59 protein-coding genes and 3 pseudogenes (1 of these 62 running past the window's edge) are annotated in these 57428 nt (G+C 44.1%); 30 read left to right on the top strand and 32 right to left on the bottom strand.

The genetic code is table 11. The features are described 5' to 3' along the window. Window positions 1-124: 124 nt before the first annotated feature. Window positions 125-328, bottom strand: a pseudogene (locus tag F6K46_RS09415) (DUF433 domain-containing protein); the annotation flags it as partial. Window positions 329-486: 158 nt separating this feature from the next. Here F6K46_RS09415 and F6K46_RS09420 point away from each other — a divergent pair. Both F6K46_RS09420 and F6K46_RS09425 read left to right on the top strand, forming a co-directional pair. Further along, window positions 487-1254: a peroxiredoxin-like family protein gene (locus F6K46_RS09420; protein ID WP_293052064.1), complete on the top strand. Its 768-nt coding sequence runs from the start codon at window positions 487-489 to the stop codon at window positions 1252-1254. A gap of 558 nt (window positions 1255-1812) precedes the next feature. Continuing rightward, a pseudogene (locus F6K46_RS09425) lies at window positions 1813-2080 on the top strand (DUF2442 domain-containing protein). 270 nt (window positions 2081-2350) lie between these two features. Here the strand turns inward: F6K46_RS09425 and F6K46_RS09430 are convergent. Next, on the bottom strand, window positions 2351-2635 hold the full coding sequence (locus F6K46_RS09430) for a type II toxin-antitoxin system mRNA interferase toxin, RelE/StbE family (RefSeq protein WP_293052061.1): 285 nt from the start codon (window positions 2633-2635) through the stop codon (window positions 2351-2353). Next, entirely contained in the window at window positions 2628-2846 is a 219-nt protein-coding gene (locus F6K46_RS09435; RefSeq protein WP_293052058.1) for a hypothetical protein, read from the bottom strand. The genes F6K46_RS09430 and F6K46_RS09435 overlap by 8 nt, the downstream gene beginning before the upstream one ends. A 448-nt stretch (window positions 2847-3294) precedes the next feature. Here F6K46_RS09435 and F6K46_RS09440 point away from each other — a divergent pair, with 448 nt between their 5' ends. Both F6K46_RS09440 and F6K46_RS09445 read left to right on the top strand, forming a co-directional pair. Next, on the top strand, window positions 3295-3567 hold the full coding sequence (locus F6K46_RS09440) for a hypothetical protein (RefSeq protein WP_293052055.1): 273 nt from the start codon (window positions 3295-3297) through the stop codon (window positions 3565-3567). Further along, complete coding sequence (locus F6K46_RS09445; protein ID WP_293052052.1) at window positions 3564-3809, top strand: HNH endonuclease signature motif containing protein; 246 nt, start codon at window positions 3564-3566, stop codon at window positions 3807-3809. Before F6K46_RS09440 ends, F6K46_RS09445 begins: the two co-directional genes overlap by 4 nt. Window positions 3810-4193: 384 nt before the next feature. On the opposite strand, the gene F6K46_RS09450 is transcribed toward F6K46_RS09445, so the two are convergent. Together F6K46_RS09450 and F6K46_RS09455 are read right to left on the bottom strand one after the other, a co-directional pair. Then, window positions 4194-4526, bottom strand: coding sequence for a DUF5615 family PIN-like protein (locus F6K46_RS09450; protein WP_071986962.1), 333 nt, complete (start codon window positions 4524-4526; stop codon window positions 4194-4196). A gap of 32 nt (window positions 4527-4558) precedes the next feature. Next, window positions 4559-4957 (bottom strand): DUF433 domain-containing protein, encoded by a 399-nt coding sequence (locus F6K46_RS09455; RefSeq protein ID WP_075896551.1) that lies wholly within the window; start codon window positions 4955-4957, stop codon window positions 4559-4561. 292 nt (window positions 4958-5249) lie between these two features. On the opposite strand from F6K46_RS09455, the gene F6K46_RS09460 reads away from it, so the two are divergent. The 3 genes and pseudogenes from F6K46_RS09460 to F6K46_RS09470 all read left to right on the top strand — a co-directional run bounded on the left by F6K46_RS09460 (window position 5250) and on the right by F6K46_RS09470 (window position 6212). Next, on the top strand, window positions 5250-5453 hold the full coding sequence (locus F6K46_RS09460; protein ID WP_143727456.1) for a hypothetical protein: 204 nt from the start codon (window positions 5250-5252) through the stop codon (window positions 5451-5453). A 274-nt stretch (window positions 5454-5727) separates the two neighbouring features. Beyond that, window positions 5728-5973 (top strand): DUF4160 domain-containing protein, encoded by a 246-nt coding sequence (locus F6K46_RS09465; protein WP_293052049.1) that lies wholly within the window; start codon window positions 5728-5730, stop codon window positions 5971-5973. After that, window positions 5945-6212, top strand: a pseudogene (locus F6K46_RS09470) (DUF2442 domain-containing protein). Before F6K46_RS09465 ends, F6K46_RS09470 begins: the two are co-directional and overlap by 29 nt. A gap of 208 nt (window positions 6213-6420) precedes the next feature. Here F6K46_RS09470 and F6K46_RS09475 read toward each other — a convergent pair. From F6K46_RS09475 to F6K46_RS09485, 3 genes are all read right to left on the bottom strand, one after another. Continuing rightward, window positions 6421-6744, bottom strand: a complete 324-nt coding sequence (locus F6K46_RS09475; protein WP_143727455.1) for a type II toxin-antitoxin system Phd/YefM family antitoxin — start codon at window positions 6742-6744, stop codon at window positions 6421-6423. Window positions 6745-7141: 397 nt separating this feature from the next. Next, the gene (locus F6K46_RS09480) at window positions 7142-7333 is read right to left on the bottom strand and encodes a hypothetical protein (protein ID WP_229415183.1); all 192 of its coding nucleotides are present in this window, start codon (window positions 7331-7333) and stop codon (window positions 7142-7144) included. After that, window positions 7330-7503 carry a hypothetical protein gene (locus F6K46_RS09485; RefSeq protein ID WP_229415182.1) on the bottom strand — a complete coding sequence of 58 codons (174 nt, stop codon included), beginning with the start codon at window positions 7501-7503 and terminating at the stop codon, window positions 7330-7332. The genes F6K46_RS09480 and F6K46_RS09485 overlap by 4 nt, the downstream gene beginning before the upstream one ends. A 528-nt stretch (window positions 7504-8031) precedes the next feature. On the opposite strand from F6K46_RS09485, the gene F6K46_RS09490 reads away from it, so the two are divergent. Further along, window positions 8032-8226, top strand: a complete 195-nt coding sequence (locus tag F6K46_RS09490; protein WP_075896545.1) for a type II toxin-antitoxin system HicA family toxin — start codon at window positions 8032-8034, stop codon at window positions 8224-8226. Beyond that, window positions 8223-8438, top strand: coding sequence for a type II toxin-antitoxin system HicB family antitoxin (locus F6K46_RS09495; RefSeq protein ID WP_075896543.1), 216 nt, complete (start codon window positions 8223-8225; stop codon window positions 8436-8438). Before F6K46_RS09490 ends, F6K46_RS09495 begins: the two co-directional genes overlap by 4 nt. A 469-nt stretch (window positions 8439-8907) precedes the next feature. On the opposite strand, the gene F6K46_RS09500 is transcribed toward F6K46_RS09495, so the two are convergent. The 5 genes from F6K46_RS09500 to F6K46_RS09520 all read right to left on the bottom strand — a co-directional run bounded on the left by F6K46_RS09500 (window position 8908) and on the right by F6K46_RS09520 (window position 12751). Next, window positions 8908-9663 (bottom strand): thioesterase II family protein, encoded by a 756-nt coding sequence (locus F6K46_RS09500; protein ID WP_293052044.1) that lies wholly within the window; start codon window positions 9661-9663, stop codon window positions 8908-8910. Next, window positions 9617-9856 carry a hypothetical protein gene (locus F6K46_RS09505; RefSeq protein WP_293052042.1) on the bottom strand — a complete coding sequence of 80 codons (240 nt, stop codon included), beginning with the start codon at window positions 9854-9856 and terminating at the stop codon, window positions 9617-9619. Before F6K46_RS09505 ends, F6K46_RS09500 begins: the two co-directional genes overlap by 47 nt. A 602-nt stretch (window positions 9857-10458) precedes the next feature. Further along, window positions 10459-11805 (bottom strand): alkaline phosphatase PhoX, encoded by a 1347-nt coding sequence (locus F6K46_RS09510; RefSeq protein WP_293052039.1) that lies wholly within the window; start codon window positions 11803-11805, stop codon window positions 10459-10461. Between the two features lie 25 nt (window positions 11806-11830). Continuing rightward, the gene (locus tag F6K46_RS09515; RefSeq protein WP_293052036.1) at window positions 11831-12370 is read right to left on the bottom strand and encodes a pentapeptide repeat-containing protein; all 540 of its coding nucleotides are present in this window, start codon (window positions 12368-12370) and stop codon (window positions 11831-11833) included. Between the two features lie 189 nt (window positions 12371-12559). Continuing rightward, the gene (locus F6K46_RS09520; protein ID WP_293052033.1) at window positions 12560-12751 is read right to left on the bottom strand and encodes a hypothetical protein; all 192 of its coding nucleotides are present in this window, start codon (window positions 12749-12751) and stop codon (window positions 12560-12562) included. A gap of 432 nt (window positions 12752-13183) precedes the next feature. On the opposite strand from F6K46_RS09520, the gene F6K46_RS09525 reads away from it, so the two are divergent. Continuing rightward, window positions 13184-14233, top strand: coding sequence for a sorbosone dehydrogenase family protein (locus tag F6K46_RS09525; RefSeq protein WP_366510748.1), 1050 nt, complete (start codon window positions 13184-13186; stop codon window positions 14231-14233). Between the two features lie 269 nt (window positions 14234-14502). Next, window positions 14503-16284 carry a pyruvate kinase gene (pyk, locus tag F6K46_RS09530; RefSeq protein ID WP_293061290.1) on the top strand — a complete coding sequence of 594 codons (1782 nt, stop codon included), beginning with the start codon at window positions 14503-14505 and terminating at the stop codon, window positions 16282-16284. Between the two features lie 365 nt (window positions 16285-16649). Here the strand turns inward: pyk and F6K46_RS09535 are convergent, their stop codons facing one another. Then, window positions 16650-17315, bottom strand: coding sequence for a hypothetical protein (locus F6K46_RS09535; protein ID WP_293061292.1), 666 nt, complete (start codon window positions 17313-17315; stop codon window positions 16650-16652). 726 nt (window positions 17316-18041) lie between these two features. Here F6K46_RS09535 and F6K46_RS09540 point away from each other — a divergent pair. The 6 genes from F6K46_RS09540 (at window position 18042) to sds (ending at window position 24953) form a co-directional block, all read left to right on the top strand. Then, window positions 18042-18224: a hypothetical protein gene (locus F6K46_RS09540; protein WP_143727718.1), complete on the top strand. Its 183-nt coding sequence runs from the start codon at window positions 18042-18044 to the stop codon at window positions 18222-18224. A 17-nt stretch (window positions 18225-18241) separates the two neighbouring features. Continuing rightward, window positions 18242-18397 carry a hypothetical protein gene (locus F6K46_RS09545; RefSeq protein ID WP_158069694.1) on the top strand — a complete coding sequence of 52 codons (156 nt, stop codon included), beginning with the start codon at window positions 18242-18244 and terminating at the stop codon, window positions 18395-18397. Between the two features lie 200 nt (window positions 18398-18597). After that, window positions 18598-18855 carry an acyl carrier protein gene (acpP, locus tag F6K46_RS09550; RefSeq protein ID WP_075901640.1) on the top strand — a complete coding sequence of 86 codons (258 nt, stop codon included), beginning with the start codon at window positions 18598-18600 and terminating at the stop codon, window positions 18853-18855. Window positions 18856-18918: 63 nt separating this feature from the next. Further along, complete coding sequence (fabF, locus tag F6K46_RS09555) at window positions 18919-20169, top strand: beta-ketoacyl-ACP synthase II (protein WP_075906326.1); 1251 nt, start codon at window positions 18919-18921, stop codon at window positions 20167-20169. A gap of 383 nt (window positions 20170-20552) precedes the next feature. Continuing rightward, on the top strand, window positions 20553-22559 hold the full coding sequence (tkt, locus tag F6K46_RS09560) for a transketolase (RefSeq protein WP_075901638.1): 2007 nt from the start codon (window positions 20553-20555) through the stop codon (window positions 22557-22559). Between the two features lie 1422 nt (window positions 22560-23981). Next, on the top strand, window positions 23982-24953 hold the full coding sequence (sds, locus tag F6K46_RS09565; protein ID WP_293061295.1) for a solanesyl diphosphate synthase: 972 nt from the start codon (window positions 23982-23984) through the stop codon (window positions 24951-24953). A 418-nt stretch (window positions 24954-25371) separates the two neighbouring features. Here sds and F6K46_RS09570 read toward each other — a convergent pair whose 3' ends face one another. The 5 genes from F6K46_RS09570 to F6K46_RS09590 form a co-directional block, all read right to left on the bottom strand. Continuing rightward, complete coding sequence (locus tag F6K46_RS09570) at window positions 25372-26877, bottom strand: mechanosensitive ion channel family protein (RefSeq protein ID WP_293061297.1); 1506 nt, start codon at window positions 26875-26877, stop codon at window positions 25372-25374. Between the two features lie 237 nt (window positions 26878-27114). Beyond that, window positions 27115-29184 (bottom strand): adenylate/guanylate cyclase domain-containing protein, encoded by a 2070-nt coding sequence (locus tag F6K46_RS09575; protein ID WP_293061298.1) that lies wholly within the window; start codon window positions 29182-29184, stop codon window positions 27115-27117. Between the two features lie 661 nt (window positions 29185-29845). Beyond that, window positions 29846-30913 (bottom strand): M23 family metallopeptidase, encoded by a 1068-nt coding sequence (locus F6K46_RS09580; protein WP_081431270.1) that lies wholly within the window; start codon window positions 30911-30913, stop codon window positions 29846-29848. 217 nt (window positions 30914-31130) lie between these two features. Beyond that, window positions 31131-32444 carry a homoserine dehydrogenase gene (locus F6K46_RS09585; protein WP_075901628.1) on the bottom strand — a complete coding sequence of 438 codons (1314 nt, stop codon included), beginning with the start codon at window positions 32442-32444 and terminating at the stop codon, window positions 31131-31133. A gap of 436 nt (window positions 32445-32880) precedes the next feature. Continuing rightward, a complete protein-coding gene (locus F6K46_RS09590; protein WP_293061301.1) occupies window positions 32881-33024 on the bottom strand; it encodes a hypothetical protein in 144 nt (47 codons plus the stop codon). Window positions 33025-33527: 503 nt separating this feature from the next. Here F6K46_RS09590 and F6K46_RS09595 point away from each other — a divergent pair. Both F6K46_RS09595 and metK read left to right on the top strand, forming a co-directional pair. Further along, window positions 33528-34682, top strand: a complete 1155-nt coding sequence (locus F6K46_RS09595; protein ID WP_293061303.1) for an alanine--glyoxylate aminotransferase family protein — start codon at window positions 33528-33530, stop codon at window positions 34680-34682. A gap of 447 nt (window positions 34683-35129) precedes the next feature. Continuing rightward, entirely contained in the window at window positions 35130-36392 is a 1263-nt protein-coding gene (metK, locus tag F6K46_RS09600; protein ID WP_293061305.1) for a methionine adenosyltransferase, read from the top strand. A gap of 327 nt (window positions 36393-36719) precedes the next feature. Here the strand turns inward: metK and F6K46_RS09605 are convergent, their stop codons facing one another. Continuing rightward, complete coding sequence (locus F6K46_RS09605) at window positions 36720-38435, bottom strand: DUF3352 domain-containing protein (RefSeq protein ID WP_293061307.1); 1716 nt, start codon at window positions 38433-38435, stop codon at window positions 36720-36722. Between the two features lie 175 nt (window positions 38436-38610). Next, entirely contained in the window at window positions 38611-39738 is a 1128-nt protein-coding gene (gene cofH / locus F6K46_RS09610) for a 7,8-didemethyl-8-hydroxy-5-deazariboflavin synthase subunit CofH (RefSeq protein ID WP_293061309.1), read from the bottom strand. Between the two features lie 189 nt (window positions 39739-39927). Between cofH and F6K46_RS09615 the strand changes: the two genes are divergently transcribed. The 5 genes from F6K46_RS09615 to ppk2 all read left to right on the top strand — a co-directional run bounded on the left by F6K46_RS09615 (window position 39928) and on the right by ppk2 (window position 44897). Beyond that, window positions 39928-41772 (top strand): phospholipid carrier-dependent glycosyltransferase, encoded by a 1845-nt coding sequence (locus F6K46_RS09615; protein WP_293061311.1) that lies wholly within the window; start codon window positions 39928-39930, stop codon window positions 41770-41772. Window positions 41773-41900: 128 nt separating this feature from the next. Continuing rightward, on the top strand, window positions 41901-43109 hold the full coding sequence (locus F6K46_RS09620) for a glutathione S-transferase family protein (RefSeq protein ID WP_293061313.1): 1209 nt from the start codon (window positions 41901-41903) through the stop codon (window positions 43107-43109). 2 nt (window positions 43110-43111) lie between these two features. After that, on the top strand, window positions 43112-43318 hold the full coding sequence (locus tag F6K46_RS09625) for a hypothetical protein (protein ID WP_293061315.1): 207 nt from the start codon (window positions 43112-43114) through the stop codon (window positions 43316-43318). A gap of 80 nt (window positions 43319-43398) precedes the next feature. Beyond that, window positions 43399-43761 carry a hypothetical protein gene (locus F6K46_RS09630; protein WP_293061317.1) on the top strand — a complete coding sequence of 121 codons (363 nt, stop codon included), beginning with the start codon at window positions 43399-43401 and terminating at the stop codon, window positions 43759-43761. A gap of 152 nt (window positions 43762-43913) precedes the next feature. Next, on the top strand, window positions 43914-44897 hold the full coding sequence (ppk2, locus tag F6K46_RS09635; protein WP_143727713.1) for a polyphosphate kinase 2: 984 nt from the start codon (window positions 43914-43916) through the stop codon (window positions 44895-44897). A 14-nt stretch (window positions 44898-44911) separates the two neighbouring features. Here the strand turns inward: ppk2 and F6K46_RS09640 are convergent, their stop codons facing one another. The 4 genes from F6K46_RS09640 to F6K46_RS09655 form a co-directional block, all read right to left on the bottom strand. After that, entirely contained in the window at window positions 44912-45370 is a 459-nt protein-coding gene (locus F6K46_RS09640) for a hypothetical protein (protein ID WP_075901604.1), read from the bottom strand. Window positions 45371-45404: 34 nt separating this feature from the next. Beyond that, the gene (locus F6K46_RS09645) at window positions 45405-45533 is read right to left on the bottom strand and encodes a hypothetical protein (RefSeq protein ID WP_269087037.1); all 129 of its coding nucleotides are present in this window, start codon (window positions 45531-45533) and stop codon (window positions 45405-45407) included. A 495-nt stretch (window positions 45534-46028) separates the two neighbouring features. Beyond that, complete coding sequence (locus F6K46_RS09650) at window positions 46029-46202, bottom strand: hypothetical protein (RefSeq protein WP_293061320.1); 174 nt, start codon at window positions 46200-46202, stop codon at window positions 46029-46031. Between the two features lie 291 nt (window positions 46203-46493). Then, a complete protein-coding gene (locus F6K46_RS09655) occupies window positions 46494-47972 on the bottom strand; it encodes an ammonium transporter (RefSeq protein ID WP_366664692.1) in 1479 nt (492 codons plus the stop codon). 686 nt (window positions 47973-48658) lie between these two features. On the opposite strand from F6K46_RS09655, the gene F6K46_RS09660 reads away from it, so the two are divergent. Next, entirely contained in the window at window positions 48659-48796 is a 138-nt protein-coding gene (locus F6K46_RS09660; RefSeq protein WP_293061324.1) for a hypothetical protein, read from the top strand. 19 nt (window positions 48797-48815) lie between these two features. Here F6K46_RS09660 and F6K46_RS09665 read toward each other — a convergent pair whose 3' ends face one another. Beyond that, window positions 48816-48968 (bottom strand): hypothetical protein, encoded by a 153-nt coding sequence (locus F6K46_RS09665; protein WP_293061326.1) that lies wholly within the window; start codon window positions 48966-48968, stop codon window positions 48816-48818. Window positions 48969-49454: 486 nt separating this feature from the next. Between F6K46_RS09665 and F6K46_RS09670 the strand changes: the two genes are divergently transcribed. Together F6K46_RS09670 and F6K46_RS09675 are read left to right on the top strand one after the other, a co-directional pair. Then, on the top strand, window positions 49455-49946 hold the full coding sequence (locus F6K46_RS09670) for a hypothetical protein (protein WP_293061328.1): 492 nt from the start codon (window positions 49455-49457) through the stop codon (window positions 49944-49946). Beyond that, window positions 49947-53651: an NB-ARC domain-containing protein gene (locus tag F6K46_RS09675; RefSeq protein WP_293061342.1), complete on the top strand. Its 3705-nt coding sequence runs from the start codon at window positions 49947-49949 to the stop codon at window positions 53649-53651. It begins immediately after the preceding gene. On the opposite strand, the gene F6K46_RS09680 is transcribed toward F6K46_RS09675, so the two are convergent. After that, window positions 53632-53778 (bottom strand): hypothetical protein, encoded by a 147-nt coding sequence (locus F6K46_RS09680; protein WP_293061330.1) that lies wholly within the window; start codon window positions 53776-53778, stop codon window positions 53632-53634. The genes F6K46_RS09675 and F6K46_RS09680 overlap by 20 nt on opposite strands. A 204-nt stretch (window positions 53779-53982) precedes the next feature. Between F6K46_RS09680 and F6K46_RS09685 the strand changes: the two genes are divergently transcribed. From F6K46_RS09685 to F6K46_RS09695, 3 genes are all read left to right on the top strand, one after another. After that, complete coding sequence (locus tag F6K46_RS09685) at window positions 53983-54264, top strand: hypothetical protein (protein ID WP_293061332.1); 282 nt, start codon at window positions 53983-53985, stop codon at window positions 54262-54264. A 2-nt stretch (window positions 54265-54266) separates the two neighbouring features. Further along, window positions 54267-54674 carry a PIN domain-containing protein gene (locus F6K46_RS09690; protein WP_293061334.1) on the top strand — a complete coding sequence of 136 codons (408 nt, stop codon included), beginning with the start codon at window positions 54267-54269 and terminating at the stop codon, window positions 54672-54674. 116 nt (window positions 54675-54790) lie between these two features. Beyond that, window positions 54791-55036, top strand: a complete 246-nt coding sequence (locus F6K46_RS09695) for a UPF0175 family protein (RefSeq protein WP_293061336.1) — start codon at window positions 54791-54793, stop codon at window positions 55034-55036. Window positions 55037-55095: 59 nt separating this feature from the next. Here F6K46_RS09695 and F6K46_RS09700 read toward each other — a convergent pair whose 3' ends face one another. The 5 genes from F6K46_RS09700 to F6K46_RS09720 form a co-directional block, all read right to left on the bottom strand. Beyond that, entirely contained in the window at window positions 55096-55482 is a 387-nt protein-coding gene (locus F6K46_RS09700) for a type II toxin-antitoxin system VapC family toxin (RefSeq protein ID WP_293061338.1), read from the bottom strand. Between the two features lies 1 nt (window position 55483). Beyond that, the gene (locus tag F6K46_RS09705) at window positions 55484-55720 is read right to left on the bottom strand and encodes a hypothetical protein (RefSeq protein ID WP_075906835.1); all 237 of its coding nucleotides are present in this window, start codon (window positions 55718-55720) and stop codon (window positions 55484-55486) included. Window positions 55721-56002: 282 nt separating this feature from the next. Beyond that, window positions 56003-56590 carry a serine O-acetyltransferase gene (locus F6K46_RS09710; RefSeq protein WP_293052030.1) on the bottom strand — a complete coding sequence of 196 codons (588 nt, stop codon included), beginning with the start codon at window positions 56588-56590 and terminating at the stop codon, window positions 56003-56005. Beyond that, window positions 56538-56744, bottom strand: coding sequence for a hypothetical protein (locus F6K46_RS09715; protein ID WP_293052027.1), 207 nt, complete (start codon window positions 56742-56744; stop codon window positions 56538-56540). The genes F6K46_RS09710 and F6K46_RS09715 overlap by 53 nt, the downstream gene beginning before the upstream one ends. Before the next feature lie 347 nt (window positions 56745-57091). Continuing rightward, a protein-coding gene (locus tag F6K46_RS09720) for a glycosyltransferase family 2 protein (RefSeq protein ID WP_293052024.1) crosses the window boundary here: on the bottom strand, window positions 57092-57428 show its 3' end. The gene runs 674 nt beyond the window's last position; the window shows 337 of its 1011 coding nt (coding positions 675-1011); its start codon lies off the right edge, out of view; its stop codon occupies window positions 57092-57094.

Consider the following 57428-nt stretch of genomic DNA (forward strand, 5'->3'; position numbering starts at 1 on the left):
AATGATCTCCATGTTGCACAAAGCTCAATTTTATCTAGCTTTGTGCGCTTTATAACTCGCCTTGTGCTGTCAAGTTTCCGGTCATTTTACAGTAATTTTATCACTCGATTCCAATGCGATTACCCTGACTGCTGCCAAGATTACGAGCTTGAACGAGAACCCAAACAGGAATACGAGTGTTGGCAATCCGGGCATCTCCCCCGCAAACACCTGGTGTTTTTTCAATGCCTGTCCAGATGTTGCTAGCTTCCTGAAGTAGCTGAATCGCTTGAGCTTTTTTAGTTAAACTAAGGGCTAAAAGTTGGGATTTAATCTCGCGCAGGGTCATGGTGAACGAAGTTGTACTGAATTGTTTTGTAAAAATTCGATTTGGGGAATCGATGAACAGATTAAGGAGGCTATCTGGCTCGTATTTGAGTTTTTATCAATATGTCCAAACGTGCTTTACTTATAAAACCACATTCCCCTTAAAACAACCGGTTTAAAATGAATCCTTACACAATCTTAAATCAGACCCAGTGCCAGCGGGTAAGTGATGGAGTCATCCTGCCACTTCTGAGCGGTTGTGAGTCAGCCACCCGCCAGCTGGTACTTGTCTGGCCCCAACTTGGAGATTTCGACAGTCTCGAATACGCTTGGTGGCTGCAACGGGAAGCAAAAAGATTACAGAGCGAGGGTATACTAATACGAGCTGTTGGTATTGGCAATCGCGATTCTGGTAAGCGATTCTGCAACTATACGGGGTTTCCTGGGGATTGGCTGTTTGTCTCTCCCAATGCACAGCTGCACCACCAGCTTAATCTATATCCAGGACTATCGCTTAAGCTACCAGGGCTCTCAATAACCCTAAATGCCTACTTGAATTTGCTGCTGATGTGTGCGGGTATTGGTAGTCCTGGCACTCTAGCTGAAGTATTTCGAGGCTATTGGGGCGATAGTCAGGCTCCCCAGTTGCTCGATGATGAGGAGGTTGTGCGAGGTATACCACTTCCCCCTATCAAAGGGTCATTCTTCAGGCTGGCTGGTGGCAAAGGTTTTCAAAGACCCTTTGAATTGGCAACCCTGCGGCTGCGGAATATGACAGAGGTTTTAAAGCACTGGAATACTTATGTACCCAATGGGGCTTATCTGACCCAGCGAGGGGGAACCTTCTTATTCGATTCACAGGGGAAATTACTCTACGAATACCAGGATTGCGGGCTCCTTGGCTTTGCTCAGAATATGAGTCGTCCACTGTCGTTTTTATTAGATTAAGTAGCTGGACAAAAATAAACCTCGCTGTATTAACTTGTGTAAAGTTGCCAAAAAATCCTCTGTTCCCAGATCCGCTGTTCCCTGTTCCCTATTTCAACAGTTAATTTTATTTTTGTCCGACTACTTAGTTCTACCAAAGCGATAGTAACTTAGAAGTAAGTACAGAATTATAAGAGCAAGACAGGGAGAAAATTGATGCGGTTATCACCACTTTTATTATAAAAATTATAAGCTGCTACTCAGTCAGGAATAGAGCAGGGCATACAACAAGGAATACAACGTTAAAAATTAAAAATTAAAAATGAATGAAGCCCAGTAGGGTGGGAATGCGATCGCGTTCTCCACCGAGCCCAGTAAGGGATGGTGCGTTCGGTGATCTTCGGTGAATAAATGTCTTGATAGCTCTTGTGTAATCGAACCCACCCTACAAGATCGTACGCACTACCAGACGACTTGATCGCGCTGCAAGCCAAAGTTCAAGACATTGTAACCAGCATAGTGTTAGAATTATTCCATTATGCCAACAATTTTACGGATCGGTCTTTTTAGAGGCTTGGTATGGGTATTTTGGCAATTCGAGCGGATGAGAGAGTTAAGAATGTCTACTTTACTGAAGAAACCATTAGTGTTGATTTAATGGATGGGCGGAAAATTACCGTACCTCTAGTTTGGTACCCAAGGCTACTTAATGCCACACCCGATCAACGTTCAAATTGGGAAGTTTGCGGTGGTGGTTATGGTATCCACTGGAGCGACCGAGGACGAGGATTTGAGTACAGAAGGGATGCTGCGTGGTGCGCCAGCCCCATCCTCCAGAAATTTATGAGTTAATCGAGGTGAGGGACCCTAAGGTTCAAGCTCACTGGCGGCAGGTATCTAACGGTTACGAACTAAGCGTACGCCAGTCCGTCCAGTGCAGGATCAGAAAGGTTACGCAAAAGCCCGTGATTGTTGGGTTTCGTGCCTCAACATTATCCCCCCTTTGAGTCAACCTGGTGAATTGAGTTCGTCGTTTATGGTGCGTTCTGTGATAGTCGGTCAATAAATGTCTTGATAGATCCTGTGTAATCGAACCCACCCTACAAGAGCGTACGCACTAATAAACTTCATCGTGAGTGCCAATATCAATTAAAACGATTTCTTCTTCTAAGGTGTCTTGATTTTGTTCAAAGTTGAAAATAAGACGACAATCATATTCTACCGAACAAGCCCAAGCACCTGATAATTTACCTTTGAGTTTATGAGTGCGTAGTATAGGATTATAAGGATTATCAGCCAGTAATCTTAATTTGGCTTCAATTTTTGGTTTTAAATTCGGTTGACGTTTAATGATTGCCTTAAAAGCTCGCTTAAATGATGATGTTAAAATTAAATTAGTCATTGTTTAATTCGGCAATAACATCATCAACTGTACCCCGAAAAACGTTACCCTGTTGATAGTCTTGGTGAGCTTTAGTTATATTAACAGCGATTTCCTCTCTTCTTTTTTCAATTTGTCTATGTCTAACAATATTAATTAAATCGTTCTGTTCATCTAAAGAAAGAGCGTCAATCATTTCTAAAATTTGATGGAATTGAATTGTTTGCATCATTTTTTACTCTCTTGCCAAAATATTAGTTTACTCTAATCTAATTTATTCATTATTTTCAATTTAACACGCCCAAACAAATGATCGCACTTTCCCAAATCGGAATTTTAGAAAGGGCTATGTTAGTTGGAGATGCTGGGTTTCCTTCCTCAACCCAACCTACAAGAGCGATGCTCCTAAGGAGCCGCTAAAAGCGAACGCACTTGGGGACAACGATCGTTCCAAAAAAGGTCGGTTAGATGCACGATGAAAAAACTCGCTACAATAACCGCAGTATCATGCCAGTAGCCATTGAACATGACAACTGAACAAATCACGATCGATCTGCCTAGTCCCATCTTCCACCAACTGGCACGAATTGCCAAAGCTACGCAGCAAAGTGTAGAGACACTTGCACCTGCATTGTGTAGTTAGCAATTTGCCACCTTCGGTTGATAATGCCCCAAAAGAAATGCAAGCAGAGTTATTACAGCTTCAGACACTAGATACTGAACAGCTACTCAACATTGCTCAAGCAGAAATAGACCCTGATCAGCATCATCGCTGTGTTGAGTTGCTAGACAAACATCAGGATGAGAAACTGACACCGGAGGAACGGCGGGAACTCGCCGAGTTGCGACAAGCAGCCGATCGTCTCATGCTACGGAAAGCTTATGCCTGGTCTGTTCTACGTTGGAAAGGGCATCGGATTCCTGCACTTATTGATTTACCTGTGATTCTATGACCATATCTGTTGAATTACGACGGCGCGTAATTCAAGAAGCCAATTTTCGCTGTGAATATTGTAAAACCTCTTCCCAGTTGACTGGTACACCACTAGTCATGGATCACATCTGGCCTCGCTCACAAGGTGGAACAGACAATCGAGAAAATTTAGCTGCTTCCTGTTATCGCTGCAATGAATTCTTTGGGAGCAAAATCTACGCAATTGATCCATTAGACTTGGAAGTATGTTGCACTCTATAATCCACGAAATCAATTTTGGGAACGACCATTTCATTTGGAACAATGGTGGAACTCATATTGCTGGAATAACACCAGTGGGCCGAGCAACAGTAATAGCGCTGCCCTTGAACTTTTGAGTTTCTGATTGAAGCAAGAGCAATTTGGATTGAAGTAGGCTGGCATCCACCTAATGAGTAGGTAACAGAATTGAGCATTGATGGAAATATTGATCGCGTACGACCGATATTTGCAAACAAAAATGCCTACTAATTATAGCCTATAATGGTGGGCACTTGTGTTTGGAAATCTAGGATTTTAACAAAGATTATCGCACAAGTGCCCACCCTACAATCTACTTTGAGCATATGTGATTAACCAGATATATTCCCCTTCATGTACTCACCATTAATCATCACGGCTAATAGGGCGATATTGATTCAACCAACGAACTTGCCCTAAGCAATCTTCTGATTGAGTCTCTAAAAGAAAACGCTCGAGTGCCTTAATCAGGTCGGATAAGTTCCATCTGCTTTGAGCCGCCAGAATAATGCCATGATGTTCTGGGTATTGTATGGCTAAAGCGGAGAAATCTTTGATGTTGAATGTAAAAATACATCGCCCTTGAGCCGTTGCCTTCAAAAGTTGGGTTTCATCACTTGCATCTTTGGCTATCCATTCATTGGGAGTCCGAGTAACATCATGACCACGAACGGTTAGGGCTGATTGTAAGGCTTTGATGGACGTGTCCGCATCTTTGGTGTTGCCGAAGTTTAGACATTGGCTACTTCGCTCTCTTGTTCAGCTACAATCGCGCTGTCAATTTCGGTTTGATGTGCGCTGTAAAACCCTAGTGCGTCGTTAATTTGAGTTTCAGTTAACCCATATTCCTCGGCCAGCTGCTTGGCAGACATTCCCCATTGGTGGGTGGCGATCGCAATTGTCTGGACTCGAATCCCTGTCCCACGAATGACTGAGACGGGGTGACCACTGGCTCCTTGACGATAAGTGATGTGGGGAAAGCTTGGGTCATGGAATTGATGCTTGAGAACAGCAACTTTTTCAGCCACTGCCCATAAAATAAAGTCGTCGAGGGAAATGCCTTGACGCAAAGCACATTGTTCTACTTCTTCTTGAAGTTGAAGCGGCAAGTTAAGGGAGTAGGATGCCATTTTTAAGGTAAGGTCTGCATTGTCGGTTAATTTACCTTCTGATCCTAACGGATGCTCTTAGTATAACACGATCGCACAGGATTAGTCGTAATACATAAATTACCAAAGACATTAGACACTCTATGCTTGAGAATGTTAGGCAGAGGCAGGGTCCAACAACAGGCCATTGATGAATTAGAAGCACTGCCAGAAACAAATCAATTTCGGTAAAATACGTTATTGTTGTTATCTTCTGAGCGTAGTAACTTAGAAGTAAGTACAGAATTATAAGAGCAAGACAGAGAGAAAATTGATGCGCTTATCACCACTTTTATTAGAAAAATTAGAAGCTGCTACTCAGTCAGGCATACAACAGGGTATACAACAAGGTATGCAGCAGGGTCTGAGGATGGAGCGCACTGCGATTATCGAAAACTTGTTGAGAGTGAGGTTTAATTCTCTTGATGACCAACTGAGAGGTATTATTGAACCAATGCTGTCCTTATCTAATCAATAATTTTCCGCTTTAATATTACAGTTATCTCAGCTATCCCGTGAGGAATTATTAGCAAGATTCAGTGATTAATTCAAAGTTCAAAATTAAAAATTAAAAATGAATGAAGCCCAGTAAGGGATGGTGCGTTCGGTGATATTCTGTCAATAAATGTCTTGATAGATCTTGTGTTATCGAACCCACCCTACAAGAGCGTACGCAGTACCAGACGACTTGATCGCGCTGCAAGCCAAAGTTCAAGACATGGTAACCAGCATAGTGTTAGAATTATTCCATTATGCCAACAATTTTACGGATCGGTCCAAATCGTTTCTACTTTTACAGTCATGAACCGAATGAACCACCGTACATCCATATTGACCGTGATGCTTCATCTGCTAAATTCTGGCTGGAACCAGTCAGTCTAGCTAGCAATGTTGGTTTCAGTGCTAAGGAACTTCGGAAATTGCAAGGGATAGTCCAGGAAAATCCGAAAAATCTATTAGAGGCTTGGTATGGGTATTTTGGCAATTCGAGCGGATGAGAGAGTTAAGAATGTCTACTTTACTGAAGAAACCATTAGTGTTGATTTAATGGATGGGCGGAGAATTACCGTACCTCTAGTTTGGTACCCAAGGCTACTTAACGCCACACCAGATCAACGTTCAAATTGGGAAGTTTGCGGTGGTGGTTATGGCATCCACTGGAGCGACCGAGGACGAGGATTTGAGTACAGAAGGGATGCTGCGTGGTGCGCCAGCCCCATCCTCCAGAAATTTATGAGTTAATCGAGGTGAGGGACCCTAAGGTTCAAGCTCACTGGCGGCAGGTATCTAACGGTTACGAACTAAGCGTACGCCAGTCCGTCCAGTGCAGCGTCAGAAAGGTTACGCAAAAGCCCGTGATTGTTGGGTTTCGTGCCTCAACATTATCCCCCCTTTGAGTCAACCTGATGAATTGAGGTCCTCGTAAACCAGTAAATTAACTCTTTTTAACAGCCTTTTATCATTCTCTTGTAGCCAAATATAGTCAGACCAATATGCTTCGGTAAAAGTGATTTTAATTCATAAATTAATTGTTTAATTGACTTTTTTACAGATTTAGCTTGTTCAATTGATTCTAAGAGATGTTCGGCATTGGTAGGATTGGATAATAAATATAGTGTTTCTTGCCAAGAGTTAAATTCATCTAAAGACATTAAAACAGCTTGTTTTCCTTGATCATTACATAATATAGTTGGTTCTACATCAAGAATGACCCGCTCGATTAGTTTATCTAATTGGTGTTTGGCTTGATTACTCGTAATTGCTTTCATTTTTAGCTAGTCAGAGTTACATACACCAGAAATGTAACAGAAATTAACTTTTTTTTGGTCATCCAAACCTACGGGCGATCGCATTATGAGTCCGATTTTGTTATGGTAACTTACAATATAAGAGAAAATCTTAGGGTAACAAGCATGAAAATCAAGGGTTTTGGGTGGTGCGTTCTTCATAATCGTGGGGTGAAGCAGCAGATTGCTTCAAGGAAGGCACCCTACAAGAGGGACGATCGCTACGAGCCAATTGGCATCAGCCTAGTTCTTCACCTAGGGTTTGCTGTGATGCGTGCCGGATGTGTAGAATGCGAACGGTCGCTCCTTCTTGCTCTTCCAATATGGTAAAAAGAATTCGATATGAATTACGTCCCCGACCGTAGAGTAATTGTCGTATTTATTGACTGAAATACTTATTCTCTCTTGCATTAGGACAACGTTTTGGAAATTGCGATAGAGATTCGATTGCTTGTAGCAATCCAGAATACCAAAGGCTAGCCTGGGTAGGAGATGTGACTTGGGATAAACGTAGGAAGGCGCTGTCGGCTTCCGCCTCTGCCACACTGGAAATTTCAAGAGAGTATTTCATGAATCGACTGGCAGGTTGTACTGGCGACGCTGCTCTTGGGCAAACTCATGGAAAGACCGAAATCGACCTGCCTGGAAATCATTCAGTCCTTTTTGAATGCCCTTTATAGCCTCCTGTGAATCTTCCACCTCCGACTCTAAGACACTAGCCAGCAATTCGGACGCAACCAAGCTAACATCTTGACCTCGCTGAGCAGCATATTCACGCAGTAGTGCTTCTAATTCTGAGCTAAGGGATAACTACCTTTGTCATCGACCTACTTTCCTCCCAACCTTTGCTTCTTAGCTGCATTCTAGCAAAGTGTGGGGGTGCGTTACTAAAGCATTTCCTCAACCCACCGGAAAAGTCGCGATCGCACTATAATATAAAAGTGCAACAAATTGTAAAGCCCGAACAAATTAATACTCTCGATCTTGAGGAGATGAATCATGAATCATTCGAGTTCTGAGCTAACACGTGCGCTTACTGATTGGCGTGACGATATATTCTTATAAATAGAAAAAAATCCCGACGAACAGATTCTACAATTATTTATTACAAATCCTTCGTTTATTTCGTCAAAGCCAAATGACGAAGCAAGAATCTGTAGATACTTTGAAAAACATGAAACTAAAATCAGATTAATTAGTTAAAATAGGGTGATTGTCTAACAATATCAACTAGATATAATTCGATTAAAATTATGAAAAACTGTCTGAATGAAAGTTAAAGAGGTACTTAAGCGATTAAAAAAAGATGGATGGTATCAAGTAAGAATGCGGGGAAGTCATAGAATTTTATCTCATCCTCAAAAGCCAGGTATTGTAGTAGTTCCAGGTAAGCTAAGTGATGATATACCCATCGGAACATTAGGTGCAATTTGGAAACAAGCACAGTTAGGAGATGAACAATGAAAAAATATGCAGTAATTTATGAAAAAGGCGATACCAACTGGGGGGCAATTGTGCCAGATTTACCCGGTTGTGTTAGTATTGGTGACAGTTTGGAAGAAGTCCAAGAAAATGTTAAAGAGGCGATCGCACTTTATCTGGAAGTTTTGGTCGAAAAAGGAGAAAAAATCCCTCAACCTCAAACCCAAGTCGGATTTGTAGAAATAGCAGCTTAATCCCTAGTTTCTCAAAATGCTACAAGATCTCAAGATCTATTGGGTGGGATGGTGCGTTCAGTGATATTCGGTCAATAAATGTCTTGAGAGATCTGGTGTAATCGAACCTACCCTACAAGAGCGTATGCACTCAACCCAACCGACAACAGAGATCACCCTTCCAACCCGCTCGCGCTATTTTATTCCCATTTAATTTTCTTGTGTCAGGCTTTTGATAATCTTTTTAGCCAATCGCTCATTAATTTATCGCACTTCACCAAATCATCAAGATAGAAGCAAGAGAATAAACTGAACGGGCTTCATCGCCTTTTTGGAAATCAATTTATCCAAAAATCCGTTCATAGGTTGGTAATTGTTTAGCCATATTTCCCTTAAAAGCTGGTCAAAGGCTTTTGCTCCCCGCTCGCGGTGGCCTACGGCCTCCGCTACGGGAACACCAGATGGGGATTTCAAGGAAAAACTCAAGGAATCACCTATGCGCGATCGCAAACTTTGTGATCAGCTCCAAAAGCTGATTACACTCCTTTTCATTATTAATAAAGAAATGGCCACCAGGAAACATGTGTATCGTGAAAGTGCTACTGGTTTGGTCACCCCAGGCCGCAAGCTCATCACTGTTGGCGTCGGTATCCTCCAAACCTCCGAAAACAGATATCGGACAATTAAGTGGGGGTTCGCTAGTGTAGGTATAGGTTTCGTTCATCCCGAAATCCGCTCGCAGGATCGGTAGAAACAGCTCCATTAGCTCCTGGTTTGCTAGCACAGTATCTGGTGTGCCATTATATAGACGCAATTCTTCGATCAACTCAGACTTGGGCAAGTTATGAAGGGGAGGTTTTCGAGCAGGTACTTGAGGAGCGCGGCGACCGGAAATGAACAGGTGTCGAGGACTCGGGGCTTCCTGGCGGCGGAGTTGACGGGCTAATTCAAAGCTGATTATTGTTCCGAGACTGTGACCAAAAAAGGCAAAGGGGATATCGAGATAGGGCAGTAAACCTGGTGTTAGGGTTTCAATCAGGGGCAATATACCAGTAACCAGAGGTTCCCGCAGTCGCCTGCCCCGTCCAGGAAGTTCCACTGGGCAGACTTCGATATCCGGTGCCAATTGGTCTGGCCAAGTGCGAAAGCTAGAAGCACCACCACCAGCATAAGGAAAGCAAAATAGGCGCAGGCGGGCTTTAGGATTTGGTTTTGGGCGAGTGATCCAAGAGTTGGTAGTAGTCATTAGTTATTTTGAAGAGAACAGGGAGTAAGGAGTAGGGAGTAGGGAGTAGGGAGTAGGGAGTAGGGAGTAGGGAGTAGGGCACAAAATTCTCACAATTAGCTGATAGCACCTCAAGTAGCATCTCAAGTAGCGCATTAGCTGATAGCTGACGGTAACTTTGACTATGGTAGGGTAGGTAATCAATAGACTTCACCGCAGTTGTCGGTAAATGGATCACTTTTGTAATACAAGATATAGCAGAAGTCAGAAGTCAGAAGTCAGAAGTCAGAAGTCAAACTCTTGCGCTTATTTAGGTTTGAGACTTTTGTCATGTCCTAACTGCCCTGGCGACTGCTATAATAGGCTTAGTTGTTATTTCACCAAGCCCATAAATAGTTTACAAGAAAATTCCAGTTATAATAAGGTTATTGAGAACCAGTTAAGCGATCGCTATAACATCCCAAAATTACTTTATATCTGTTAGACAAAAGCCAATTTAATTGGAGTAATCATTATAGGGTTTTCCAGCCTAATGAGATAAACAGTTTTTTTTCTGTTCCCTGTTCCCTAAAATCCAAAAATTTGTAGTTTACCTAATTTAAAACCGCTATAATTACAAAAAAAACTCTCATATCTTTATGAGAGCAAAACTATGAAATAAAGCTGATAATTTTTATAATAACGGTTGTCATCTTGACTCAACAATTATAAAATAAATATACAGGGATTCTAAATGAATTGTAGTGATTTTTGATGCCATATTACCTGCTCCCTACTCCCTACTCCCTACTCCCTACTCCCTGTTCCCTGTAGACTCTAAACCCAAGGACCTACTATTGCGAATGTGATACCAGGCTCTTGAATGTTCACAAACATGGTCCGACCATTGGGTGAAAAGCAAGCACCAGCAAACTCACTGCTGTTGATAGCATTCCGTGCCAACTGGTAAAGCTCACCTTTAGGATTAACCCCAACTAGGAATTGGTCACCACCACCATCTTCACAAAGGATGAGATCTCCAGAAGGACTAATGGTCACATTATCTGGGTGTTCTAGTAAGCTGCGGTCATGGGACTCAACAAACAGTTCAATGGTGCCACCCTCTTGGGGATTGCTACCAGGAACATAGCGCCAGACTTGACCAGCTCCATTGGCCCATCCAGTCTCTGGATTTAACGAACCACCACTAGTACAGGTAAAGTAAACTTCATTATTACCGTACCATGCCCCTTCTCCCCGGGTAAATTGGGTTGCTCCTTTCGCAAAACCTTCAACCCGCACAGTATCTCCTTCCGGGTCTACATCCTCAATCCGAACCCATTCCACTGCCATGGGCTTACCGACAGGGAAGTTTTTAACCGTGATTTTCTGAAATGTTCCCTTGATCTTTAATGCCTCTAAGACACCCCCTGCTTTTAAGTTGCCTGGTTCCTTGGGAATAAAACGATAGAACAGCCCATCCATCCTGTCTTCAGTCTGATAAACAATCCCAGTATTGGGATCTACTGCAACGGCTTCATGGTTAAAACGACCCATTGCCACTAGAGGCTCAGCTTGCACTACTTCACCGGTAATGGGCACTTCAAAGTTATAGCCGTGCTTCATCGAAACACTTCTGGGGTCATCTACCGGATAAGTGGTGGGAGTAACGGTGCTTTCTTCACAACTAATCCATGAACCCCAAGGGGTTGGTCCACCACTACAGTTTCGTTCAGTACCAGCCAGGGACGTGTACTGTTTGACCAGTTGACCATTGGCTCCCACTACTAGTGTTGTGGTCCCACCCAGACACATGGGGTCATATTTGATATACTCTACTGCTACCAATCCATGTTTATCCAGTTGATGGGGGCTAAGTTCATGATTGCGCACCAGGACAGTATTGCCTCCCGGTGCAGGAAAAGCCCCCATGCCATCGGGTCTACCAGGCACCAAATTGCTATCACTCATGGTGTCACCTGTCCGGGATAAAACTTTATAGCTAAATCCGGCTGGCAGGTCTAATAATTGATTAGGGTCTGGCTGAAGTGAACCGAAGCCTTTAGCTCGAAATGATTTACCAAGGGCCTTCTTGGCAAAAACCTCTTTCAACGGGGATGCCAGAATTACACTGGCGGTGCTAGCACTGGCTAAGGCAAAGAAGTGACGTCGTGATAAAGTCATTGGTGAATAACGGATAGGTGTTTGATCACTCAGACAGATCTGCTCTGTGGCCATCAGGATAAATCGTGGAACTATCCAAGTAGGCATCACAAAGATCGACGTTTTCGGCTCGAAATAAGTTGCAACCCCTCAACTGTGCCTTAGTAAGGATAGCTCTTTTCAGGTTAGCATTACTCAAATTGGCATGGCTGAGATTGGCATGGCTAAGGTCAGTGTCCCTCAAGTCCGCTGCTTGGAGATTGGCACCAGCTAGATTTGCGCCCTGTAAATTGGCACGACGTAGATTTGCTCTGAACAGATTGGCATTCTGAAGATCCGCCCCAGAGAGATCAGTCTGGTAGAGTTGGGCATCACTTAACTGAACTCCTTGAAGTTGAGCTTGGTGCAACTTGGCTTGACTTAGATTAGAGTAGGGCAGGTAAGTCTTTTTAAGATTGCTGCTGGTCAGGTCAATTCCTTGTATATTTGCTTCAAACAGGTCAGCTTCACTGATATCTACTCCACTAAAGTCTCGTCTACCCCTAGCATATTGTTCAAGTAACTCGGCTCCACCAATCTTTTTCATTGCGCTATAGATAGGTCAGCTTTTGCCGCCTACCAATTTATAAAATAATGTCAATGCGTATTTATGCTTAATTATTTTTTAAAGGTATAACTTTGTAGCGCGTTACACACTTAATTATAATTGTTTTTTAATATTTGTGAACATTTACTACGGATAACAAAAAATACTTGACAATATAAGGGATTTATGTTAAAAATTCAAATTTTCGGAGCAGGGAGCAGGGAGCAGGGAGCAGGGAGCAGGGAGCAGGGAGCAGGGAGCAGGGAGCAGGGAGCAGGGAACAGGGAAGACAGAAGAGGGATAGGTAGGGAGCAGGGAACAGGGAACAGGGAGCAGGGAGCAGGGAAGACAGAAGAGGGAACAGGACAAAAATGCTGTCAAGATATAAAGCGAAGCTTCCTGTTCTGTTGCAACTAAGATGTCACAACTGCCAGTATCAATCGCTCAGCACTACCACGAGCGCACCAAATATGCTCCAGAAACCATATGGGTGCGGCTCTTATAGAAAGACGATAGAATGGGGAAGAGTTTTTTAACCCAAGCTGTCCTGTAGCAGTGTTTTGAGAGAAAAAACCGAAGGACTCGACAGGCGCAACCGCAGCAGTATGAGCCAGGNGGGTCAGGCATAGCACAAGTTGTGAAGAGTACAATAGGGTAAGCTGAGCATCGAGTAGGTAAGCAGTTCATCCTTCTATTTTACCATTATCAGCAGCTGCTCAAGTATTTCTGCCGCGCTGCACTAGCGCCTCTCGACCTCCAAATGTGGTAGCAGTACCATCCAACCCAAGCCTAAAAGTACCAGCGGGTTTCCAAGTGAACGTATTTGCTGATGGGTTAGACCGTCCCCGCTGGCTAGCACTTACTCCCACTGGGGATATCTTGGTCACAGAAACTCGGGCAAATCGTATTCGTTTATTGCGCGATCGCAATGGTGATGGAGTTGCTGATGTCAAAAAAACCTTTGCTAATGCCAGTAATGGGTTAAATATTCCCTTTGGCATGGCGTTTGCTGATCAATACTTCTTCTTGGGCAACACTAATGCTGTAATCCGGTTTCCCTACACTAAAGGTCAAGACCAACTCACTGGCAAAGGTCAAAAAATTGCTGACCTTCCTGGTGGTGGCTACAACCAGCATTGGACCCGCAATGTGGTAGTGTCTCCCAACCTAAACAAAATCTACGTCTCTATTGGTTCACGGTCTAATGTCGATAGGGAACCTTTACCCCGAGCATCGGTACAGGTGATGAACCTGGACGGGTCAAACCAACAGACCTTTGCCTATGGTTTACGTAATCCGGTCGGTCTCGACTTTCACCCAATTACTGGTGAACTTTACACTACCGTCAATGAAAGAGATCTGATCGGAGATGACCTAGTTCCTGATTACTTCACCCGCATTCGCCAAGGGGAATTCTATGGTTGGCCCTATGCCTATTTAGCCCCCCATCTCATCGATCCCCGTCAAACCCGCAATGGTCAAAGCATCAAACCTGAACTGGTTGCCCAAACCCGAACTCCCGATGTTTTATTCCAATCGCACTCAGCAGCACTAGGATTACAATTTTATGATGGACAGACCTTTCCAGAAAAGTATCGTAACGGTGCCTTTGTAGCGTTTCGTGGCTCTTGGAATCGTAACCGAGGCACTGGTTACAAGGTTGTCTTTATTCCCTTTAAAACTGATAGACGACCATTCGGCTACTATGAAGATTTTTTGACTGGTTTTCTAATCGATTCCTCAGGACCAACCACCTGGGGACGTCCAGTTGGGTTGCTGGTGCTAAAAGATGGCAGTCTGCTAGTCACAGAAGAAGCCAACAACCGGATTTACCGGATCCAATACCGCAAAAGTAACCGGTGAATTAGGCTCGACTAACCCGGAATATCTTATTTATTACAACTTAATTACGACAAAAATTTTTTAACTGGAAATTCATCCCCTACTAACCGCACTTAGTGTAGATTGGGGAATGTTTACCGAATCTTATTAAACCTGGCTTGGTACTAATAACTGATGACTCATAACAAGTCTTTGTAAAGATATTTAGGAAAACTTAATATCAGACAAAAAACAGTAATGTGCCATGCTAAGGTGTTGTTCGGGAAACCAACCTAATCCCTTTCACGTTTATGCAATCGCCAAATTCCCTACGTCGGACAAAGATTGTCGCCACAATTGGCCCTGCGAGCAATAGCCCAGATGTTCTCAAGGCACTAATTCAAGCTGGTGCCACCACTTTACGACTTAATTTTTCCCATGGCACCCACGAAGACCATCAGCGCAATATTCGCCTGATTCGCCAGACGGCCTTTGAACTCAATCAGCCTGTAGCGATCCTGCAAGACTTGCAAGGACCGAAAATTCGCTTGGGGCGGTTTGAAAACGGTTCCATTGTTGTCAACAATGGCGATCGCTTCACCTTAACCAGCAAATCGATGGTTGGTAAACAGGAAATCAGTTCAGTTACCTACGAACCCCTAGCGGACGAAGTGCCTGTGGGAGCCACCATCCTATTAGACGATGGGAAAGTTGAGATGCGGGTAGATGAGGTAGACCGAGAGCAACGAGCCTTGCACTGTACCGTTACCGTCGGTGGACCCCTCTCAAATAACAAGGGAGTTAACTTCCCTGGTGTCTACCTATCCATCAAAGCTCTAACCGATAAAGACCGACGAGATTTAATGTTTGGTTTGGATCAGGGTGTGGATTGGGTAGCACTCTCCTTTGTTCGGAATCCTCAGGACATCTTGGAAGTCAAAGAACTGATTAACAGTGCTGGCAAGCAGGTACCCGTCGTTGCCAAAATTGAAAAGCATGAAGCCATTGAGCAAATGGAGGCAATTATCTCCCTGTGCGATGGGGTGATGGTTGCTCGGGGTGACTTAGGGGTAGAACTACCAGCAGAGGATGTACCAATCTTACAAAAGCGACTGATTGCCTCAGCCAATCGACGGGGAATCCCAGTGATAACTGCCACTCAAATGTTGGACAGTATGGTTCACTCACCGCGACCAACTCGTGCAGAAGTTTCTGATGTAGCTAATGCTATCCTTGATGGCACTGATGCAGTCATGCTCTCTAACGAAACAGCTGTTGGTAAATACCCAGTAGAAGCTGTAAAGACCATGGGTACGGTTGCGGTGCGCATTGAGCAAGAACAGATTATCGGTAATGCTCGTGACACCAGCCGTTCCATTCCCAATGCTATATCCCAGGCAGTTGGTCACATTGCGGAGCAGTTAGATGCAGCAGCCATCATGACTCTGACCAAAACTGGTGCTACAGCACGGAATGTTTCTAAATTCCGACCCCAGACTCCCATATTAGCAGTAACACCCCATGTAGATGTGGCTCGACAACTCCAGCTAGTTTGGGGGGTCAGACCTTTGTTAGTCCTGGATTTACCCTCAACTGGTCAGACCTTCCAAGCCGCAATGAGTGTGGCTCAGGAAAAACAGCTTCTAACAGAAAGAGATTTGGTCGTCATGACGGCGGGGACAATCCAAGGTGTGGCTGGGTCAACAGACTTAATTAAAGTAGAAGTAGTCAAAGCAGTTTTGGGTCAGGGAGTTGGTATTGGTCAGGGATCAGTAAGTGGTGTTGCTCGGGTGGCTGGCACTGATGGTGATTTACCTAACTTCAACCACGGAGAAATCCTAGTGGCTCCTTCAACCAATGCCAAATTTGTGGAAGTTATTCGCAAGGCAGCAGGAATTATCACTGAGGAAGATAGTATAACTAGCCATGCAGCAGTGATTGGCTTACGCTTAGGTGTGCCAGTAATTGTGGGGGTGAAGAATGCGACCCAATTGATTCGGGATGGGGCAATTTTGACTCTGGACACACAGCGGGGTTTAGTTTATTCTGGTACCCTTGGGGCTAGCCCCAGTGACGGGTTACTAATGACTTGAATAAATTATACCCATCAGCATTGTTTATTTTGTATTGGCTATTGCCTGGTTTTATTTGTATGCTCAAGCATCACTTAACTATAAAATAGTTTGTGGTACTATTTGGCTACTAACTTAACCTGGTAGAGTCAATATTTTGGAATTCGTAATTGGTAAGATCAAGTCCGGTTAATCACTTATAAAATGGTTGAGCCTATGCCCATGAATTTAAAATTGTTAATTGTTAATTGTTAATTTTCAATTTTCAATTAACGAAAACCCCAGAATTATAAGTAGTCAACCGGACAGGATATTACTCATGACCGTAACTGTCCTGCTTTAAGCTTGTAGACTGATCAAAATTTATCATCAACACATCTTGGTTTTTACATCTTTAGTGCTTCGATTTCCGTGAGTAGGGATTGAGTTTCAATATGCTTCTGCCTCAGTTTACCTGCCAAGATGTTTTTTTGATGATTTATTTGTTGTTTTTCTATAGCCAGGCATTGATTTTCAGCCCTCTCCAACTCAAGTTGCCTTTCTAAGCATGCTTTGTCCCATGCCAATTGTTTGTTTTGTCTGAGGAGTGATTTAACTTCCGTCTTGACTTGGTTTAGCTCCACAATTATTCCTTTGGTTTTCTGTACCATCAACTCCCAGGCTTGATAATCCCAATTTGAAGTTTCTACTCCCCCATCAAGCTCTTCAAGAAAAGCCTGCTTTTCCAGCTCCAGCCGTTCAACCCTCTCTTGCAGTGAGACATTTTTCTTATGGAAGCTCCTTAAGGAGTTATTAACTACAATAAACTTATTGATTATCCCAATAATTTGCTGATGACTTTCTTTGAGTTCATATTCCAGCCACTTAATTTTATCATTAGCCAAATTAATATCTTGTTCAATGGCTTCATAGTTATTTAAAATAAAAAAAAACCAATAGATTAATAAGTTTTGGATTTGATTGCTATCTTTGAGAGTATGATTTTTTGGTTTAAAATCATAAATAGCTAATAAAAACCAGCTGAATAACCAAAAACTGAGACTTGAATTCATGAGAGCTTCGTTGTAAAGTAATTACATCACTTTTAGCATCAACGTGACCTAGCACGACAACCGTGTAAATACATAATTAAGCTAACTGAGTTAACTCATTCCAAAACTCATATTACGAGCAATTTTACCTAAGTCGTGTATTTTGAAAAGCTCCTCTTGATAAAACAAATTTTTTTTACTGCTGCCCTTTTAGTAGAGATTGGTTAGTTAGCCCATAAACTAATACCAATTATTCAAAATAGGACTTATAGATGCAGATGGTCAGATGCTTAGATGCTCAGATGCTTAGATGCTCAGATAAAATAAATGTGTACCCTTGTCAGCACTAAGAATTGGGATAACCTAAGAATTGGTAAAAGTACTGTATTAAGATTGGTAGAAGTACTGTATTAAGTATTCATACTGATACTAAGCTCGACTTAATGGATTTACGATGGGCGATCATGGGCGATCGCAACTCCGTAAAACCCATAAGCATTAGGCTTTTTGACTCTTTAAAGGTGACTAAGATCCCCGATATGCAAAGAGTCTACCGCTCTGTTTAAGGAAGGCTTGAGAAGTCAGCTTCCCCCTACTCGTTTTTTTTATAAAATTTTATTTCATTAGCTTGACAAAAATAACAAACAGCTGAAAATTTATAATACCGACCATCGTGAATTAACAGGGTGAGCTCCGATGCCGAAATTCTGCCCATGAAGCTGTAACGGGGTGGATCTCATTGTCTTGATGCAGCGCGGTCATGGAATTTCCCCCATGACCGTAATGGTGCGTTTGACCCGTAATTTAATTCGCCACGGCACCTCTATATCGCTTTTGCAGTTTGACCTGGTGGTGCGTTATGGGAGGCACTGTCCCAAAACTGGCTACAGCTTGCGTCTTGGCGAGCTCGTCTTCTGTGCGCACCATTAGCAACTTTTTTACAAATAATGAGATGCACCCGCTCTAACGTGCTGGGCCAACTCTCGGAAGGCAACGGTCATGTCAGGTCAAAGCAGCAGCAGTTTGGCGAGGTTTGGTGTACAATTCCTAAGGATGTCTCTAGGTCAGCTATGGAATTGTGGTTCCAACTAAGCAGTTCTTGAGTGTTGAGGACATTGATATACGATGATACGGGGAACAAAGGCACCAAAGCCTTTGATGATTAAGGGAAGTGGTGTCATGCCAAACAAGCATTATTACCTATCTACAAGATCAGACCTCTTTCGGATAAGATCATAAAACCCCTAAAATTCAGTAAGTACTGCTTGAGAGGTTCTAGCTAAAAAGGCTGAGGAATATTTATATGAGCGAAATTTTCGATAAAGTTAAGGATATCGTTTCAGAACAGTTGGACGTTGATGGGGAGGAGGTTAAGCCAGAAGCCAGCTTTGCCAACGATCTGGGCGCTGACTCCTTAGACACAGTTGAATTGGTGATGGCCTTAGAAGAAGCTTTCAATATCGAAATCCCTGATGAAGCGGCGGAAAAGATCGACACTGTTCAAAAGGCTGTGGATTACATTGAGGAAAAAGTAGGAGCAGGAGCAGAAACTCCAGCTTGATCAGCCTGATTCATTACCGCAAGTTCTGCGTTCACGGTCGATAAGCCTAGTTTTAATGGCATGATGACAAACTTTGAGAAAAAACGGGTCGTTGTTACAGGTCTCGGTGCAATTACGCCGATAGGCAACACTGTGGCTGAGTACTGGGAAGGGTTGTTAAACGGACGCAATGGTATTGGTTTAATTTCCTTATTTGATGCCTCCAAGCATGCTTGTCGTATTGCTGGCGAGGTGAAGGGCTTTGATCCCCAGGACTACATGAAGCGTAAGGAAGCAAATCGTATGGATCGCTTTGCTCAATTTGCGGTTTCTGCCAGTAAGCAAGCATTAGCTGATGCCCAGTTTGAGATCAATGACCTGAACGCAGAACAGGTCGGTGTAATGATTGGCACTGGCATCGGTGGTCTGAAGGTACTGGAAGACCAGGAAACAGTTCTTATTAAACGTGGACCTGACCGCTGTAGTCCGTTTATGATCCCGATGATGATTGCTAACATGGCAGCTGGTCAAACAGGAATTCATACGGGAGCAAAGGGACCCAATAGTTGCCCAGTTACTGCTTGTGCCGCAGGGTCTAATGCCGTAGGCGATGCGTTTCGCTTAATCCAGCGAGGCTATGCCCAAGCCATGATTTGTGGCGGTGCTGAAGCGGCGGTGACTCCCCTAGCAATGGCTGGGTTTGCATCAGCACGAGCTTTATCTACTCGTAACGATACTCCTGAGTCAGCTTGCTGTCCTTTTGATATCGCTCGCAATGGCTTCGTGATGGGAGAAGGTTCTGGGATTCTGATCCTAGAGGAACTAGAACATGCCGTCAGTCGTGGAGCAAAAATTTATGCCGAAATCGTCGGCTATGCCATGACCTGTGATGCCCATCACATCACATCCCCTGTCCCAGGTGGCGAAGGAGCAGCAAGGGCTATAGCACTGACGATGAAGGATGCTGGGTTGACGGCCGAACAGGTTAGCTACATCAATGCCCACGGCACTAGCACACCTGCTAATGATAAAACCGAAACAGCAGCGATTAAAAAAGCCCTAGGAGACCATGCCTATAAAGTAGCAATTAGCTCCACCAAATCTATGACAGGTCATTTGTTGGGAGGGTCTGGTGGCATTGAAGCAGTGGCTTCAGTGATGGCAATTGCCCATGACCAGATTCCACCAACGATAAATTTGAACAACCCAGACCCTGAATGTGATTTGGATTACGTACCCAATTCTAGTCGCCAGCAGATGGTAGAAGTAGTGCTATCCAATTCCTTTGGGTTCGGCGGTCATAATGTAACCCTAGCCTTCAAAAAATACCGGTAAAGTGGGAATAAAGTTTGAATGGTTAACGGCTTACTCCGTAGGAGAACCAAAAGGGTAGCCTTTATATTAGGGTAGGCATTGGGTGAAGGTAGCTCAAGGAAAAAACTAGTAGTTACAACTACTAGTTAATGATATTTACTGAGTAACCCATATTCCCACCCACGCTTTATGGATTGTTTTCATCCTTGATGCTTCATCCTACCCTACAAGGGAAACTATCCGGCGAACATCCTTCATTCTGAGCCAATCCCTATCTCTTGCTGATTGATCCCGGTAATGGGATTATGAGAAAGTACCTTTGGGTCAACCGAGAGCCACCCTTGTTTGAACTCAGACAAATTCTTGTTAGACCATAGTACACACATATCCATTAAACAGAAATTATGGCCGTTGCAACCCAGTCTCTCGAAGAACTTTGCATCAATTCCATCCGCTTCTTGGCGATTGATGCTGTAGAAAAGGCCAAGTCTGGTCATCCTGGGCTGCCCATGGGGGCGGCTCCTATGGCATTCGTGCTTTGGGACCGTTTTATGCGGTATAACCCCAAAAATCCCAATTGGTTCAACCGCGATCGCTTCATCTTGTCGGCTGGTCATGGCTGTATGTTGCAATACGCCTTACTTTACCTAACTGGCTATGATGGTGTAACCATAGACGATCTTCAGCAGTTCCGCCAGTGGGAATCGGTCACCCCTGGACACCCAGAAAACTTTGAAACCGATGGGGTTGAAGTCACTACTGGTCCATTGGGACAGGGAATTGCCAATGGTGTGGGTTTGGCAATGGCAGAAGCTCACTTAGCTGCTAGGTTCAACAAACCGGATGCTACCATTGTCGATCATTACACCTACGTCATCCTTGGTGATGGTTGCAACATGGAAGGGGTGTCTGGTGAAGCCTGTTCTTTAGCGGGTCACCTAGGACTTGGCAAACTCATCGCTCTCTACGATGACAACCATATTTCCATCGACGGCTCTACGGACTTAGCCTTTACTGAGGATGTGGGTAAGCGCTTTGAAGCTTATGGCTGGCACGTCCTACATGTAGAAAGTGGTAACACTGACCTTGAAGCTATCAATGATGCCATAGCAGCAGCCAAAGCGGTAACAGATAAGCCGTCTTTGATTAAGGTAACCACCACCATTGGCTATGGTTCTCCTAACAAAGCCAATTCACATGCTGTCCATGGTGCAGCTTTAGGTGGGGATGAAGTGGAGGCCACTCGCAAACACCTGGGATGGGAATATGAACCCTTTGTAGTTCCAGATGATGCTCTCAACCATTTACGGAAAGCTGTGGAACGGGGTACGGAAGCGGAAACTGCCTGGAATCAAACCCTAGCTGATTACAAAGCAAAGTATCCTGAACAAGCAGCACAATTTGAGCAAATTACCAGTGGCCAACTCCCGGAAGGATGGGAAAAAGCCCTACCCACCTACACGCCGGAAGACAAGGGAGTAGCAACCCGTAAACATTCTCAAGCCACTCTCAATGCACTTGCCCCCGTACTGCCTCAATTGATTGGTGGTTCAGCTGACCTTGCTCCCTCCAATCTCACTTTATTGAACATATCTGGGGATTTCCAGAAAGGGCAATATGAAAACCGGAACCTACGCTTTGGCGTCCGGGAACATGGTATGGGAGCGATTTGCAATGGCATTGCCCTTCACAACTCTGGCTTGATTCCCTATGGAGCCACCTTCCTGATTTTCACCGACTATATGCGGGCAGCAATTCGCCTGTCGGCTCTATCAGAAGCTGGGGTAATTTGGGTAATGACCCACGACTCGGTAGCCTTAGGTGAAGATGGTCCGACACACCAACCGGTTGAAACCATTGCTTCCCTAAGGACTATACCAAATCTGGTAGTCCTTCGACCTGCTGATGGCAACGAAACCTCTGGGGCTTATAAGGTAGCTATTGAGCGTCGTAATGCTCCAACTCTCCTCGCCTTTACCCGACAAGGTCTACCTAACCTAGCTGGTAGTTCCATTGAAGCCGCGACCAAAGGGGCTTACGTCCTCTCTGACAGCGATGGCACTCCTGACATTATCCTGATTGGTACTGGTAGCGAAGTGTCACTGTGTGTCCAAGGGGCTGAGCAGTTGCGAGAAGAAGGGAAGAAAGTCCGTGTTGTCTCCATGCCAAGCTGGGAACTTTTTGAAGCCCAGGATGAAGCCTATCGGGAATCCGTCTTGCCCAAAGCAGTGACCAAGCGCCTAGGGGTCGAAGCTGGTGTCAGCTTTGGTTGGTGCCGTTACTTGGGGACCGAGGGGGATATGATTAGCATTGATCGCTTTGGTGTTTCTGCTCCCGGTGGCGTCGCTATGGCAAAGTTTGGTTACACGGTTGAAAATGTAGTCGCTAAAGCCAAAGCCTTGTTGGGATAATGAAACCAATAGAATCCTTAATTATACCTAACTGAACCAGGAGAAACATTTCCATGGTGATGGTTCCCCAAGACTAATGCTTGTTATAGTGGCATAGGGAAAAAAGGGAGAGTTTCTCCTCTTCCTTTCTGCCACCACCAGGGCTATTTCATTTACCGTTGCACCCCCACCACAGAAGCCATTCTAGGGCTTGATCAACTTGATAAACAAAGTCTGCGTGGTGATATTCTAATCGTCGTAGCCAAGCACAGAGACTATAAAATTTGTGGGATTAGTTTGTGTAGCCCAAGAATCAATTCTCCCTTAGGCCATTAGCCTTGGGGGTAAAGTATAACTTTACCCCCAAGGCAGTATCAGTCCTGATGATGGCAACCTTGTATATTGGACTATCCCTAAGATATACTTGACTCAGCAAGTAGACTATGACAAGTCAAAATCTCATAGTCAAACAGATCAACACAGAAAGTGGTCATAACTATTTGCGTTTATCTGTTTTTGGGTAAACTCAGAATCTGTTTAGACAATCTGGTAATGTAAGCGCCATGTTTCAAGACTCTTCCTACCCAAGCTAGCCCATGGGAAGTTGAAAAATCGCCGATGAATAGGCTACGGGTTATGCTGGAAGATATTAACTTTGAGACCTTTGAGACCATCCCTTAACCGTATTGACCTCGGATGCTGACTCAGTTGGCACACGAGTAGCCAAGGCGTTTTTAATGGGATTAGTAAAGTACCTTGGAGAACGTTGAACACGCTGGGCTAGTGTTAACAGCACATAGATTGTGATTAAGTAGCCAGTAGCTAGCAGGGGGATCATTAACGACATATCAATGTATAACATAAGAGTGAACAAGAGACAGGTAGATGCAAATTTATAGAGAAATCTGCTGCAAAGCAATCCTAAAACCTTACAGTTCTAATGGTTTTAGGATATGGTTGCGGATAATAAGGTATAGGATACAGGTATTTGGCGCAATTGACCCTAACCACCCAACCCTAGGTAACTCCTGATCTTAAGGTGAGAATTATCTCGACTTAGGCTCCCGATTAGGCAACTCTTGGTGGTTATGTCTGCTTTACAAGTTGACTCAGTAGAGATACTGAGATATAGACGGGATAGAGAGGCTTGTCTTGCCTAAGCCAACATCTTTACTATGGTGGGATCACCGAATTTAACTCTCCCCTTACCACATTTGGAATTCAGTATGTTAAATCTTTTAAACCCTCAATTCTCAGGATAGCACAAAAATCCTGGGTAGCCATACCGAGATCGGTACAGACTTAACAAGTCTATACAATTACTCATATTTCCTTCCAGTTATGCCATAAACTCAACAAAATTTTCCTATCGGGGACGGTTAGCTTAGAATTAAGAAAGAAATATGTAAACTTTCGTAACTAACTTCTGAGTCGGCTGATCACATGACCTCAGTGACCTCCCTTTTTGCTTCCGTAGAAGCAGATCTGTATCTATTGAGTGAAAACTTAAAAAACCTGATTGGTGCCAGTCACCCAATCTTATACGCTGCAGCTGAACACTTATTCGGAGCTGGGGGAAAGCGGTTACGACCAGCCATTGTATTGTTGGTCTCACGGGCAACGATAACCAACTCCAACATTACCTCACGTCATCGACGTCTAGCAGAAATTACTGAGATGATTCACACCGCTTCTCTGGTGCATGATGACGTGATAGACGAGTCAGAGGTACGCCGCACCGTACCTACTGTTAATAGCTTGTTCAATAACCGAATCGCTGTGCTAGCTGGTGACTTTCTGTTTGGTCAATCGGCTTGGTATCTGGCTAATCTGGATAACTTAGAGGTAGTTAAGCTACTCTCTGAAGTGATTAAAGATATGGCAGAGGGAGAAATCCAACAAGGACTGAGTCGATTTGACACCACGACAACTATAGAAGGCTACTTGGCAAAGACTTATAACAAGACAGCTTCACTGATGGCTAATAGTTCTAAAGCAGCAGGATGTCTAAGTGGTGTTTCAGATCAGGTAGCCGAAAATTTATATCACTACGGACGTAATTTGGGGTTGGCGTTTCAGATTGTAGATGATATCCTAGACTTTACAGCATCGACAGATGTTTTAGGTAAGCCTGCAGGGTCAGATTTAGTAAGTGGAAACCTCACAGCACCAGTTTTATTTGCCCTCGAAGAAAAACCCTACCTAGAGGTGCTCATAGAGCGAGAGTTTGCCCAGCCGGAGGATAAAGAACAAGCCTTGGTAATGGTCACGGAGAGTAAAGGAATTCAGCGATCGCGGGAAATGGCTGCCAAATATGCTGAGGCAGCAGTTAAAAATATATCAGTGTTGAAACCCTCAGAATCCAAGCAGGCTCTGATTGATCTGAGCGACTATGTCTTGAGTCGCTTATACTAGAACCTTAGGGATTCCAGTATTAAGCATGGCTTGGCATGAGTAATGGGTAACTAGGTAATGGGTAATGGGTAACTAGGTAATGGGTAATGGGTAACTAGGTAATGGCTCAGCAGCAATTACAATTACCAATTATCTTGTTACCCATTACCGATTATTACTGAAATGCTTTATGGGTAAGTATTTTTAGCGCTAAAATCCAGATAAACTTGATTTATGCAATCAGCAACATAGACTGGGATCCCACTGATGCTGCCCCGATTAAACTACCATTTGCTCCACCTTCTTAGTAGTCCAGTCCCCCTTTATTGCTTATGGGAACGCGCCCCGCGTGACCTACGGTGAATCGCGTAGCGTGGCCATTCCCGTAGCGTGGCCCAAAGGCCAAGGCCAATCGCATCATGAGGGATTGATAGTCAACTTAACCTTGACTTGATAACTCCGCACCATTACTAGATGCAAGACTGGATGCAAGATTGACTTGTTTCACCTCATCTATCGCTTTCCGTCGTGCTTCGATAATTTGACCGATTTCACGGGCAAGACTTGGTGTACTTTCTATCATCTGATTAACCAGAGCTGAATAAAGCGCAATAGTTTGCAAATCTTCCACAACGGATACGGATACGGAGCTTGGTTTGCCGCTAAACAGTGCCATTTCCCCAAAAAACTCACCACTTGACAGAGTCATCACCTCCTGTTGTTCACCATAACTATCTTTGACGGTGATTACAGCTTTCCCAGCAATAATAATGTACAAAGCATGACCAGGATCCCCTTGACGAATCACTGTTTCTCCCACACCGAAATGTTGTAGGACTGCTCCTTTCGAGAAATTCTCCAAGTTCTTTTGCTGTTTAGCTACAGGAACAAAGACAGGTATTGACTTCAGGCTCTCGGTAAACTTCGTCAAAGTGCTATCTGCCTGATTAGGTTCACTATCGAGTTTACGGAGTCTATAGATCGGAATGGTAGGTCCAAGATTGTTGCGTTGGGCTGCATACCAGATACGGGTCATCAACTGTTCACGGATTTTGGGGGCATCCTGATAGTCTTCGATACAAAACCTAACCTCATAGTTACCGCGATAGTCGTTATATTCCATGGTGCGGATCTCTGGGGAAGGATCACTCAATATCCCTTCTGTGGCCAGCGCGGTTTCTTTTAGTACTTGCTTAATCAGGTTGGGTGGATCATCACTGTCAAAGTCAATCCTAAAGGTTTCTACATGAAGGCGTTTCGGTTTGCTGTAATTGAGGACTATTTCTCCCCCAAGTACCCGATGGGGAATAATAATCATGTCGTCTGTGCGGGTTAACAGGTGAACAGCTCGCCAATTCATATCAATGACCTGACCAACTTTGTCTCCAATCTGCAACCAATCACCGACTTCAAAGGGACGAGCGAACAGTAGGGTAATGCCAGAAAAGACACTACCCAGAGAGTCCTGAAGGGCCAAGCCGATCACAATAGAACCCACACCCAAGGCAGTAGCCAGACCAGCGAGGTCGGCTCCCCAAACTCTCGATAGCACAATGGCACCACCAAGGGCTACCAAAAAAAATCTTGACAAATCTAGGAGTAGTTTTGGGATCCGTGCTCGCCATGTATTTTCTCCAGCGGCTTCAAACAACACCGAATTGATTAGAGACAGAGAGGCGTCTATAACAAATATCCAGACCAGGGTCTCGACAAGCTTGACAAGATTGTTGTCCAGGTCTAATTCAAGCACATTCTGGATAAATAGCAGGAATACTAAGACGGGTAAGACACGGTTACGAACTAGGCGGAGCGTAACTGCTAGAGGCTGACCGCGTCTTTGTAGACGATGAGTAATTTCTGTGAGAATAATTACTAGGATCGGGAACCCTATCCCTAAGGCTATTGCCCAGATAAACCAATCGTTTTGCCATATTACTTTGCTCATCAAAACAATCTCCTTGTCCCATTCTTTTACTATCCCTTGAACAAGAGGGTTAACCCTCTGAACAAGTTTTAATCCCCCACGGGATAATGCTCGCGCGGGGGTTCTTAATTTCGTGTATTATGGTAATCTGAAAAGAATGTAATCAAGTCTAGTTTGTTCAGTTACCAATTCCCTATTAGCAATTCCCCATTACCCTTGGGTCTTTAATAATTGGAAAAAACTGGGCAAAGCCTATGTCTAAACTGTTGAACCTACTAATTCCTGTGCAGTTTTTAACAACCAAGCTTTCTGCTGATTTTTACCATTAGGTGTGATGTCCTCAGCCTGCTCAAAGTCGTAAATATCATGGAGACTGTTGTAGACATTTTGAGACACTAATATAGCTCCCGTTGGGCAGTAAAACATCAGCTTATTGGCAACATTGACTGTATCGCCCCAAACGTCGTACACAACTTTTTCTCGACCTACAATACCAGCAACAATATCTCCGGAATGGATACCGATTTCAAGGTCTAGGTCAAATCCTCGTTCATGACTGAATCTGTGGGTCAATGCTAGTATTTCTAAGCCAAAATCTACCGCACGTTTTTGATGGTCTATATGTAAGATTGATAATCCACAGACTGCCATGTAATTGTCACCAATGGTTTTAATCTTCTCTATGCCGTATTTTGCCGTGGCTTGATCGAACAGACTTACTAGATCATTAAGAATTGCAATGATTTCATGGGTATCCATGGATCTAGAGAGCTTGCCGAATCCAGCAATGTCGCAGAACAAAACCGTAACATTAGAAACACTCTCAGCAATGTTTGTCTCTCCCCGTTTGAGACGTTTGGCTACGGAGTCGGGAAATACACTTGTGAGTAACTTTTCATTTTCGCGATTTTTCTGCTCGACTAGTTTAGTTTGAGTGCGTAAGCTGCCAACCATTTGATTAAATGACTCAGCTAACTCCCCAAATTCGTCTTCCGAGTCTATATTCACAACCGCATCAACTTGTCCATCCCTCACTTTTCGGGCGCTAGCAATTAAAGTTCTAACTGGTTGGACAAACAGATGGGCGAGCCCCATAGCAAGTAGGGTGATCAGCAGTATGATCAAGGCAGCTGAAACCAAAACTCTCTTTTGAAAGGCGTAAACTGGGGCATAGGCTTCGGCAAGATCCATCTTGGAGAGGATAACCCACTCCAATCCATCGATGTTTAAGGGAGCGTAGGAACTCAAAACTTCAATACCCCGATAATCATTGATAATTTGGGTACCTTCTTGCCCAGCTAAGGCTGCTTTTACAGCTTCTGTCTTGACTGGCTGTTGTAGAATTGATGTACCAAACTGCTCGATTCGCTTCAGGATCTGTTCCTTTACACCCTGTTCTCGCAAGGCTTTACTATAAGCTGTCGGCTCTTGAATTAGGAAACGGGAAACTGATCGCATCAAATAATCGTCTCCGACTAGATAGATCTCTCCTGTATCCCCGAGACCATTACTCTTCCATTTACGGTAACCTGTCATAACATTGTTAATCTGATTAACCGGAAGCTGGAATGCCAAAACACCTATAAATTGGGAGCCGTCATAGATGGGAGCAGCAATAAATGCTACTGGGGCTCCAAAAGAAGGACGGTAGGAATCAAAATCAAAGATCTGCACATAATCCTTTCCCTTGGCTTTTCGGAGGTCGGCTAAGGCGAAAGCCAAGTTACTATCACTGTATGGTCCAGTGGTGAGATTGGTGCCAAAGTCCGTTTCTTTAAAAACTGAGTAGACAATCTCACCGGTTTTAGGATCGATCAGCAACATATCCTGGTAACCAAACTTTTCAACAATGTTGCGAAAAATTGGGTGGTAGCGGGTGTGAATACTACTGTACTCACTTTTGTCTTCTGGATCATCTAGGAGATGTTTCTCCCCAGCTGGGTTGGGGTTCTTGGCGATGTAATAGTACTGGAGGTAACGAGCCGCAGAGGTTTCTGGTAAGTAGGATTCTAATACAGGCTTCCCGTCGCTAGTTTCCGCTAGTTCGGTTAAAAATTCTTTACGGTAGTATTCCTTGAGGGTGTCCTCTAAATCAGTTGGTGTATCAGTTGCTGTCCTAGATTGTTGCAGTTGGTTGTAGGCTGTCTTAAATTCCTGCATCGCCTCGACCACCATTAAGTTTTCACTTAGGGTCTGGGTCTGATAGCGAATATCTTCAAAGTATGATTCTATTTGATCTGCTTTGGAAGCTCGTAGACTGGTTAACTGGTTTGATACTGTTTGGCTCAGATGAGACTTACCACTCCGATAACCGATATAAGCAGTCACGAACAGCGAGCAAGTGCTCAGAGCCAGCAACATAAATATAAGTTTTGACCTGATACTCAAATTGTTGAGCAATCCCATGAACAGCCTCCCTGATCCCGAATTGTGAATGATGATGATGCCTGTTACCTTGTGTGATCCTCAATTGCCTCACTCCACACCTGAGAGGCTATGGAATTTGAGCTAGTTTCTTCCTGCTCAGGAGTAGGTAAAGAGTTCGACAACAACACCCTTAGAATGTAGGCAGTTGGAATCTTGGCTAGATATTAAGCTATGAAGGGATATTAGATATGGGGGGTTAAACCCCCTCAACTTGCGACAATTGACCATAACTTGAATAGGACTTACGCAAAACTGGCATCTAAACGCGCTTATGGTGTAGCGTTATTAACGCACCCTACAGGGATATAATGCTTTAGTTTATTTATACGTAAGAACTTCAGTTGAAAAAAGTTCGCGGCAAGCACCAGCGAACTCTCGGTCAACTAAGTATTTTTACTCGGATTATATTAGAGAATTTGCGATCGCCTTTGGCGCGGCTTCGCCGATCGCACTCGATAGTTCTTTTGTGCTACAAAATGAAGTGCGGAAAGTGGGTTTATATCAGGATCAGCAATAGCTGACTATTGGATATCCACGATCAATTTGGTCAGCTCAATGCTTACTATGGAGTCATTTTCAAATGCAATTTTGGATCTTGTGCTGCCCAACCCCCAGGGGAATTCAAACGAACCTCAAAATGTAGATGGGGTTGGTTAATGTCAGGATTTCCTGTAGTCCCCACTGTCCCCAATAACTGTCCAACATTAATCTTCTGACCTGGACTGACAGTAGTACGGTTTAAGTGAGCATAGCGGGTTTGGCGTCCTCCCTCATGATTAATCACTACCAAATTGCCATAAGTGTTTTGTGGTCCAGCATAGGCAACTATACCGCTATCACTGGCAAAAACCTGAGTACCTTCCTGTGCCAGTAAATCGACACCAGCGTGAAACTTCTTTTCATCCTCACCAGCCTCTTGCCGCCAGCCGTAATCCAGTCCTATCCGTGCCACAGCTGGTAAGGGATAATTAGTCAATCCCGTGTAGCTATCTACAGTCGGAGTTTCCCTCGTTGCTGTGGGAATACCGATGCCAAGGGAATTCAACCCTGGGATAAAGGCTTGCTTAGAGGGTTTTTTACAACCATTTAACTCAAATAAAACCGCAGCACGGACACCGTAGGCGTCTGCTAAGTCTTGCCAAGTGGCATTCAATGGCACATTCACCAAGATGCCATTGAATGGCGGAATCAAAATCTCTTGCCCCACTGGCATTGACTGCCGGTTTAAGGCTCGATTAAATCTAAGTAGTGTAGCCTCTTCAAGATTGTATTGGTTGGCAATACTCTCGACGGTTTCACCTGCAGCCACTTGGTGGCGAGTTAAGCGAGAGAGCACTGGCGGTGGACAAATATCCTCTATAGTTGTGTTTTGAGTTACTGTGTTTTGTGCCTGTTGTACTGTTTTTACTGTCAGGGTTGTTCGCGTAGCGTGGCCTTTTGGCCAAGGTTGCAGGTTGGCTGGTTGAAGTGTGGAATTTGTGAAATTTAACTGGCTTTGGGATCGCCAACTATCATCTACAGATAAAGAACCAGAATAGGAATCCGTTGTTCCCAAGTTTGAAGTAGCAACAGTTGGGGTCACTAGCCAAAAAATTGTGGAAACAATTGGGAGCCAGCGCACTAGATTCATTGTTAACGATTGAGTCATAGATCAAGACTAGGCCAGAGGTAAACGGTTTCAAATTTTAGACTTCAAGCAAACAACCTAACCTTCGGGAATGGCTATATTTTGAACTTTCCCCGTTCGCGTAGCGTGGCCTTTTGGCCAAGGACTTCCCTCAACCCTCTAAAAGAGTAAACCTTCAACTATTCAACCTTCAACTATTCAACCTTCAACTAGTGAAGCTTTAGAGCACTCTTAAAATGCTAGGAATACTATCCACTGCCTCTAGAGTCCGAATTTCATCTAGAGCCTGTCGGAAGTTCCCTTCACGCACATCATGAGTGACGACCACAATTTCTGCTAAGTTTCCTTGGAAACCAATTTGCACCACAGATTCTAAACTGACATGATGTTTGCCAAAAGTGGTGCCTAAATGCCCAATTACACCAGGATGGTCTTGACTAAGGAACCGTGCATAAAAGCGGGTGACCAGGTCTGAAATAGGAGCAACAGTACAATAGTGCTGATGAGCACAACTAAGTAGAGGATGTAGTTGCTTGGCTTCCCGATCGCTTTTGAGGACAGCAGCAATGTTCAAGATATCCGACACCACCGCACTGGCTGTCGGACCAGAACCTGCACCAGGACCAGAGAAAATCACTTGTCCAATGGGTTCGCCTTCTACCACAATCCCGTTGTAAACATCATTGATACTGGCAAGGGGGTGAGTTTTGGAAACAAGGGTAGGATGTACCCTCAGCTGAATAGTTTCAGACTTTGGGTTATCCCCAGTTGCCATGGGGTCTCGCTTGGCTACAGCTAAGAGTTTAATTACAAACCCCAGCTTCTCAGCATAACCAATATCTGCTGCACTGACCTGACGAATCCCTTCACAGTGGACATCAGATAAATTAATCCGTCCTGCAAAAGCAATAGAAGCTAAAATAGCAATCTTGTCAGCGGCATCTAATCCATCCACATCAGCAGTGGGGTCAGCCTCAGCATATCCCAACCGTTGGGCATCAGCCAGAATATCGCCAAATTCTCCCCCTTCCCGTTGCATCCGGGTCAGGATGTAATTGGTAGTACCATTAACAATGCCAGTAATACTGTGAATACGGTTCACTCCCAATGCCTGTTTGAGGGGTTGAATTACTGGGATACCCCCCCCAACTGCTGCTTCTAACATGACGTAGACTCCAGCCTCTTCCGCCGCCGCAAAAATTTCATCCCCATAGCGGGAAATAACGGCTTTATTGGCAGTGACAATATGTTTACCTTGGGCAATCGCCTTGAGCATAAGCGATCGCGCTGGTTCTAATCCTCCCAGTAGCTCTACTACAATATCTATCTCTGGGTTGGTGACAATTTCTTCTAGGTCAGTTGTCATCAACTCCAGTGGTAGTTGCACTTCTCTGGGCTTATCAAGCGATCGCACTCCTACCTTGGCAATTTCTATCCCTTGCAGTAGTGGGTTACGTCCAGCTGTGTCGAGTAAAATCTTTGCTGTTCCTGTACCAACGGTCCCTAATCCTAATAAAGCAATCTTAAAAACCACAGTATTTATCCTGAATCTATATGCTTACCAAACATGCGTTCGCTGAAAGCGGGACTTCGTCCATCGCATAAGCGTGCAGATCGCGAATCTTTTTCTTTTCTAGCCTACTTTTCGGTTGAACGTGATGGACGAAGTCCATCACGTTCAACCTACCAACCGGCTAACCCAGGTATAAGGGGTTTCAGAGTTCAGGCTTATCATTAACTAATTAATTAGTTAATGATAAACCCAGCTTATTGTTTATTTTTTTAGTGGATAAAGGTTTCATAATTTAGATGCCTTTGCCCTGCATTTATAGGTCAACAAAATAGCTTAAAATTACTGTTTTTATCCTAAAGTATTTAGTAAACTGTTGTGTCTTAAAAATGCATATAGCGTTTTTAAATTAATTCTAAAAAGGAATTACCGTTTTTTTCATTACCCAAAATAACTCTATCTAGCAATTCTTATACCCATGAGGTACAAATCTCTGGGTTTTAGGGACTTCGGAGCAGGGAGCAGGGAGCAGGGAGCAGGGAGCAGGGAAGAGGGAAGAGGGAAGAGGGAAGAGGGAAGAGGGAAAAAATAATGTGTACCTCATAGCTATGATAAACGCTATAGTTGATTAACTCTTGCCTCTTGCCTTTCCCTAAGAGGATATCTGAAAAGTTTTTTGATACTGAATTTTGCCCCCCTAGCCCCCCAATTCTGGGGGGAACAAGAATCAATTTGCTGGTAAAAGTCCCCCGCCCCCCTAACCCCCCAATTCTGGGAGGAATTAGCGGATGCTTCGCTTTTTTACAGATGGGGATTTAGGGGGCTTAGGTGTAGCAAATTAGACTTCTCAGACAACCTCTAAGGAAGTATGTTCACCTATAAAATACAAACGCGCTTATCAGCTTAACTGCTTACCTCACCATTGCCATTGGCATCTTTTCCGAATCCTATGCAGATTAGGTTTTGTTAACCTCTTTAATCCCCTCTGTGCTTGAGGCTGAAGGGGTTTTCCTGTCCCGCCTTACTTCCTAAAAGACGGGGATAGCCACGTTCGGGTTATTATTTATTTTGGTTAACTCTTACTTTACTAAACACTTAATATAATAAATGACCTCAACTCCATCAATCAAAGATAATAATCGCGTCTCCCTGACCGATATAGATATGCCTCCGACGCTGTTACTCGGACCCGGGCCATCTAATGCCCATCCCTCCATATTAACAGCCTTGGGACTGCCCCCAGTTGGTCACCTGGATCCCCGTTTCATCGCACTGATGAACGAAGTGCAAACCTTACTCCGCTACGCTTGGCAAACTGATAACCCGATGACTATTCCCATGAGTGGGACTGGTAGTGCGGCAATGGAAGCTACTCTAGCCAATGCAGTAGAACCAGGTGATGTGGTTTTAGTTGGGGTTAATGGTTACTTTGGACACCGACTCGTGGATATGGCTGGTCGTTATGGCGCTGATGTCCGTAAACTAATGAAGCCTTGGGGGCAAGTTTTTACCCTTGATGAACTCCGAGAAGGCTTGGAAACCAATCGTCCTGCTGTATTAGCTTTGGTTCATGCTGAAACTTCAACCGGTGCGCGTCAGCCCCTTGAGGGTGTGGCTGAGTTGTGCCGAGATTTCAATTGCTTGCTGCTGGTTGACACAGTCACCAGTTTAGGTGGGGTGCCACTGTTTATTGATGAATGGGGGATTGATCTGGCCTATAGTTGCTCCCAAAAAGGGCTTAGCTGTCCACCAGGCATTTCCCCTTTCACCATGGGAGCTCGTGCCCTCGAAAAACTCCACCAGCGTCGTACCCAAGTTGCTAATTGGTATTTGGATGTATCGATGTTGAGCAAATATTGGGGTGAGGAGCGCACCTACCACCACACAGCTCCAATTAATATGAATTACGCCTTGCGCGAAGCTTTGCGATTGGTTGCTCAAGAGGGACTAACCGCTTGTTGGGAAAGGCATCAAGCTAATGCTGAATTGCTTTGGGAAGGTTTGGCTGATTTGGGTCTAGAATGTCACGTGGAGCAAGAATTTCGTTTGCCTACCTTGACCACGGTTCGGATACCAGAGGGGGTAGATGGCAAGGCAGTTACCCGCAAACTGCTGGATGATTACAACATGGAAATTGGTGGCGGCTTGGGTGAATTAGCAGGTAAAGTCTGGCGCATTGGTTTAATGGGTTATAACTCTCGGCGAGAGAATGTGGAGCAAGTGTTACATGCTTTAAAGGAGGTTTTAGGGGATTCTAAATAAAACTTAATGGCAAGGGATTGGTAAGGGATGTAATGGTGGTGGTGATCCTATTTGTGCAGAAATCTGCTCTTTAGCTTATAACTGACTGCTGATAGCTGAATCATTACCCTTGCCAAGCCTAACAATGCCACAAAGGGTGAAATGTTAAAAATTTCATAAAAACGAGAGCGAGAGGATAAAACGTTGGTCGGATTATGGAGTTTAATGATTCATCAATTGAAAAATAGGTAAATAGTCGAAAAAACTATAATTTTTGACTATTTACTCCTCAAATCATGCTGAAAAAGGATTCAGGATTTAATTCAGGATTTTTCTTAAGCTGTTGATTATAAATAAAAAAAAAATGCTATAATTAAAGGTTAAAGTTTTGATAGTGGCGATTTCAAACAACTCAAAATGATCTATGCTATACAGGTTATTCAGAAATAGTTAAAGGAGAATTGATAATTGTCTCGTCGCTATTTATTTACCTCTGAATCCGTTACCGAAGGTCATCCTGACAAAGTCTGTGATCAGATTTCTGACACTATCCTAGATGCTATGCTCGCTCAAGATCACCAAAGCCGTGTTGCGGCTGAAGTGGTCGTTAACACTGGTTTGGTATTGATTACTGGTGAAATTACTTCTCAAGCCCAGGTTAATTTGATTGATTTGGCGCGGAAGAAAATTGCTGAAATCGGTTACACAGATGCTGACAATGGTTTCTCTGCCAACAGTTGCTCTGTTTTAGTTGCTCTTGATGAACAATCTCCTGATATTTCCCAAGGGGTGACTACTGCCCAGGAAAGTCGGCAGGAAATGAGTGACGATGAACTAGATGCCATTGGTGCAGGGGACCAAGGTCTGATGTTTGGCTTTGCCTGCAACGAAACCCCAGAACTGATGCCCATGCCCATCAGCCTGGCTCATCGGGTTTCTCGCCGTCTGGCAGCTGTACGTAAAACTGGTGATTTATCTTACCTGCGTCCTGATGGCAAAACCCAGGTCAGTGTGGTTTATGAAGATGGCAAGCCGGTTGGGATTGACACGATTCTGGTTTCCACCCAACACGATGCCACTATTGGTGATATTACCGATGAGGTAGCTGTCCAGGCAAAAATTAAAGATGACTTGTGGTCAGCAGTGGTGGAACCCTGTTTCCAAGATATCGATATTAAGCCGGATAACAAAACACGCTTCCTGGTGAACCCCACAGGGAAATTTGTGGTTGGTGGTCCCCAAGGTGACGCGGGTTTAACTGGTCGCAAAATTATTGTAGACACCTATGGCGGTTACTCACGCCATGGTGGTGGTGCCTTCTCTGGCAAAGACCCCACTAAGGTAGACCGTTCCGCTGCCTATGCCTGTCGCTATGCAGCTAAGAATATTGTGGCAGCAGGTTTAGCAGACAAATGTGAAGTCCAGCTGAGTTACGCGATTGGGGTGGCTAGACCCGTAAGTATCCTTGTAGAAACCTTTGGTACTGGTAAGGTGGACGAGGAGATTTTGCTGGAATTGGTCAACAAGTATTTTGAACTGCGTCCTGCTGGCATCATCCAAACTTTCAATCTGCGCGGATTACCAGCAGAACGGGGTGGTCGTTTCTATCAAGACACGGCAGCTTATGGTCATTTCGGGCGTACTGATTTGATTCTGCCTTGGGAAGAAACTGATAAAGCAGAAATCCTGAGGGAAGCTGCTGGTAAATCTGGTGCTGTATCGATGGCATAAAGTAGTACTCGGTTAACTCAAGGTGTTAGGTGTTAGGCATTAGGCTTTAGGGATGAGTTAAAGCCTAATGCCTAGTGCTATCAGCTATCAGCTATCAGCTATCAGCTTTTGTGAATAAGCGATGCAGCGCGGTCTTGGGGGTTTCCCCCACTCGCTATTGCATCAAGACAACAGGTAACCATTTGTTTAATCTGAGTTACGTCAGCCTAATGTAGATCGCTGACCACTGACCGCTGACCCCTGACCGCTGACCCCTGGCCCCTGACCACTGACCCCTGACCACTGACCCCTGACCGCTGAATGCTTACCTAATACCTAATAGCGTCTTTAGGGCTTTTGCTGATTATCTCCCTTCTTAGTTTCAGCAGCTTTACTAGGTTGAGACTGTTTTTTCAACTGAACAAAAAGTTGAAAGCGGGTACGATTGGGGTCGATTTTGGCAACCGTTAAGCCGATGGTATTAATTGCCTTTGCTAAGGTTTCTTGCTGGGTTGGTAGTTGGGCGAGATTGAGATTACTGCTGTTGAGGGTACGCTCAACATCAAGGAAAAATTGACCAGTGTTGGGATTAGGTTTGGTTGGTACGGTGTTTTGAAACAGAGGTGCTTGAATTAGTGTCTTTTGGGGTTGAGGAACTAGTTCACTAGCAATGGGGGCTCCTAGGGTGAAGAAGACTACATTCCCTTCTAACCAGCCGTGGGTAGCATTCACCCCTCCTAGAGTGGCTGTCCAGCTAACCATTGGTTGACCGTTCACCTGAGTTTCTACTACCGGTAACTGATAACTATTGGTGATTAAGTCATCCAATTGCTGTAGGGTTGCTTGAGCACCAGAGCGATCGCTTACTTTTACCATCAATGCTATCCCAGCTCCTAAGGGAGCAGAATAAGGATTATCCTGAAGCGCCAGTTGTTTGGGAGACATTGGTATTAAGGCTAGGGCAAACTCCCCTTCCATCCAAGATAGTAAATCCTTTTCCCAATCCAACCCTAAGGTGGTTTTCAGACCAGCTTGGAAATTGTCTGGGGAAATGGGGATTAGAGAATTTAATGCTCCTTGTTCGGTATAGTATTGCCAAAATTGTCTGATGTTACCCCCAGATATAATGCCTAGGGTACTCGCTGGCATCCGTCTAGGCAAAAAAGAACCGCTAGTTTCGTTACTGGCCTTAACAGTGCTTCTGGGTTTGACCCAGGAAATCCCTTCAAAACTTATCCCCTTTGGTGCTAGGGTTACTGTTGTGACTATGTCTTGCTTTAAGGGTTTAGTCGCTGTTTTTTCAGGCTGCTCCTGGGAATCAGTGGCTACTGCGGCTAAAAAAGTTGGTAGATTAATATACAACTGAGCAAAGGACTGATCAGCTTTAATCTGAGCGATCGCATCTTGGTAACCAGCTTTACTAGCTACGGAGATAGCTCCTTTGTAGGTGTCAATCACCTGATCAATAATTTTGGGGTTTTCACTCACCACTAGAAAACGCCCCAGCACTGCTACTGAGTACTTTTGGGAGTTACTCTTGTTCGTTTCGTAAACCTGAATACCTCTGTAGGTTCTCTCAACCCACTGTTTCCCTGATTGAGACTTGGCTTTTTTGAACAGCTCCATTGCTTGGGTTAGTTTGTCAATGGGTAGTACAATCAAACTGGGAAAAACTGATTGATCGTTTGATAAGACTGCTGGTGATAACTCTCTAGGGCTAAAGTATGCTAAGGTAACGTCTTGACCCAACCAAGGTTTGATATCTTCCTGATAGTTGTAGCCGTTAGCAGTTAGTAAATTTTCCTGCAACTGAGCAAGCTGTTTTTCCAAAATTTGTCGAGATTCAGTTGTGCCATAGTTTAGCAACTGCTGCCATTGTTTGGAATCTGTAGAAATTGATGCAGTAAAGAAGGCATTTTGCGGAACTAACTGGGTACTTACCTGAATATTTGGTTGGAAAATCTGCCGCCGCACTAGCAACCAGTAAGCGGTTACTCCACCGCCTACTACCAAGACGGCTGCTGCAAAAATTAGCAGTAGAGAAGATTTCTTTTTTTTTGTCATGGATTTGATTGCTAGGGACATCAATATAAGGGCTTATATCTCTGTGTGACCGTTGAATCTGATTAAAATTGGTTGTTCGTAAATTAATAATTAATAATTAATAATTATCAATTACCAATTATTAATTAACAGGTATGGTATCAACCAGATTAGAAGTGATTAACTGGATTTGATATTAGCTGTATATTGTATCTCGTTGCTGATAGGGACGCCCAAGGGATTGAATGGCTGCTTGTAATGTTTCTACTTCCATACAGGTACCCCCCATAGCTCCAGCCATGGTGGTGATATGCTCCTCCATTAATGTGCCACCAATATCATTACAACCCCATTTAAGGGCATCTGTCGCCCCAGCAAGTCCGAGTTTTACCCAACTCGGTTGGTGATTTTTAATCCAGTTCCCTAGGAAAATCCGAGCTACAGCTGTGAGTAATAGAGCATCTTTCAAGACTGGTTGATCCCGTCCAACACGATGGCGTAATGGTTTCGGGGCTTCCTGTCCGACAAAGGGCAGTAAGATAAATTCAGTGATTAAGCCAGGGTATCCCTGGTTACAGGCTTTTTGTTGAAGCGATCGCAATTTTTCCAAGTGTGCCATTTGTTGTTGGGGTGTCTCAATATGACCCGAGAGCATGGTACTGGTTGTGGGCATTCCCAGTTGATGAGCTGTTGACACAATCTCTAGCCAAGTGGCGGTATTGGTCTTTTCTGGACAGAGAATACGTCGGACATCATCATCTAAAATCTCTGCTGCTGTTCCTGGCATTGAACCAAGACCAGCCTCTTGTAGTTGAGCAATCACCTGGGCATAGCTAAGTCCATCTTGCTCAGCAATAAATTGCACTTCCTGGGGAGAGAAAGCATGGAGATGCAGCTGAGGAAACTCTTGCTTAATGGTTTTTACCAACTCTAGGTAATAGGGCAAGGTTGCCCCATTCATCTTGGCCTTGGGGTTGAGTCCGCCCTGCATGCAAATTTCTGTAGCATTCCGCCGCAGCGCATCCGCTGCCTTTTCATGAATTTGCTGCCAATCGAGCCAATAAGCCCCCTCTTCAGAGGCATCCCGACGAAAAGCACAGAAACTACAGTGCTGGGTACAGATATTGGTAAAGTTGATATTACGGTTGATAACATAGGTAACCGTATCCCCAACTTGTCTATAGCGCAACCGATCCGCAGTTTCTTGAATTGACGCTACGGCCTGAGCTTCAGTTTGCTTCAAAAGCACAACCCCTTCATCGGGTGATATATCAATACCCCCTAAGGCACGGTTGAGAATAGTATCAATACTAGTTGTAATCACAGCAATATTCAGTAAACCTATTCAGTAAATCTACAATGATCGCAGTGATCGCAGTTGAACACCTCCATGGTTTAGCCGCAAGGTGAAAATAACTTAGGGGCTAAAACCCCCTGTTTCCATATATTTTGTCTGTCATCTATTTCAATTCCATTGGCAAGTCTGCTCCTGTGCTGATTGAGGTTATTATTTTTGAAAACTTTCCTGAGAAGTCCCTGGTTTCACCCCCTGTTGCTATTGTGTTGGATTGCTATTGCCAGTGTTTTACGCTTCACTAACCTCACCCTGAAGTCCCCCTGGACCGATGAATTTGCCACAATAGTGTTCAGCTTGGGCAATAGTTATCAAACCTTACCCCTAGACCAAGCCATTTCCCTCTCTACCCTGTTACAACCACTGCAATTTAACCCAGAATCGGGAGCATCAGCAGTTATTCATCATTTATTTACTGAGGATCACCACCCTCCTCTATACTTTGTCCTCGCGAACTGGTGGATGAGGCTATTCTCCTTCGGTGTACAGGCGTTCGATGGAACATCCTTACAGGATAGCGACTTAGTAATTTGGGGAATGCGATCGCTTCCCGCCCTGTTCGGTATAGTATCAATTCCACTAATCTATGGACTGAGCTGGGTAGGGTTTCGTTCCCGGTTAGTGGCTCAACTAGCAGCAGCAATTATGGCTGTGTCTCCCTACGGTGTTTTTCTAGCCCAGGAAGCCCGTCATTACACCTTAGCTATTTTGTGGGTGATGGCATCCCTGTGCTGCTTAATTATTGCTGTACAACATCTTCAACGCCAGACTGTTCTACCGATTTGGATATCCCTGTCTTGGGTAGTGGTTAATTGTTTAGGTATAGCAACCCACTATTTTTTTCTCCTGACCCTCTGTGCTGAGGCCATGGTTTTGTTAGGACTTTGGGGATTAGCCAAAATTTCTCCTTCTCGACCCTATCCAATCCGCCGTATTGGTGCAGTTGCGGCAGGTAGTGCCATGGGAGGATTAGTTTGGTTACCGGTGTGGCTATCGAGTTACGATGCTCAGATGACCGAATGGATTATAAGTAGCAGTGACGGGAGTTGGGCTTGGAGCAAGCCAATTTTTCAAGCTCTCGCTGCTTGGATCACCATGTTATCGCTATTGCCGGTAGAGTCATCTTCCCTGATCGTGGTCATTGCTTCGGGTTTGGTGATGTTAGTGTTTCTAATCTGGTTGCTCCCAATTCTCTATCGCTATCTAAAAATACAACTAAATCACCCTCAGACTGCTTTGGTCACAGGGGTTTTAGGGAGTTTCTTGATTAGTGCGATCGCATTATTTTTTGGTATTACTTACTGCCTTGGTACTGACCTCACCCGTGGTGCTCGGTATAGTTTCGTTTACTTCCCTGCTGTGATTGTCTTAGTAGCAGCCGCCCTAGCCGTGATTAACCCTCACGCTTCAAGCACAAATTCCAGTGACAATAGTAGCCCTAGGAGCTCAAAAACTATAGCGCTAGTTTTGATAATGGGGTTTTTGAGTAGTATTACCGTAGTCAGCAATCTAGGCTATCAAAAATACTATCGTCCAGATTTATTGGTACCGATAATTGAACAACAGTCATCAGTACCGATACTAATTGCTACTACTCACAACACCTTGGTACAGACTGGTGAAATGATGGGACTGGCTTGGGAATTCCAACAGAAGGCTGATCAAAAACTATCCTCCCTCAATCCCCAATTTCTATTGGCACATCAAGACCAAATTCAGTGCCAGCAGAGCAATTGTCCTGCTGCTATCACTCTTAAACAAACTGTTGCTAATTTGTCAAGTACTCTAGATTTATGGTTGGTGAATTTTAACGCAACAGTTGAAGAGTTACCTAATTGTTCTGCTGAGAATTCTGTTAATAATTTAATATCCGTGGATGGTTACCAAGCTCAGCTTTATCACTGTCTTGGTTCTAAGCATTCAGCCGTCAGCAATCAGCCGTCAGCCGTTAGCCGTCAGCCGTTAGCTAAAAGCTCACGCTACTTGAGGTGCCGTCAGCCGTGAGCTAAAAGCTCACGCTACTTGAGGTGCTTATTTTATTCAATAGCTGATAGCTGAATGCTGAATGCTGAATGCTTACACAAAATCTGCGATAGTATCTTTTGTACTAAACTCTAATTAAAGCCACCCCCATGACCATCGCCCCCCTAACCTGGCAAGAACTAGAAGCTCTGACGGATTTTGAAATAGATACTGTTAATGGCGCTACTAACGCTCAATCTTGTTTGCGCCTATTTGGTTTTACTGAATCTGATATTCGGGTTACCCTATACCGAGATAACCACGCTTGGTGTCCTTACTGCCAGAAAATTTGGCTATGGTTGGAAGAAAAACAGATTCCTTATCGTATCAAAAAAGTAACCATGTTTTGTTATGGTAAGAAAGAACGTTGGTACAAGCATAAAGTGCCATCGGGGATGCTACCAGCCCTAGAGCTAGATGGTAACTTGATCACCGAAAGTGATGACATTTTAATCGGATTAGAACGGGTTTTTAAACCCTTAGAGCAAAGCATGAAAGACCCCGCTGTCATAAACCTAAGGCAGTTGGAGAGACTTCTGTTTAGAGCTTGGTGTACTTGGCTGTGCTATCCTACACGTTCATCTAAAGAAGAGCAACATCACCAAGACCAATTTATTCAAGTGGTGGAGATGGTGGAAAATGCCCTAAGCTCCACTCCAGGTCCTTACTTTCTGGATCAGTTCGGCACTGTTGATGTAATTTTCATGCCTGATGTCGAACGCATGAATGCCAGTCTTTATTACTACAAAGGCTATTCTATCAGGGAAGAAAATCCCCGATTGGCAGCTTGGTTTGAAGCTATGGAAACCCGACCTACCTATCGTGGCACACAGAGCGACTTCCACACCCATGTCCATGATTTGCCTCCCCAGATGGGGGGCTGCTGGTCAAACGATAAACCCCAGACGTTAATCAATCAGGCACGGGTGGACAATGGTCCTTGGGAAGGGCTACCGGATGTAACTTACCCAGAACCGGAGACTTCCCGTACTGAAGCTCTCCAACGAGTGCTTAAACACCGCACCAATATCATTCGAGTTAACCCCGCCGACGAGACCTTGTTTGATCCAGCCCTGCGTTGTGCCTTGACAGACATGATTACCGGGGAAACCTGTATGCCACCGTTGGGTTCAGATCCTGCTCTTAGATATTTGCGCGACAGAATTAGTGTTCCTCGGGATATGTCTATCTATGCTGCTAAGAGGCTCAGAGAGTCTCTGGAAAAAACTGCCTCTTTAGTAGGAAATGGTCAAGGTTCTGCTATTCCCATCCGTCACCGACGTGACCAAGATCCAGCTAACTTTGCCAAGGCGGTCTAGAGTTGCGATCGCTAAAAGCGATCGCACTAACTTTATCCAGCACATTAATCCTAGGGTGGGCTGCATCTCAATCCATGCTGTTTGACCCGGTGGTGCGTTACGGGGCGGCTCTCCCAACTCGGGCGTTGAGGCGGAAAATTAGGACGAGCGCCCCTAACGCACCCTACATCTGCCCTGCCCACCATACATCTGTTGGAGTCAGGAGTTAAAAGCTTGGAGTCATAATAATAAATTATAGCCATTGGCCCAATAGCTCTAAATAGAACCTAACTAAATTAATAAATTAACAATGACTAACAACGGCTCGAACAGATTAGATCGAATTGAAGCAACATTAGAACAGATGCTAGCTGTTCAACGTGAACTACAAGAAACACAATTAAAGTTTCAAGAAACACAATTAAGGTTTCAAGAGAACCAACAACGGCAAGAGACAATATTAGAACAGATGCTAGCTGTTCAAGCTGAACTACAAGCTGGTCAACTTGAACTACAAGAAAGACAATTAATGTCTCAAGAGAACCAACAACGACAAGAAAGGATATTAGAACAATTGATTGGATATAGCATCACCCAAGAATCTGATAAATTAAATTTAGAGGAAAGAATGAATGCCTTAGAGCAACGAGTTAGAGGATTAGAAAATCGGTGAATTCCCTCTTAGCTCAATTAATGCTTGGTTTTAGGCAAAGGGCAAATCCTAAAGTGGGCAGTGCCTAGCAAACCGATGGCTAGCTTGGTGAATCTGCCTGATCCACTGCCCACCCTAGATCAAGCTCAATACAAATACAGGGTTGTATAGCAATGAAAACTAAATCTATGAATGGGGATAAGTCCCAACGGGCCAGCAGAAAGAATCATCTACTAGCAGCAGATAGTAAAAAGAAAGATAAGAAAAAATTAAATAAGAAAAAATTAAATAAGAAAAAACTTAAGAAACAAAAGAAGGCCAATCTACCCAATTCAGAACGACGAGTATTCTACCACATCTCTGAGGCAGAAGGCAGCTCTAAACTTCCGAGGAAAATGTATGAAAAGGAGCTTGCCCGTCTGCAATTGGAACTGGTGAAAATGCAATACTGGACTAAGCATACTGGAACCCGCATTGTGATTGTGTTTGAAGGACGTGATGCAGCGGGTAAGGGAGGGACTATTAAACGGATTACCGAACCCCTAAATCCACGTGGCTGCCGAATTGTGGCATTGGGTACACCGAGTGATCGGGAAAAGACCCAATGGTATTTCCAGCGCTATGTAGCTCATCTGCCCGCAGCCGGTGAAATTGTCTGTTTTGACCGCAGTTGGTACAACCGCGCTGGGGTGGAGCATGTGATGGGTTTTTGTACCGATGCACAGTATCAGGAATTCATGCAAACCTGCCCAGAATTTGAGCAGATGTTGGTCAGATCCGGCATAATTTTGCTGAAGTATTGGTTTTCAGTTAGCGATGAAGAACAAGAACGACGGTTCCAATCTCGCACCACCGATCCCGCTCGTCGCTGGAAGCTCAGCCCGATGGATCTAGAATCTCGCGATCGCTGGGTGGAATATTCCCAAGCAAAAGACAACATGTTGGCTCACACCAATATTCCAGAAGCCCCCTGGTTCACGGTGGAAGCTGATGACAAAAAGCGGGCTCGCCTTAATTGCATCAGTCATATTCTCAGCAAGATTCCCTACGTTGATATGACACCGGAACCTCTAGAATTACCCCCACGCAAGAAGGCTCCCAATAACTATGTGCGCCCACCTCTGAATGAGCAATTTTTTGTGCCCCAGTTGTATTGACATTTGGGAACGTCCTAAAATTCAGGACTTAGGGGTTTCTTCCTGTATATTATTTCATTATCATTGGGCTGATCAAAGAACTGATAACCATTCCGATAAGCTGCTCTAGGGTCAAGTAAAGACTGAATCTTTTTGGAGGTTTCTTCAATAGCATGTAGAATCCTGCCAACGATATCAGTTTGCTTAGCTTTAACTAGCAACAAACACTGATTAGGATAAAAAACAACAATCAGCAAAGTATCTCTAGATTCCATCAAAATTTTTTCGTTGTTTACCAGACTAGGTAAGCGGTTAATAGATTTGTGAAACTCGATTATTTGATCGGCTATTTTTATAATTTCAGTTTTATTTAATCTACCTATTAACTCAGTAATTGGTAACTGTTTATAGAGAATAACTGCACCTAAAATGTCATCATATTCAGCTACTAAATCCCTAACAACGCTATCGTAATCTTGTTGTTTGTTTGACATATTGATTATGGTCATGGGATTAATTTTGATTAAACTACTCTAGCAAAGTGAAGAGGGAACAGGGAACAGGGAAACAGGGAACAGGGAATAGGGAATAGGGAATAGGGATCAAAATCATCTCAATTGCTACACGGATTGCTATCTTGATAGTCTTGAGAGGCATCCGATCAAACTATGATCACATTATTCCTGAATTAATTTGCTTCTATGATTCTAATCTTTGGGCTTAGTTTGTCTGTATCAAATTAAACCGATTTGCTTGGAAATCTTTTTACTTATTCACTTCATAACCGGATAAATCCTATAATTTCATGGGTTGGCTTGTATCTACAGAAAAGTGTGTTAATTAGGGCTGGCTGATTAACTCTCAAAGCATTGACAGATAAAGGTTTTAGCCTTGTTGGGTCGAAAAAAGTGCCAGCTTTTCGGTCGAAAAAGCTCAATAACTTAGCCTTTTGGGCAGACAACAGCATAAAAATCAAGGGACAATTCTTCCGACTACCTCCTATATAATTCCTGAGGTGGTGACAACAAGGCTAAAAAGTATACAGGGTGTGGGGTGACCGGGTGTGGGGGGTGGGGAAAATAGAAGCGATGCAGCTTCGGAACAGGGGGTTTCCCCCGGAGACGAAACCTGTTTATTGTGGAGCCTTTATAGTTAGCAGGTTATGCAGAAAAGGGTTAAAAACTTTTGAATAGCGATGCAGCGCGGTCTTGGGGAGCCAGTGCGGTCTTGGGGAGGCAGCGCCGCCAAAGGGGGTTTCCCCCATGAGCGACTGCCGTGGTCTCCCCCATGAGCAACTGGCGTGGTTTCCCCCATGAGCGACTGCATCAAGACAAGGCTCCACTATCTTACGGTAACTTCAAACCACTCGCGCAAAGCATGGCTGACAGGGAATTTGGAGTGAGCCCAGCAATAACAATCGGTCATATACCTGATTCAACCGTCCCTAGCAACGTAGCCAGCTCCTGATCTTCCCCGTTCGCCCTCACCCCACACCCCACACCCAGTAAGGCTTTTAAGGCTGTTTGTCACCCCGTCAGATATAATTCCCATTTCTCCTAACTCCTGACTCCACACTCGCTGACTCAATCCCATACCAAAAGACTTTTTCAGCAAACCCTAATTATGTCTTTGCCGATCCCTCATGGCTAATTGCTTGACATCTCCCTTAAACAAAAAGCCACTGTAGGCAGTCATACGGTGTTCGTGGAAATCTAGACCTTCAATTTCTGCTTTTTCTGTAACTCTCAGACTTGAGGAAAGTATGCTTTTAACAAATAACCAAGCCAGCGAGCTCAGGAAAACCGTTGACAGACCTACTGCAACAATGCCAAGTAGTTGAATAGAAAGCTGCGGGATACTATCTATCCCGCCACCACAGAATAGTCCGGCTACTGGACCGTTACCAATACCATACAAATCACCAGGTCCTTCACTGAAAAGACCTAAAGCCAGTGTTCCCCAGACTCCACCAACAAGATGGACAGAAATAGCACCTACTGGATCATCAATTTTCATCCTGTCCCAGAAGTCCACTGAAAAGACCACAATTATTCCTGCAAGCAGACCTATAGCAATAGCGTTACCAATGGTAACGAATCGACAGGATGCAGTAATAGCTACTAAACCCGACAGTACTCCGTTAATAATCATAGTGGGGTCAGGCTTACTGTCAGGATCCCTTGGGTCAAACCAGGTAGTTAGAGCTGCAGCAATACCCCCTGCACAAGCTGCTGTATTCGTCGTCAGGACAATATGGCTAATGGCGTTGGGATCTAAATTCGTCGTTCCGGGATTAAAAATGGTTGAGCCGGGATTAAAACCAAACCAGCCCAGCCATAAAATCAAGCAACCTAGAATCGCCAGGCTGAGATTGTGTCCGGGCAGCCCATAGGAGACGCCATCTATATATTTGCCCTTGCGTGGTCCGAGAAGGTAAGCACCTACTAAGGCACAGCAACCGCCTACGGAGTGAACTACGGTGGAACCACCAAAGTCCCAAACTTTTAGCCCTTGTAGCCAGCTTCCTCCTAGCCAGCCTCCTCCCCAAATCCAGTGACCCGTGATTGGGTAAATGATGCCCACAAGTAGAACGCTGAACAGACAAAACGCAGAAAATTTGATGCGCTCAGCCACTGCTCCAGACACAATAGTCGCAGCAGTTCCAGCAAAAACCAGTTGAAAAAAGAACTTGGCGTTGAGGGGTATACCAATATCTTTTAGTGAATAGAAGACACCGTTGTAGGCTTCTCCTATGGCTGGACTATTATCTAATCCTGAAAGGAAAAAGCCATTGAAACCTAAAACAGGGTTCCCATCACCAAACATCACAGCAAAGCCAACTACCCAGTAAGCGGCTGTAGACAGGGCAAACACAATTAGGTTTTTAGTCAAAATGTTGGCGGCGTTCTTTTGGCGGCAAAGACCAACTTCCAACATCCCAAAGCCCGCGTTCATGAAAAATACTAAACAACCAGTGAATATCACCCAGATAGTATCCACGGCAATTTGGAGAGATGCAAGGGTAGTCTGAAAAGGTGGATTCTGGGCTACTGCTACCTCGGCACACAACAGCATGATTATTGCGATTAAGGGCAAGCAAATTTTCCAACTTTGCAGCGTCCAACCGCTGGTGCACCTTAACCTTTTACGCTTTTGTTGAGACATTAGTAATCAAAGGTTTAGTGCTTAGAATAAAAATCAATACTTTCGTACTAGGAAGTGTAGCAATCGACAGTGCTATGGGAATCATGGCCAAATAATTGACTCCAAATCCTGTGGATATATACCTATAATTTGGTTATTTTTGCCCATTATAAATTAGCACAAATAACATCGTATACCCCTGAATTAATTAATTTTTTTGGCCTTGGGTTACTAGTGAAAACTCTTTTGGCGTAGATAAAATGTTGGCGTAGATAACACCCTAATCTGACATAAGCCTAAGTCATGAGTGACCATTGACTTGGCTTATCCTTACACTAGTTCCCTTGATTCTATGGGTAACTGAATCTATTTGTTACCTGGGCACTTGACAGTGTTTTTCCAGGAAGCAGTTAAGCACTATCTTACTCTTATAGTAGACGATATTTTCACTATTGTATGCTAGGATTTCCCTTTTTATTTTTTTATTCGTCGAAATATATTCCTGTTTTTTTACTCTCGTAAAATTTAATTATTCAGCAGTCAGCTGTCAGAAGTCAGAAGTCAGAAGTTTTCAATTGGGTAAAGTACAGATTTTTTGGTTTTAGGGAACAGGGAACAGCGATGCAGAGGTGCGACCCGTGGCGAATTTAATTCGCCAACGGAAAGCGCACCTAAGCGGTCTTGGGGGTTTCCCCCATGAGCGACTGCATCAAGACGGGAATAGGGAAAAAATCCTGTGTACCTCAGGTGTGACCCATGGCGAATTTAATTCTTAATGGGTCAAGGGCACCTACGCTAATGCATGTCAACTTTTGCCTCTTGCCTCTTGCCTCTTGCCTTGCCGGTAGCGCTATAACTGTTCGCGTAGCGTGCGCGTAGCGCATAAGCTGAACGCTTACTGAGATGTAGCCAGCGAGGATTGATGATCGTGATTTTTTTTTGCATCATGGAAGTAACTCCTTTTTAGGAGGGAGGAAAGCCGCGCTGGTTGTGGTTAACAGTTTTTGCCAGCGCGGCTATTAGTATCGGTCGTCACTTTCTATAGTATAGATAACTCCTCGAAAAAATGCAAGGGGTAATTAAAAGTTTTTACATTTATTTACAAATAGTATTATTAGCTATTTTTGTACTCAATTATGTGTAATATTTACAGTATTTTTTTATTGAATTATTTTTTGATAGAGCAGGTAAAGATGTAGGGTGGGCAGTGCAAAAGATAGATAACAGCATCTGGCGATCGCATTAGTAGGCACTGCCCACCACGGGAATTAATCACAATAGAGAATAGTGATGTAGGGTGGGCAGTGCTTGAAATAGATAAGAGCAGCTGGCGATCGCATTAGTAGGCACTGCCCACCCTACTAACTCTAAAATACCTCAACCCAATTGAAAAATACTATAATAAACGGAGACTTTGAGTAATCTCTTTCAAGTATGGAAGTAATAGCAAGTGCAGCTTTAGCTATTGCTAAGGTGGTGGCGATGAAAGCCCTAGAAAAAACCGGGGAAAATGTCGGCCAAGTTCTCTGGGATACACCTAAGCGGTTGTTTCTGGAATCCCTGAGAAAACAGTCTCCAGATACGGTAATGGCTATCGAGCAAGCCCCAGAGCAACCTCTTGATTATGCCGAAGTGGTATTGGAGCTAGAAACAGCAGCGAAGCAAAATCCCGAAGTTGCCCAAGCCATGGAGCGTTTAGTGACTACTGTTGATGCTGAAGCTTTGCCTAACTTAGAGCAAATTATTCAAGAGATTACCAAAGCCTTGGAATCCCATCAGGCTATCCGTGAGAATTACGACATTGAGAATGTGAAAAACTTTTTTAGAGAGAGTATTAGTAATAAAGGTAATACTAATTTTGGAGACAAACAAACTATTTTTGGAGAAAAGCAAACTATTCAAGGAGACCAACATAATACCTTTTGACTGCAGTCGCCTGGGAGGCAGGTTAACCAAACTCGACCAAATCAAGCTCCCCCACTACCTCTTTATTATGTCGAACGCCCGGAATTCAGCCAACGACTAAAACAAAAGCTTTTATCCCAAGAAACCGCTAGAGCTGGCACCTTAGTGGTTAGTGCCATCTATGGCTTGGGAGGAATTGGGAAATCCACCATTACTGCAGCTTTAGCCCATGACGAGGAGGTTCAATCCCATTTTACCGATGGGATTTTTTGGGCAACCTTAGGTCAGCAGCCTGATATTTTATCCTTTCTAAGTACGTGGATACAGGCATTAGGAGATTATGACTTCAAACCGATTAATATTGATAGCGCTTCTTTACAATTAAGAACGTTATTGTCTGATCAAAAAGCCTTACTAGTCGTGGATGATGTTTGGCATCCTGACCATGTTGAACCCTTTCGAGTAGCTGGGGATGGCTGTCGGGTTTTAGTGACTACCAGAGAAGCTCCGGTTAACTGTGCGATTCGCTATGATTTGGACGTGATGACTCCAAAGCAATCCTTGGAGTTATTAACCGGTTGTTTCAACAATGAGTTAACTAATCAAGAACTCGACTATGCTGAAACCTTAGCCAAAACTGTCGGCTACTTACCCCTAGGATTAGAATTAGCTGCTGCCCAAGTTAGGGATGGATTCTCTTGGCAAGAGTTACTGGATGAGTTACAAGCTGAAATTGCTGACTTAGAAGCCTTGGATCGATTGGAAGCAGAAGAAGAGCCAAATGACGCCAAGCGCAAAAACTACAGTCTAGTGGCTTCCTTTAATCTCAGTTTAAAGCGATTATCTGCCGAGAGATTGCAAAAATTTGCTTGGTTAGGGGTACTGCCGGAGGATGTTACCATTACTCAAACCATGGCGACTACCTTATGGGATTGTAATTTAGTTGAAGCCAAAGATACGTTAAGGTACTTACGACAAAAAGCCTTATTACTACCAGGTTTATCTACTACACCAGACACTCACTATCGCCTCCATGACCTGTTACATGATTTAGCCCGTCGTCTGGTTCAACCAGAGTTAGGATTATCAATACCCTCAGCCCATCAACAATTATTAGAACGTTATCAAACTAAGACCGAAAAGGGATTATGGCATACCTTACCCGATGATGGTTACATCTATAGCCACTTAACCTGGCACCTAGAGAAAGCTGAAAAGATAGATCAAATTCATCAACTCCTGAAAGAAGAAACTCCAGAAGAATATAACGGTTGGTATTGGCAGTGTGAGAAACAGGGAAACACTGCTAATTTTATCAAGGATGTATCGAGAGCTTGGGCAATAGCAGCAGCTAATTGTACAGCAAATCCTACAGAATCGATTAGTTTACAGTGTCGGTATGCTCTGATTACCACATCCCTCAACAGTTTAGCTGGAAAGATTCCTGCAAAGTTAATGGCAGCATTACTTAAGAACAAAATTTGGACGGCAGCCCAGGCACTAGCTTATGTGCGACAGAGGAAAGATTATCAAGGGCAAGCAGAGGGTTTGAGTGCAATTAGTAAGTATCTTCCGTCTTCTTTATTACCGGAAGCCTTAGATTGCGCCAGAGGGATTTCCCATAAAAGATACCGAGTCGATGCCTTAGTGGCCTTAGTCCCCCACTTACCCGATGTGTTACCGGAAGCCTTAGATTGCGTCAGAGGGATTGACCATGAATCAGACCGAGTCAATGCCTTAGTGGCCTTAGCTCCCCACTTACCCGAAGTGTTACCGGAAGCCTTAGATTGCGCCAGAGGGATTGACCATGAATTCCACCGAGCCAAAGCCTTAATCGCCTTAGCTCCCCACTTACCCGATGTGTTACCGGAAGCCTTAGATTGCGTCAGAGGGATTTCGTCTGAATACTCCCGAGCAAAAGCCTTAATCGCCTTAGCCCCCCACTTACCCGAAGTGTTACCGGAAGCCTTAGATTGCGCCACAGGGATTTGGGATGAATACTACCGAGCCTATACCTTAGTCGCCTTAGCCCCACACTTACCGCAAGTATTACCGGAAGCCTTAGATTGCGCCAGAGGGATTTCCAATGAAGAACACCGAGCCAGAGCCTTAGTGGCCTTAGCCCCCCACTTACCGGAAGAGTTGTTACCCCAAGCCTTAGATTGCGCCAGAGGGATTTCCCATGAATCAGACCGAGCCGATGCCTTAGTGGCCTTAGCCCCCCACTTACCCGATGTGTTACAGCAAGCCTTAGATTGCGCCAGAAGCATTTCCCATGAAAGATACCGAGCAAAAGCTTTAGTGGCCTTAGCCCCCCACTTACCCGATGTGTTACCGGAAGCCTTAGATTGCGCCACAGGGATTTCCGATGAATTCCACCGAGCTAATGCCTTAATCGCCTTAGCCCCCCACTTACCCGAAGTGTTACCGGAAGCCTTAGATTGCGCCACAGGGATTTCCGATGAATTCCACCGAGCTAATGCCTTAGTCGCCTTAGCCCCCCACTTACCGGATGTGTTATCCCAAGCCTTAGATTGCGCCAGAGGGATTTCCAATGAAGAACACCGAGCCAGAGCCTTAGTGGCCTTAGCCCCCCACTTATCCGATGTGTTGTTATCCCAAGCCTTAGATTGCGCCAGAGGCATTTCCGATGAATACCACCGAGTCTATGCCTTAATCGCCTTAGCCCCCCACTTACCCGATGTGTTACAGCAAGCCTTAGATTGCGCCAGAGGGATTTCCCATGAATCAGACCGAGTCTATGCCTTAGTCGCCTTAGCCCCCCACTTACCCAAAGTGTTACCAGAAGCCTTAGATTGCGCCAGAGGGATTTCCCATGAATCAGATCGAGTCTATGCCTTAGTCGGCTTAGCCCTCCACTTACCCGAAGTGTTACCAGAAGCCTTAGATTGCGCCAGAGGAACTTCCGATGAATTAGACCAAGCCGATGCCTTAAGAGCCTTAGCCCCCCACTTACCGGAAGAGTTGTTACCCCAAGCCTTAGATTGCGCCAGAGGAATTTCCGATGAATTAGACCGAGCCAAAGCCTTAAGAGCCTTAGCCCCCCACTTACCGGAAGAGTTGTTACCCCAAGCCTTAGATTGCGCCACAGGGCTTTCCCATAAACGCTCCCGAGCCAAAGCCTTAAGAGCCTTAGCCCCCCACTTAAGCAATGTGTTGTTACTCCAAGCCTTAGATTGCGCCAGAGGCATTTCCCATGAAGACTCCCGAGCCGATGCCTTAAGAGCCTTAGCCCCCCACTTACCCGAAGTGTTACCAGAAGCCTTAGATTGCGCCAGAGGCATTTCCCATGAAGACTCCCGAGCCGATGCCTTAAGAGCCTTAGCCCCCCACTTACCCGAAGTGTTACCAGAAGCCTTAGATTGCGCCAGAGGCATTTCCCATGAAGACTCCCGAGCCAGAGCCTTAGTGGCCTTAGCCCCCCACTTACCCGATCTGTTACCGGAAGCCTTAGATTGCGCCAGAGGGATTTCCCATGAAAAAGACCGAGCTTTAGCCTTACAGGAATTAATTAAGATATTCACTCCTTCGTCCGTTGATTGTCCTCTTTGGCAACAAATTCTTGATGGTTTAGCTAGTCTAACCCGTCCCAATTTTCTTGAAGCTCTTCCTAAATTAGCTCCTTTAATCATCCACCTTGGGAGTATTGAAGCCCTAAGAGAAACGGTGGCAGCAGTTGAAGATGTTAGTCGATGGTGGAAGTAGGGAAAAGGGAGTAGGGAGTAGGGAGTAGGGAGTAGGGAGTAGGGAAGAGGCAAAAGGCAAAAGGCAAAAGGCAAGAGGCAAGAGGCAAGAGGCAAGAGGCAAGAGGCAAGAGGCAAGAGTTAATCAAGGATAGAGGAATTATGATTAGCTTTACTGGGTGTTAAGGGAACCAGTGTTAGGATGCAGTTGATGCCTGTGCCATGGGGAAGAATTGCGCTAAGCTAATGTTAGCTTAATCATGAGCAAGTTTAGTTTTGCTAACTAAGCTAGACTATAGGTAAGCTCAATCAATCATAAGTAAGCCTCTGATCTCATCAAAACAATAATATCCATGGAAAACGTCAATCAAATCACTTTAAATTTACCCACATATTTGCTAAAAAATACAGAAGAGCTAATTCAAACAGGACTAGTAAAGAATCTTGAGGAATTAGTTGTATTAGCCTTGCATCATGAAATTGTAAAAATTAAACAGTTACAGCAAAACAATCAACAGCTACAAGAAAATAGCAATAGTGTAGATGATCCCATTTGGGGACTTGGAGACAATCCAGTTGTGGGTGGAGTAAGTGATGCTTCTACATCTATTGATCAGTATTTATATAACTATTAATAATGAATTGCTTGTTTTTAGACACAAGCTATATTATAGCTTTAGAATTGGCGGATGATCAAAATCACTCAATCACTTTAAATCATTGGCAAAGTTTAGACAGAAAGACTTTAAAGTTAGTCACAACGTCTTATGTTTTTGATGAAGTGGTAACCTTCTTAAATAGTCGTTATCTTCATAGTAAAGCTGTAGAGATAGGAAAACGCTTACTAAGCAGCTCTGTAGTAGATTTGATTCAGGTTAATGAAGTTATTTTTTTAGAAGGATGGGAATATTTTCAGAAATATCAAGATAAATCGTATTCGTTAACAGATTGCTTATCTTTTGTGGTGATGAACAAGCTAAAAATTCATGTTGCTTTAACATTTGATCAACATTTTGTACAAGCCGGATTTATTAAGTTACCATAAAAGGCAATTCTTAGGGTTAGTGTAATCTCTCCCTAAGAGAATCCCGTAGTTCCTGTAAGGTGGGCACTGTCCATCCGTAACTGTTAATAATAAACCAATTCTTTATCAGTGTAGCTATGAGTGTAGTTATCCCTGACGATATTGTCCAAGCTAGCCAAATGACTGAGGATGAATTCAAACTTGAAATTGGGCTGATGCTCTATAAGCAAGACAAAATCAGCAGTGGCAAAGTCCGTGCCTGGACGGGGTTAACCGTGATTGAATTTCAGCATGAACTGGCCAAGCGCGGTTTAGATTTGAATTATGATGTTGCTGATTTTGAAGCAGACCTTAAAACCCTACAATCGATGAGTTTGCTGTGATTATTCTTAGCTTATTAGGTTTTAGGGAGTCGGTAATCGGGAATATTTTTCCATCAACGTTATGGATATTTCAATAGATTGATTTCTGAGATAAAGCGATAATCTCGTTGATTTTTACTGAGTAGAGGAATTTGATTTTCAATAGCGGTAGCAGCAATTAGAGCGTCTGGGATTAGCAGTCCATGACTGAGATAGTAACTACCCATCAACTGTTCGGCTTTGAGGGATATCTGAGCATTGAGTTGAATGATAGAAAACTGCCTGAGGAATTTATCCAAAGAGTCTAATTCTTGTTTATTTCGACAACCAACAATTAATTCGAGTTTAGTAATAATACTGATTTTCAATAGGGAGGCTTGAGATTCTCTAACCAGGCGTTCTTTGGCAATTGAGTCGTTATTGGCAAGATCAATCAAAATATCAGTGTCGATTAGAATTGCTTCCATTTTAGCCCTGCCAATGCTGTTGTCGAATTCTTCTAACCCATTCGCTACTATTTTGAGTATCTTGTCGATCACGCCACATGCCAATAAAAGGTTGATTATCTAATTCCAGAGGGTGAAGAGATGCCGGTTTTTTCGTTACATACTGTTTTTTGAACACCTCAATGATATCGGCAATAATGTTTTGAACCTCTTCTGGTAGTTCTTGAATATCTTTTGTCAGTTGTTCTAGGTCACGCATAAGTCTTAGGAAGACTATCCAATCACTTTCTATAAATCCATTATACAAAGTAATTGCGGGTGCATCTCATTTTTACTGTTTGACCCGGTGGGTGGAATGGGCATCTTGCCCGTTACAATTTTCGGACGGATTCTCCTAACACTGGCTACCTAGAAAATCAGGGTTTCCCCGTCCCTAACGCACCCTACGCAACTCTTTCCCGATTCCCGATTCCCGATTCCCGATTCCCGATTCCCGATTCCCGATTCCCGATTCCCGATTCCCGATTCCCTTGTTTACTTCTCAAATAGAGCCATTCTCTTCAAAAGAACGCACCTTAATAACCTTAGCAGGAATTCCCACTACCGTTGCGCCAGCAGGTACATCTGATAAAACTACAGCATTAGCACCAATATTTGCCCCGTTACCGATAGTAACCTTGCCAAAAATCTTGGCACCAGCACCAACATTGACACTTTTTCCTAAAATGGGCGCATCCAAAGGACGATCTAAATAACGATTACCCAAAGTTACCCCTTGACGGAGGATAGTATCATCACCAATAGTGCAATTTCCATGAATAACAATCCCACTTTGATGCTCAATAATTACTCGGCGACCAAGCTTTACCGTGTAAGGTAATTCAATGCCATAGGTATTACGAACTTTACGATATAATGCTCGGTAGAGAATACTAAAAGGAGCCCTTAGTAATTTCGGTTGGATGTTCATTCTCCAGACTCCAAACCGCTGCACCGCCACAGCCCGAAATCCAGGCTTAGTCCAATCACAACCATGAGCCTTCCAATCTTCTTTAATTTGTTGCCAAAGTCCCAAATTATCGGTTTTTGGCTGGGTATAATTTGCCGTTAAATCTGTTGGCATCACCATAATCTATTTTTAGAATGAAGAATTTAGAATGAAGAATGAAGAATGTAGAATCGGGAATCGGGAATCGGGAATCGGGAATCGGGAATCGGGAATCGGGAGCAGGGAATCGGGAGCAGGGAGCAGGGAGCAGGGAGCAGGGGGAAGAGTGTGGCACAGGCTTCTAGTTTGTGGAACAGGCTTCTAGCCTGTGACCTTAACTCAGATTAAACGAATCATTAGCTTTTTTATTCAAAAGCTAATGGCTGATAGCTGATAGATGATATAAGGGTTTATAACCTAATAAGATACACAGGATTTTTTACCGGTTTTCTCTTCCCTGTTCCCTGTTCCCTGTTCCCTGTTCCCTAAAACCAAAAAAATTGTATAGCGGTTATTGCATTTATTAGGTAGACTTCTCAACCTCAAAGTCCCCCTTTTTAAGGGGGATTTAGGGGGATCCCTTTGTACCTCATGGGAAATAGAATTGCTATACCTCACCTAATTAAAAACTGCTATAACTAATCAAGAAATCTTCGGACTACTAAAAGCACCACCTTTACAAAACACACTATTGCGGAGAAAATCAGTAAGTAAGTGGGGCGGCTCAAGATTGGGCTTACCTTGAACCATTCGGCGCAATTGCCACAATAAATAACTAGAAGCCCAGGTATGATCGGCTAGAGCAGCGTAAAACCAACCATAGTTTTTAAGAAAATACCGTCGTCGAGAATCAAACACATACTGGGGTCGGCGTTTGGGTGGACGCTTGGTGTCGGTAACACCTGAACTTTGTCCAACTAAGTGGACTACCCGACTTTCTGGGACATACCAGCATTCCCAGCCAGCCCTCTGGGCTTGC

This window comes from Moorena sp. SIO3E8, assembly GCF_010692445.1.
GTDB classification, from domain to species: Bacteria; Cyanobacteriota; Cyanobacteriia; order Cyanobacteriales; family Coleofasciculaceae; genus Moorena; species Moorena bouillonii.

Excerpts from the sequence above, each read along its gene's own strand:
- F6K46_RS09420 (WP_293052064.1), top strand. The coding sequence starts at position 487 with ATGAATCCTTACACAATCTTAAATCAGACCCAGTGCCAGCGGGTAAGT.
- F6K46_RS09430 (WP_293052061.1), bottom strand. The coding sequence starts at position 2,635 with ATGACTAATTTAATTTTAACATCATCATTTAAGCGAGCTTTTAAGGCA.
- F6K46_RS09435 (WP_293052058.1), bottom strand. The coding sequence starts at position 2,846 with ATGATGCAAACAATTCAATTCCATCAAATTTTAGAAATGATTGACGCT.
- F6K46_RS09440 (WP_293052055.1), top strand. The coding sequence starts at position 3,295 with ATGCAAGCAGAGTTATTACAGCTTCAGACACTAGATACTGAACAGCTA.
- F6K46_RS09445 (WP_293052052.1), top strand. The coding sequence starts at position 3,564 with ATGACCATATCTGTTGAATTACGACGGCGCGTAATTCAAGAAGCCAAT.
- F6K46_RS09455 (WP_075896551.1), bottom strand. The coding sequence starts at position 4,957 with ATGGCATCCTACTCCCTTAACTTGCCGCTTCAACTTCAAGAAGAAGTA.
- F6K46_RS09460 (WP_143727456.1), top strand. The coding sequence starts at position 5,250 with ATGCGCTTATCACCACTTTTATTAGAAAAATTAGAAGCTGCTACTCAG.
- F6K46_RS09465 (WP_293052049.1), top strand. The coding sequence starts at position 5,728 with ATGCCAACAATTTTACGGATCGGTCCAAATCGTTTCTACTTTTACAGT.
- F6K46_RS09475 (WP_143727455.1), bottom strand. The coding sequence starts at position 6,744 with ATGAAAGCAATTACGAGTAATCAAGCCAAACACCAATTAGATAAACTA.
- F6K46_RS09480 (WP_229415183.1), bottom strand. The coding sequence starts at position 7,333 with ATGAAATACTCTCTTGAAATTTCCAGTGTGGCAGAGGCGGAAGCCGAC.
- F6K46_RS09490 (WP_075896545.1), top strand. The coding sequence starts at position 8,032 with ATGAAAGTTAAAGAGGTACTTAAGCGATTAAAAAAAGATGGATGGTAT.
- F6K46_RS09495 (WP_075896543.1), top strand. The coding sequence starts at position 8,223 with ATGAAAAAATATGCAGTAATTTATGAAAAAGGCGATACCAACTGGGGG.
- F6K46_RS09500 (WP_293052044.1), bottom strand. The coding sequence starts at position 9,663 with ATGACTACTACCAACTCTTGGATCACTCGCCCAAAACCAAATCCTAAA.
- F6K46_RS09510 (WP_293052039.1), bottom strand. The coding sequence starts at position 11,805 with ATGACTTTATCACGACGTCACTTCTTTGCCTTAGCCAGTGCTAGCACC.
- F6K46_RS09515 (WP_293052036.1), bottom strand. The coding sequence starts at position 12,370 with ATGAAAAAGATTGGTGGAGCCGAGTTACTTGAACAATATGCTAGGGGT.
- pyk (WP_293061290.1), top strand. The coding sequence starts at position 14,503 with ATGCAATCGCCAAATTCCCTACGTCGGACAAAGATTGTCGCCACAATT.
- F6K46_RS09535 (WP_293061292.1), bottom strand. The coding sequence starts at position 17,315 with ATGAATTCAAGTCTCAGTTTTTGGTTATTCAGCTGGTTTTTATTAGCT.
- F6K46_RS09540 (WP_143727718.1), top strand. The coding sequence starts at position 18,042 with ATGCAGCGCGGTCATGGAATTTCCCCCATGACCGTAATGGTGCGTTTG.
- F6K46_RS09545 (WP_158069694.1), top strand. The coding sequence starts at position 18,242 with ATGAGATGCACCCGCTCTAACGTGCTGGGCCAACTCTCGGAAGGCAAC.
- acpP (WP_075901640.1), top strand. The coding sequence starts at position 18,598 with ATGAGCGAAATTTTCGATAAAGTTAAGGATATCGTTTCAGAACAGTTG.
- fabF (WP_075906326.1), top strand. The coding sequence starts at position 18,919 with ATGACAAACTTTGAGAAAAAACGGGTCGTTGTTACAGGTCTCGGTGCA.
- tkt (WP_075901638.1), top strand. The coding sequence starts at position 20,553 with ATGGCCGTTGCAACCCAGTCTCTCGAAGAACTTTGCATCAATTCCATC.
- sds (WP_293061295.1), top strand. The coding sequence starts at position 23,982 with ATGACCTCAGTGACCTCCCTTTTTGCTTCCGTAGAAGCAGATCTGTAT.
- F6K46_RS09570 (WP_293061297.1), bottom strand. The coding sequence starts at position 26,877 with ATGAGCAAAGTAATATGGCAAAACGATTGGTTTATCTGGGCAATAGCC.
- F6K46_RS09580 (WP_081431270.1), bottom strand. The coding sequence starts at position 30,913 with ATGAATCTAGTGCGCTGGCTCCCAATTGTTTCCACAATTTTTTGGCTA.
- F6K46_RS09590 (WP_293061301.1), bottom strand. The coding sequence starts at position 33,024 with ATGAGGTACACATTATTTTTTCCCTCTTCCCTCTTCCCTCTTCCCTCT.
- F6K46_RS09595 (WP_293061303.1), top strand. The coding sequence starts at position 33,528 with ATGACCTCAACTCCATCAATCAAAGATAATAATCGCGTCTCCCTGACC.
- F6K46_RS09605 (WP_293061307.1), bottom strand. The coding sequence starts at position 38,435 with ATGACAAAAAAAAAGAAATCTTCTCTACTGCTAATTTTTGCAGCAGCC.
- F6K46_RS09620 (WP_293061313.1), top strand. The coding sequence starts at position 41,901 with ATGACCATCGCCCCCCTAACCTGGCAAGAACTAGAAGCTCTGACGGAT.
- F6K46_RS09630 (WP_293061317.1), top strand. The coding sequence starts at position 43,399 with ATGACTAACAACGGCTCGAACAGATTAGATCGAATTGAAGCAACATTA.
- ppk2 (WP_143727713.1), top strand. The coding sequence starts at position 43,914 with ATGAAAACTAAATCTATGAATGGGGATAAGTCCCAACGGGCCAGCAGA.
- F6K46_RS09640 (WP_075901604.1), bottom strand. The coding sequence starts at position 45,370 with ATGTCAAACAAACAACAAGATTACGATAGCGTTGTTAGGGATTTAGTA.
- F6K46_RS09645 (WP_269087037.1), bottom strand. The coding sequence starts at position 45,533 with ATGCCTCTCAAGACTATCAAGATAGCAATCCGTGTAGCAATTGAGATG.
- F6K46_RS09650 (WP_293061320.1), bottom strand. The coding sequence starts at position 46,202 with ATGCAGTCGCTCATGGGGGAAACCACGCCAGTTGCTCATGGGGGAGAC.
- F6K46_RS09665 (WP_293061326.1), bottom strand. The coding sequence starts at position 48,968 with ATGATGCAAAAAAAAATCACGATCATCAATCCTCGCTGGCTACATCTC.
- F6K46_RS09670 (WP_293061328.1), top strand. The coding sequence starts at position 49,455 with ATGGAAGTAATAGCAAGTGCAGCTTTAGCTATTGCTAAGGTGGTGGCG.
- F6K46_RS09685 (WP_293061332.1), top strand. The coding sequence starts at position 53,983 with ATGGAAAACGTCAATCAAATCACTTTAAATTTACCCACATATTTGCTA.
- F6K46_RS09690 (WP_293061334.1), top strand. The coding sequence starts at position 54,267 with ATGAATTGCTTGTTTTTAGACACAAGCTATATTATAGCTTTAGAATTG.
- F6K46_RS09695 (WP_293061336.1), top strand. The coding sequence starts at position 54,791 with ATGAGTGTAGTTATCCCTGACGATATTGTCCAAGCTAGCCAAATGACT.
- F6K46_RS09700 (WP_293061338.1), bottom strand. The coding sequence starts at position 55,482 with ATGGAAGCAATTCTAATCGACACTGATATTTTGATTGATCTTGCCAAT.
- F6K46_RS09705 (WP_075906835.1), bottom strand. The coding sequence starts at position 55,720 with ATGCGTGACCTAGAACAACTGACAAAAGATATTCAAGAACTACCAGAA.
- F6K46_RS09710 (WP_293052030.1), bottom strand. The coding sequence starts at position 56,590 with ATGGTGATGCCAACAGATTTAACGGCAAATTATACCCAGCCAAAAACC.